This is a genomic window from uncultured Clostridium sp. (assembly GCF_963527835.1).
GTDB lineage: Bacteria > Bacillota > Clostridia > Clostridiales > Clostridiaceae > Clostridium.
In genome coordinates this window covers 1-57,671 of sequence record NZ_CAURTC010000015.1, presented here as the reverse complement: position 1 = coordinate 57,671, position 57,671 = coordinate 1, and the positions used below count along the sequence as shown (strand labels likewise).

47 protein-coding genes, 4 pseudogenes, 1 riboswitch and 1 other annotated feature (1 of these 53 running past the window's edge) are annotated in these 57,671 nt (G+C 27.0%); of the genes and pseudogenes, 44 read left to right on the top strand and 7 right to left on the bottom strand.

The window, feature by feature from the left end; genetic code table 11:
* The 8 genes and pseudogenes from RYM86_RS09220 to RYM86_RS09185 form a co-directional block, all read left to right on the top strand.
* On the top strand, window positions 1-155 hold the 3' portion of the coding sequence (locus RYM86_RS09220; protein WP_315079855.1) for an energy-coupling factor transporter transmembrane component T. It extends 583 nt beyond the left edge of the window; only the last 155 of its 738 coding nucleotides appear in the window; its start codon lies beyond the left edge, outside the window; its stop codon occupies window positions 153-155.
* Window positions 155-1,003, top strand: coding sequence for an ABC transporter ATP-binding protein (locus RYM86_RS09215; protein ID WP_315079852.1), 849 nt, complete (start codon window positions 155-157; stop codon window positions 1,001-1,003). Before RYM86_RS09220 ends, RYM86_RS09215 begins: the two co-directional genes overlap by 1 nt.
* A 1-nt stretch (window position 1,004) precedes the next feature.
* Window positions 1,005-1,799 carry an ABC transporter ATP-binding protein gene (locus tag RYM86_RS09210; RefSeq protein ID WP_315079849.1) on the top strand — a complete coding sequence of 265 codons (795 nt, stop codon included), beginning with the start codon at window positions 1,005-1,007 and terminating at the stop codon, window positions 1,797-1,799.
* Window positions 1,800-1,801: 2 nt separating this feature from the next.
* Window positions 1,802-2,737, top strand: coding sequence for a nucleoside hydrolase (locus RYM86_RS09205; protein WP_315079846.1), 936 nt, complete (start codon window positions 1,802-1,804; stop codon window positions 2,735-2,737).
* Between the two features lie 248 nt (window positions 2,738-2,985).
* Entirely contained in the window at window positions 2,986-3,213 is a 228-nt protein-coding gene (locus tag RYM86_RS09200) for a hypothetical protein (protein WP_315079843.1), read from the top strand.
* A complete protein-coding gene (locus tag RYM86_RS09195) occupies window positions 3,210-3,605 on the top strand; it encodes an MFS transporter (RefSeq protein ID WP_315079842.1) in 396 nt (131 codons plus the stop codon). Before RYM86_RS09200 ends, RYM86_RS09195 begins: the two co-directional genes overlap by 4 nt.
* Before the next feature lie 532 nt (window positions 3,606-4,137).
* Complete coding sequence (locus RYM86_RS09190; RefSeq protein WP_315079839.1) at window positions 4,138-5,325, top strand: VanZ family protein; 1,188 nt, start codon at window positions 4,138-4,140, stop codon at window positions 5,323-5,325.
* A 131-nt stretch (window positions 5,326-5,456) separates the two neighbouring features.
* Window positions 5,457-5,786, top strand: a pseudogene (locus RYM86_RS09185) (class I SAM-dependent methyltransferase); the annotation flags it as partial.
* A 191-nt stretch (window positions 5,787-5,977) separates the two neighbouring features.
* Here the strand turns inward: RYM86_RS09185 and RYM86_RS09180 are convergent.
* Window positions 5,978-6,616: pseudogene (locus RYM86_RS09180) on the bottom strand (glycosyltransferase).
* Window positions 6,617-7,071: 455 nt separating this feature from the next.
* Between RYM86_RS09180 and RYM86_RS09175 the strand changes: the two are divergent.
* Window positions 7,072-8,754, top strand: coding sequence for a methyl-accepting chemotaxis protein (locus RYM86_RS09175; RefSeq protein WP_315079836.1), 1,683 nt, complete (start codon window positions 7,072-7,074; stop codon window positions 8,752-8,754).
* Between the two features lie 103 nt (window positions 8,755-8,857).
* Here the strand turns inward: RYM86_RS09175 and RYM86_RS09170 are convergent, their stop codons facing one another.
* Window positions 8,858-10,759, bottom strand: a complete 1,902-nt coding sequence (locus RYM86_RS09170) for a 5'-nucleotidase C-terminal domain-containing protein (RefSeq protein ID WP_315079834.1) — start codon at window positions 10,757-10,759, stop codon at window positions 8,858-8,860.
* A 924-nt stretch (window positions 10,760-11,683) separates the two neighbouring features.
* Here RYM86_RS09170 and RYM86_RS09165 point away from each other — a divergent pair.
* From RYM86_RS09165 to surE, 3 genes are all read left to right on the top strand, one after another.
* A complete protein-coding gene (locus RYM86_RS09165) occupies window positions 11,684-11,848 on the top strand; it encodes a hypothetical protein (protein WP_315079831.1) in 165 nt (54 codons plus the stop codon).
* On the top strand, window positions 11,845-12,879 hold the full coding sequence (locus RYM86_RS09160) for a reverse transcriptase domain-containing protein (RefSeq protein ID WP_315079829.1): 1,035 nt from the start codon (window positions 11,845-11,847) through the stop codon (window positions 12,877-12,879). Before RYM86_RS09165 ends, RYM86_RS09160 begins: the two co-directional genes overlap by 4 nt.
* Before the next feature lie 242 nt (window positions 12,880-13,121).
* Window positions 13,122-13,877, top strand: a complete 756-nt coding sequence (surE, locus tag RYM86_RS09155) for a 5'/3'-nucleotidase SurE (protein WP_315079826.1) — start codon at window positions 13,122-13,124, stop codon at window positions 13,875-13,877.
* Window positions 13,878-14,057: 180 nt separating this feature from the next.
* Here surE and RYM86_RS09150 read toward each other — a convergent pair whose 3' ends face one another.
* Window positions 14,058-15,104, bottom strand: coding sequence for a YdcF family protein (locus tag RYM86_RS09150; RefSeq protein ID WP_315079823.1), 1,047 nt, complete (start codon window positions 15,102-15,104; stop codon window positions 14,058-14,060).
* A gap of 432 nt (window positions 15,105-15,536) precedes the next feature.
* Between RYM86_RS09150 and RYM86_RS09145 the strand changes: the two genes are divergently transcribed.
* The 12 genes from RYM86_RS09145 to RYM86_RS09090 all read left to right on the top strand — a co-directional run bounded on the left by RYM86_RS09145 (window position 15,537) and on the right by RYM86_RS09090 (window position 33,070).
* Window positions 15,537-16,094, top strand: a complete 558-nt coding sequence (locus tag RYM86_RS09145) for a GNAT family N-acetyltransferase (RefSeq protein WP_315079820.1) — start codon at window positions 15,537-15,539, stop codon at window positions 16,092-16,094.
* Window positions 16,095-16,109: 15 nt separating this feature from the next.
* Entirely contained in the window at window positions 16,110-17,330 is a 1,221-nt protein-coding gene (locus RYM86_RS09140; RefSeq protein WP_315079818.1) for an exonuclease SbcCD subunit D, read from the top strand.
* Entirely contained in the window at window positions 17,317-20,859 is a 3,543-nt protein-coding gene (locus RYM86_RS09135) for an SbcC/MukB-like Walker B domain-containing protein (RefSeq protein ID WP_315079817.1), read from the top strand. Before RYM86_RS09140 ends, RYM86_RS09135 begins: the two co-directional genes overlap by 14 nt.
* Before the next feature lie 66 nt (window positions 20,860-20,925).
* Entirely contained in the window at window positions 20,926-21,486 is a 561-nt protein-coding gene (locus tag RYM86_RS09130) for a sugar O-acetyltransferase (RefSeq protein WP_315079815.1), read from the top strand.
* Window positions 21,487-21,662: 176 nt separating this feature from the next.
* Complete coding sequence (gene htpG, locus RYM86_RS09125) at window positions 21,663-23,591, top strand: molecular chaperone HtpG (RefSeq protein WP_315079813.1); 1,929 nt, start codon at window positions 21,663-21,665, stop codon at window positions 23,589-23,591.
* A gap of 312 nt (window positions 23,592-23,903) precedes the next feature.
* Window positions 23,904-24,041 (top strand): six-cysteine ranthipeptide SCIFF, encoded by a 138-nt coding sequence (gene scfA, locus RYM86_RS09120; RefSeq protein ID WP_003371542.1) that lies wholly within the window; start codon window positions 23,904-23,906, stop codon window positions 24,039-24,041.
* Between the two features lie 261 nt (window positions 24,042-24,302).
* Window positions 24,303-25,658 (top strand): thioether cross-link-forming SCIFF peptide maturase, encoded by a 1,356-nt coding sequence (gene scfB / locus RYM86_RS09115; RefSeq protein ID WP_315079776.1) that lies wholly within the window; start codon window positions 24,303-24,305, stop codon window positions 25,656-25,658.
* A gap of 294 nt (window positions 25,659-25,952) precedes the next feature.
* Window positions 25,953-27,632: a methyl-accepting chemotaxis protein gene (locus tag RYM86_RS09110; protein WP_315079773.1), complete on the top strand. Its 1,680-nt coding sequence runs from the start codon at window positions 25,953-25,955 to the stop codon at window positions 27,630-27,632.
* Window positions 27,633-27,707: 75 nt separating this feature from the next.
* Window positions 27,708-27,854 carry a hypothetical protein gene (locus tag RYM86_RS09105; protein ID WP_315079771.1) on the top strand — a complete coding sequence of 49 codons (147 nt, stop codon included), beginning with the start codon at window positions 27,708-27,710 and terminating at the stop codon, window positions 27,852-27,854.
* 333 nt (window positions 27,855-28,187) lie between these two features.
* Window positions 28,188-30,077, top strand: coding sequence for a ribosomal protection-like ABC-F family protein (abc-f, locus tag RYM86_RS09100; RefSeq protein ID WP_315079768.1), 1,890 nt, complete (start codon window positions 28,188-28,190; stop codon window positions 30,075-30,077).
* A gap of 110 nt (window positions 30,078-30,187) precedes the next feature.
* Window positions 30,188-31,393: a pitrilysin family protein gene (locus tag RYM86_RS09095; RefSeq protein WP_315079766.1), complete on the top strand. Its 1,206-nt coding sequence runs from the start codon at window positions 30,188-30,190 to the stop codon at window positions 31,391-31,393.
* Between the two features lie 255 nt (window positions 31,394-31,648).
* Window positions 31,649-33,070 carry an aminotransferase class I/II-fold pyridoxal phosphate-dependent enzyme gene (locus RYM86_RS09090; RefSeq protein ID WP_315079764.1) on the top strand — a complete coding sequence of 474 codons (1,422 nt, stop codon included), beginning with the start codon at window positions 31,649-31,651 and terminating at the stop codon, window positions 33,068-33,070.
* Window positions 33,071-33,479: 409 nt separating this feature from the next.
* On the opposite strand, the gene RYM86_RS09085 is transcribed toward RYM86_RS09090, so the two are convergent.
* Window positions 33,480-33,767 carry a hypothetical protein gene (locus RYM86_RS09085; protein ID WP_315079761.1) on the bottom strand — a complete coding sequence of 96 codons (288 nt, stop codon included), beginning with the start codon at window positions 33,765-33,767 and terminating at the stop codon, window positions 33,480-33,482.
* Window positions 33,768-33,963: 196 nt separating this feature from the next.
* Here RYM86_RS09085 and RYM86_RS09080 point away from each other — a divergent pair.
* From RYM86_RS09080 to deoD, 11 genes and pseudogenes are all read left to right on the top strand, one after another.
* Window positions 33,964-34,488, top strand: a pseudogene (locus RYM86_RS09080) (sodium-dependent transporter); the annotation flags it as partial.
* 381 nt (window positions 34,489-34,869) lie between these two features.
* The gene (pulA, locus tag RYM86_RS09075) at window positions 34,870-36,828 is read left to right on the top strand and encodes a type I pullulanase (RefSeq protein WP_315079759.1); all 1,959 of its coding nucleotides are present in this window, start codon (window positions 34,870-34,872) and stop codon (window positions 36,826-36,828) included.
* A gap of 221 nt (window positions 36,829-37,049) precedes the next feature.
* Window positions 37,050-37,300 (top strand) — a binding site (T-box leader).
* A gap of 270 nt (window positions 37,301-37,570) precedes the next feature.
* Window positions 37,571-38,050, top strand: coding sequence for an Lrp/AsnC family transcriptional regulator (locus RYM86_RS09070; protein WP_315079758.1), 480 nt, complete (start codon window positions 37,571-37,573; stop codon window positions 38,048-38,050).
* Window positions 38,047-39,216, top strand: coding sequence for an aminotransferase class I/II-fold pyridoxal phosphate-dependent enzyme (locus RYM86_RS09065; protein WP_315079756.1), 1,170 nt, complete (start codon window positions 38,047-38,049; stop codon window positions 39,214-39,216). Before RYM86_RS09070 ends, RYM86_RS09065 begins: the two co-directional genes overlap by 4 nt.
* Window positions 39,217-40,049: 833 nt before the next feature.
* Complete coding sequence (locus RYM86_RS09060; RefSeq protein WP_315079754.1) at window positions 40,050-41,069, top strand: LacI family DNA-binding transcriptional regulator; 1,020 nt, start codon at window positions 40,050-40,052, stop codon at window positions 41,067-41,069.
* Between the two features lie 171 nt (window positions 41,070-41,240).
* On the top strand, window positions 41,241-42,344 hold the full coding sequence (locus RYM86_RS09055) for a BMP family protein (RefSeq protein WP_315079753.1): 1,104 nt from the start codon (window positions 41,241-41,243) through the stop codon (window positions 42,342-42,344).
* 250 nt (window positions 42,345-42,594) lie between these two features.
* Window positions 42,595-44,118, top strand: coding sequence for an ABC transporter ATP-binding protein (locus RYM86_RS09050; RefSeq protein WP_315079752.1), 1,524 nt, complete (start codon window positions 42,595-42,597; stop codon window positions 44,116-44,118).
* Window positions 44,115-45,268 (top strand): annotated as a pseudogene (locus RYM86_RS09045) (ABC transporter permease). Before RYM86_RS09050 ends, RYM86_RS09045 begins: the two are co-directional and overlap by 4 nt.
* A 1-nt stretch (window position 45,269) precedes the next feature.
* A complete protein-coding gene (locus RYM86_RS09040; protein WP_315079750.1) occupies window positions 45,270-46,223 on the top strand; it encodes an ABC transporter permease in 954 nt (317 codons plus the stop codon).
* Between the two features lie 218 nt (window positions 46,224-46,441).
* The gene (locus RYM86_RS09035; protein WP_315079747.1) at window positions 46,442-46,849 is read left to right on the top strand and encodes a cytidine deaminase; all 408 of its coding nucleotides are present in this window, start codon (window positions 46,442-46,444) and stop codon (window positions 46,847-46,849) included.
* Window positions 46,850-46,902: 53 nt separating this feature from the next.
* On the top strand, window positions 46,903-47,613 hold the full coding sequence (gene deoD / locus RYM86_RS09030; RefSeq protein ID WP_315079746.1) for a purine-nucleoside phosphorylase: 711 nt from the start codon (window positions 46,903-46,905) through the stop codon (window positions 47,611-47,613).
* A gap of 162 nt (window positions 47,614-47,775) precedes the next feature.
* Here the strand turns inward: deoD and RYM86_RS09025 are convergent, their stop codons facing one another.
* Window positions 47,776-48,621 (bottom strand): DegV family protein, encoded by an 846-nt coding sequence (locus RYM86_RS09025; RefSeq protein WP_315079744.1) that lies wholly within the window; start codon window positions 48,619-48,621, stop codon window positions 47,776-47,778.
* Between the two features lie 294 nt (window positions 48,622-48,915).
* On the opposite strand from RYM86_RS09025, the gene RYM86_RS09020 reads away from it, so the two are divergent.
* From RYM86_RS09020 to RYM86_RS08985, 8 genes are all read left to right on the top strand, one after another.
* On the top strand, window positions 48,916-49,074 hold the full coding sequence (locus RYM86_RS09020) for a hypothetical protein (RefSeq protein WP_315079742.1): 159 nt from the start codon (window positions 48,916-48,918) through the stop codon (window positions 49,072-49,074).
* 152 nt (window positions 49,075-49,226) lie between these two features.
* Window positions 49,227-50,117: a DUF368 domain-containing protein gene (locus RYM86_RS09015; protein ID WP_315079741.1), complete on the top strand. Its 891-nt coding sequence runs from the start codon at window positions 49,227-49,229 to the stop codon at window positions 50,115-50,117.
* Between the two features lie 173 nt (window positions 50,118-50,290).
* Window positions 50,291-51,364, top strand: a complete 1,074-nt coding sequence (locus tag RYM86_RS09010) for an HD-GYP domain-containing protein (RefSeq protein ID WP_315079740.1) — start codon at window positions 50,291-50,293, stop codon at window positions 51,362-51,364.
* Window positions 51,365-51,425: 61 nt separating this feature from the next.
* Window positions 51,426-51,524: riboswitch (THF riboswitch) on the top strand.
* A 59-nt stretch (window positions 51,525-51,583) separates the two neighbouring features.
* A complete protein-coding gene (locus RYM86_RS09005; protein ID WP_315079739.1) occupies window positions 51,584-52,129 on the top strand; it encodes a folate family ECF transporter S component in 546 nt (181 codons plus the stop codon).
* 224 nt (window positions 52,130-52,353) lie between these two features.
* Window positions 52,354-52,701, top strand: a complete 348-nt coding sequence (locus RYM86_RS09000) for an arsenate reductase family protein (protein WP_315079738.1) — start codon at window positions 52,354-52,356, stop codon at window positions 52,699-52,701.
* Between the two features lie 32 nt (window positions 52,702-52,733).
* Window positions 52,734-53,408, top strand: coding sequence for an NAD(P)/FAD-dependent oxidoreductase (locus tag RYM86_RS08995; protein WP_315079736.1), 675 nt, complete (start codon window positions 52,734-52,736; stop codon window positions 53,406-53,408).
* A gap of 137 nt (window positions 53,409-53,545) precedes the next feature.
* Window positions 53,546-54,088: a chromate transporter gene (locus tag RYM86_RS08990; RefSeq protein ID WP_315079734.1), complete on the top strand. Its 543-nt coding sequence runs from the start codon at window positions 53,546-53,548 to the stop codon at window positions 54,086-54,088.
* Window positions 54,085-54,648, top strand: coding sequence for a chromate transporter (locus RYM86_RS08985; RefSeq protein ID WP_315079732.1), 564 nt, complete (start codon window positions 54,085-54,087; stop codon window positions 54,646-54,648). The genes RYM86_RS08990 and RYM86_RS08985 overlap by 4 nt, the downstream gene beginning before the upstream one ends.
* A gap of 166 nt (window positions 54,649-54,814) precedes the next feature.
* On the opposite strand, the gene RYM86_RS08980 is transcribed toward RYM86_RS08985, so the two are convergent.
* Both RYM86_RS08980 and RYM86_RS08975 read right to left on the bottom strand, forming a co-directional pair.
* The gene (locus RYM86_RS08980) at window positions 54,815-55,288 is read right to left on the bottom strand and encodes a hypothetical protein (protein WP_315079729.1); all 474 of its coding nucleotides are present in this window, start codon (window positions 55,286-55,288) and stop codon (window positions 54,815-54,817) included.
* A 202-nt stretch (window positions 55,289-55,490) separates the two neighbouring features.
* Window positions 55,491-56,495: a DUF1002 domain-containing protein gene (locus tag RYM86_RS08975; protein WP_315079726.1), complete on the bottom strand. Its 1,005-nt coding sequence runs from the start codon at window positions 56,493-56,495 to the stop codon at window positions 55,491-55,493.
* Window positions 56,496-56,810: 315 nt separating this feature from the next.
* Between RYM86_RS08975 and RYM86_RS08970 the strand changes: the two genes are divergently transcribed.
* Window positions 56,811-57,587 (top strand): DUF4931 domain-containing protein, encoded by a 777-nt coding sequence (locus RYM86_RS08970; RefSeq protein ID WP_315079725.1) that lies wholly within the window; start codon window positions 56,811-56,813, stop codon window positions 57,585-57,587.
* The last annotated feature ends 84 nt before the right edge of the window (window positions 57,588-57,671 follow it).

Here is a 57,671-nt window from a genome sequence, read left to right as displayed (position 1 = left end):
CAGAAGAAAGAGTTTTAGCACTTGAGTCGAGAGCATTTTCATCAAATGTAAGAAAAACATCAATTTATACAATTAAAAAAAGTAAATTAGATTATATATTAGATATATTATTATTTGCAGTATTTATCGGATATTTTGTAAGGAGGTTCATATAATGAATATAGTTTCTTTAAAAAATATAAGTTATCAATATCCTTTGGAAGATCGTGAAGTGATAAAAAATGTATCATTAGATATTAAAAAAGGAAAAGTATATGGATTAATTGGAGCTAATGAATCAGGAAAAACAAGTTTATGTAATATTATCCGTGGATTTATACCCGAATTGTATCGTGGAAAATTAAAAGGAGAAGTATTAATTCACGGGAAGAAAATAGAAGAATATTCTATGGGAGATCTTTCAACAATTATTGGATATTCTTTTCAGAATCCATTTACTCAGATTTCAGGAGTTAAAGATACTGTGTATGAAGAAATTGCTTATGGAATGGAGAATATAGGAGTTCCACGAGACAAAATGATAGATAGAGTAAATGAGTTGATTAAATTGTTTAATCTTGAGAAATTAGTAGATAAAAATCCGTATGAATTGTCAGGAGGTCAAAAGCAAAGAGTAGCTCTTGCATCTATGCTTGCATTAGATCCAGAAATTATTATTATGGATGAGCCTACATCACAGCTGGATCCAAAAGGCACAGAGGATATCTTTGAAATTATTCAATTTATGAAAAATAAAGGGAAAACAATTATTTTAGTGGAACATAAAATTGATTTAATAGCTTCATATTGTGATAATATTCTCTTGATGAACAATGGAAAGCTAGTTATGAATGGGACTGTACGAGAAATATTAACCAATACAAAAGTATTAGAATATGGGGGACAGTTGCCACAAGTAGTATTGTATTTTATTGAACGTATAAAAAGAGGAGAGGATTTTGATTTTATTCCATTAACAGTAGAAGAAGCATATGAGTATCTTGAAAAGAGAGGTGTAAAGTAAAATGGCATATCTTGAATTAAAAAATGTAAGTTATGTTTATTCGAATGGACACAAGGCTATCGAAAATGTAAATATGCAGTTTGAATTGGGAGAGTCTGTAGCAATTATAGGACAGAATGGTGCTGGAAAAACTACAACAGTAAAATTAATGAATGGTCTATTAAATCCAACATCAGGAGAAGTAATCGTTGATGGACTTTCTACGAAACAAAACACAACTGCAACCATAGCTCAAAAAGTTGGATATGTTTTTCAAAATCCAGATGATCAAATATTTCAAGACACAATTTATAAGGAAATTGCATACGGACCTTTAAAACAAAAGCTTTCAAAAGAAGAAGTTAAAAAAAGAGTAAGTAATGCAGTAGAATTATGTGGATTATCAAATGAATTGGATGAGCATCCATATAATCTGCCTTATTCAAAAAGAAAGTTTATTACTATTGCTGCAATAATAGCAATGGATCCTCAAGTTATAATTTTGGACGAACCAACAGCTGGTCAGGATAGTGAATCTACAGAATTACTAGGAAAGATTATTGATGAATTAGCTGGAAAAAGCAAAACAGTTATTACAATTACACATGACATGGAGTTTGTAGTGAAACAGTTTAAACGTGTAATAGTAATGGCTGATAAAAGAAAAAGGACAGACGAGCATCCAAAAAATATTTTTTGGAATGAAGAACTTTTACAATTAAGTAATTTAAAACAACCATACATTTGTCAGCTAGCTAAATTGATGGGATATAAAAATGCATTAACAATAGATGAGTTAATTGGGAAAGAGGTATAGGTATGCAAAATATATTAATAGACTGTGATCCAGGACATGATGATGCATTAGCACTTTTAGTAGCTTTAGCAAATGAAGAAAAATTAAATGTGCTTGGAGTTTCAACAATTGGTGGGAATCAGACGTTGGAGAGAGTAACAAAAAATGCAAAGAATGTGTTAGGTTTTATTAAAGCAACTGTGCCGTTAGCGATGGGGCAGAGCTATCCATTAGTAAAAGAACTGAAAACAGCTCCAGAAGCGCATGGAGACAGTGGTATGGATGGTCCATATTTTAGTGATAATGATTATCCTATAAGTTCAGAAAATGCGGTTGTATTTATGTACAATAAGATAATGGAGAGCGAAGATAAAGTTACTATCGTAGCGTTGGGACCATTGACAAACATAGCATTACTAATAAGAACTTTTCCGGAAGTTAAGCAGAAAATTGAATGTATAAGCTTAATGGGAGGAGGCTTAGATCATGGTAATTGTTCTGAGATTGCTGAATTCAATATCTACGTAGATCCAGAGGCTGCTAATATAGTTTTTCATTCAGAGATACCTATTATAATGGCAGGATTAGATGTTACAGAAAAGGCAGAAATTACAGTTGAGGAAATTGAACGATTGAAAGATAAGGGAAAAGTCAGTCATTTAGCTTATGAATTGTTATCTTTCTATAATAAATCCGGTCAGCAGTTTGGGTTTATTAATAGTCCAATACACGATTTATGTGCTGTTGCATATTTACTTGATGCTGGTATATTTGCAGGAAAAAAGTACTATGTTGATATTGTTACGGATTATGGAAAAAGCAGAGGCCTAACTTTTGCAGACAAAAGACGTATTCCAGCAGCAGCTCCTAATGCGCTTGTGTTATTAGAAGTAAATAGAGAAAAATTTGTGAAATTATTATTAGATACCTTAGAAAAATTGGATTCTAAAGTGATATAATTACATATATTTTGTGTATAATTAAGATAGAGGTAGGTGAGATTCATGCTACATGTAAATGGGCTAAATCTGATTATACTTTAGAAAATAAAATAAAATTATGGTATTACATCAATGAAAAAAATTGTGATATACTATGAGAGCAATGCGTTGTACCGACAGTCATACCACTTGTCGTCGATACAACGTATTTTTTGTAGTCAAAATATATAATGGATATTTTAATAATTAGGAGGAAAAGAAATTTAATGGAAGCAAGAAAAACAACAAACTTTATAACAGGAATTAATGTAAAAGCAATAATAGCAGTATTTAATGAAACTATATTGAATGTTGTTTTATCGCCTCTAATGGTGGAAATGAATGTTACAGCGGGAACAATACAATGGATAATTACTGCATATAGGATAGTTATAACAGTTCTAGTACCAATTACAGCTTTTTTAGTTCAAACATTTGAAACAAAGCAGCTATGACAATATTTTTAGTTGGAACAATATGTGCAGCTTGTTCGGAATCATTTGTAATGTTACTTATATCAAGAATTTTACAAGCGGGAGGAACTGGAATGATGATTCCAATTATGATGAATACAGTGTTAGTAGTAACATCATCACAAAATCGTGGTTCAGTAATGGGACTATGTGGTGCTACACTTTGTCTTGGACCAGATCTTGGACCAACAGTTGCAGGAATTGTATTGCAATTTTTTAGTTGGCATGCACTATTTATAATATTAATTCCAATTATAATTTTAGCTATGATTTTAGGTTCAATTTATTTAGTTAATGTATCAACTGTTACAAAACCTAAGATTGATTTCATGAAGGTATTATTTGAAAATGCTGATTTGGAGTTAAGGGATTAAAGTTAGAAAACTAGAATGTGTTAGAGTGAACCGTATCATAAATAAGTGAGGTTTATAGCCTTAGGTATTTATATTACTTACTTAGGGCTATTTTTATAAGTAAAATGCCGTATTGTAAGTTAGAATGATAAATTAATTAATATATTTATAATTGACTTTAACCTAAGGTGAAAGTTTAGTATATTAATAATTATGAGATAGTATGAATAGACCAATTTAGATAAATGCTATCAGTTGTAAAAGAAAAATATCCTAGTTTAAAGATGCGATTAGGAGAACTTTTAAGGATACTACATGATAATAATGGGTTCAATTTTAAGGTGCAAAAAGAGCTAAATAAGGGTGAAACCACATATGAATCACATTAAGATTCTCATGTGGGTTTTCTCGTTATAGTGGCTGTTTTCAATGAGTTTATCACATTTAAATTAGGATAATGTAAGAAAAACTTAAGAATTAAGTTAATATATATTAAATAATTAATGTTAAAATATAAATGAAAAAAATATACTAATACCAAGGAGGAAATTAAGTGATAAGAATACCATATATACTTATTGTATCAATTTTAATAGTAATTTGGACAATATATAGAATATCAGTAATAAAGAAAAGTAAAGAGAAAAATGTAATGAGAGAAATATTTATAAACGTATTTTTTATATATTTTCTGATATTAATTAATTTAACAATATGCAAAGGTTCAGTGTTACAAATAAGTTTTGAAGATAAACGAAGTATTAATTACATACCTTTAGTAGAAACAATAAAGATGTTCCAAAATAATTACATGGGTATAGGAAATACGCTTTATAATGTAGTTGGTAACATAGTATTGTTTTTACCATTAGGATTTTTCATTCCTTTATTATTTAAAAAGAAAAATAGTGTTTTAAATATAGCTCTATATGGATTTATAACATCACTAACCATAGAATTAATTCAGTTACTTACGTCATCTAATATAACTGACGTTGATGACATAATATTTAATACTTTAGGTGCAGCATTAGGATTTTTAATCTTTAATGTATTTTATAGGATTATAAAGAAAACTAAACTGAAATATTTACCAAGAAGTGTAACAAGCACCTTTGACGGAAATTTAGTAACTCTTATTATTAAACCAGTAAGTATTATGTTTGTAATAGTTTCACTTTTTAGCATTATAACTGTATATAATTCAACAATGTCATCAAATACTTCAGATGAGGAGATTGCAAACTCAGTTTTCCAATATAATAGTAATACAGAGTTTCAAGCAGTAAAAGAAATTTTAGGATATAAGATTTTCCTTAAAGAAGAAGGGGATTATGTAGAATTAAAAGCTGTACAAAAAGTTTTGAATAACAGGTGGCTTGATATTAGAAACTGTACGGGTCAATATCTTAAAGTTGATGGTGATTATAGTATTGGAATTATTTATGATGACATTACAGAACAAAATGTTACAATGTCGGTTTTGGCATTTGGTAAGAATAAGGATGCAAGCAAGGTTGAGATAATATTTAATGGTAAGAGTTATAGCGAAGAAATAAAATCAAATGAGTACTTTCTTATAGCATTTCCTAGTTTTGAAACTTTAGAAAATAAAGGTATTCATAATATTTATAATGGTTTGGAAAGTAAGGATTTAAAGATTGAATTCTTTGATAAAAACGGAAATAAGTATAATGATATGAAATTTGCGACTAATACATTTCAAGTTAGATTTAAATAGAGCATCAATGATGCTCTATTTATTTTTCATGTGAATTACGTTGTATTTCAATGTGAAGTTAAGTACGATTTTTAATGTGATTTTACCACTTTGCACCTCAAACAGGAGCCTGTTGATATGATAATAAGTCTTTTGATATTATTATTTCAACATATGCATTTCATCATTTAAATGAAGATGAAAAATGTATAGCAATAGAAGAAATGATAAGAGTATTGAAATATAATGGAGTAATAATTATTGGAGATCTAATGTTTAAAGGTAAAGATTCAGAAGAAAAAATATTGAAAGGTTTATCAAAGGAACAGATAGATGAGATAAAAGATGATTACTACTCATATATTAATTTATTAATTGATGAATTTAAGAAATATAATAAAAGGTTAGAGTATATTAGAATAGATAGGTTTAATCATCATTACTCATTAGTATCACCTCCCTTCTCAAAAGAGGTAAAGTAATACCAGTAGCCCACATTCAACCGTTGAATTGTACTTTATAATTATACCATAATTATGTAGAATGTATGCACAAGAATAAAATGGAAAAATATCACTTACAGTAGTTACAGAGAACCGTATCATAAATAAAGAGATGCGGTTCTATTTTAATTATAAATTTAAAGTAGCAACATTTAGAATCTATATGTTTACTACTTAAATTTTTGTGGAAATTGTTTGATTATACCGTCAGTAAGTATATCTGCAAACATAATCATATGTTTTTCACCTTTATCATATGATTCAATATCGGATTTCCAATCTTTATTTAATCTGGCTACAACTTGATCTGTAATAAATTGTAGATGTTTATATAGCATATCTTTTAAAACTTTCTTTGAATAGTTAGGGTTAGCAGAACTTAAAAAATCAGATATTTTATCAGCATTTTCATACCAAAGTTTATTATATTTTTCTAAATCATCTTTATTTCCACTTTTAGCAGCATCAGTAACTTGCCCTGCAAGTTCTATATGCTCTCTTAGTAGTACAGATAATTTATTTCCAGCAGCTTATCCATAATAAGGTTTAATTGAATTTCCAATATCATCTTGATTTTTAAGAAGTCTTTCTAATACAGGTTTTTTATCTTCAAGTGATGACAAATCACTTGTAATAAAGCTTCTAGTCCATGAAACATAATCTATCCAAAGAATTCTCTCTGCCATTTTTAAATCACATGTAGCCTTATTACAAGGTATACTTTTTTCTAATGCGTTAGATTTAACTGGTACTAAAATCAAAGATAATAGAAATAATGCTAACAATAAATTTTTTGAAAAATTTTTTATAATTATATAGTCCTTTATTCTTAGTTTGTTCAAGATTATGCAAATGTATACTGCTAAATGCGAAGAATGATTTATTAAATTTGGTAAATATAGGTGATAATGAATGTAGATATGATATAGAATAAAAAAGAAAAAGAACGACAAACAAACTAGTTTTTAAATATTTTATTACATAAATTGCTTTATTATTAACTGAAAAATATTGATTTGGTTATATAAGATTAAGAATAGTATTTAATATAAATAATTTAACTATTTAAGGTGATTTATATAATCATTTTAAATAGTTTTTTTATGATTCAAATCTTAAGATTTCATTAAAATATAAATTATTATGTTAAGATTTTGTTAATACTATAAGGATTAAATAGAATTAAGGAACAAATAGTAGTATAATTGCCTTAATTTTTCCTAAATGCATACATTTGGAACAAAAAAATACTAAGGAGGGTTTTATGAAGATTAAAGATATGCCAATATATAAGAAACTAATAGTTTCGTTTATTGTAATAGCAATAATTTCAATTATATCAGGCCTAATTGGATTAGGCTTTTTAATAAAAACTAATAAGGACTATCAATATGCATTAACTAATTATGGATTTTCTCAAGGGGATATTGGAAAATTAGGCATAGAAATTCAGAAGTCAAGAGCAATTGTGCGTGATATTATATTCTTAGAAAATAAGGACGAGCTGATTGAATCTCAAAATTTACTTGATGAATGTGAAAAGAAAATAGATGAATTACTAAAAGGAGTTGAGAATACAAGCACAACAGATACAGAAAAAGAAATATTTAATGATCTTAAAGATTCATCAGAGCAGTATAAGAAAATAAGAAAAAAAGTAGTAAAATTAGGATTAGAGAATAAAAATCAGGAAGCATTAGATTTATTTAGAGACGAAGGCATGCCTATTATGGAAAATATAACTGGTTTAACTAATGATCTTTTAAAAACTAATATTATTGATTGCAATAATGTTTCCAATAAATTAAAAGTATTATCTGGTATTGCAATAGTTGTTATAATATCATGTATAATAATTTCTTTTGTACTTACAATAGTACTGGCAAAATATATTTCTAAAATGATAGGTAATCCAATAAAGGATATGGTAAAAATTGCAGATGAAATATCTCATGGAAATTTAGATGTCTTAGTTGAATCAACATCTAACGATGAAGTAGGAGAATTGGCAGATGCATTTTCTAAAATGATTAAGGCGCTAAAAGCCTACATTAATGACATAGAAAATGTTTTGGGGAATATTTCAAATGGAAATTTAAATGTAGAAACTGAAGTAGATTATAAAGGAAATTTTGTTGAAATAAAAAATTCATTATATAATATTTTACAGTCTTTGAATGAGGTATTTGGTGAAATTAAAGAAGCGTCTAACCAAGTTACTGGAGGCTCAGAACAAGTTTCAACAACTGCACAGGTTTTATCAGAAGGATCTACAAATCAAGCAAGTGCAGTGGAAGAACTTTCAGCATCAATGCAAGAAATAAATGAGAAAGTAAAAAGCAGTGCTAAAAATGCAGATAATACTAATGATATAGTAATCAAACTTCTTGAAGATGTACAAAAAAGTAATAATGAAATGAAAAATATGCTTACAGCAATGGATGAAATTGAGAAGTCATCTAATGACATAAATAATATTATCAAGGCTATTGATGATATAGCAGCACAAACTAATTTACTTGCATTAAATGCTGCAATAGAAGCTGCTAGAGCAGGTGAGGCAGGAAAAGGATTTGCAGTAGTAGCAGAAGAAGTAAGACAGTTAGCTAATCAAAGTGCACAAGCATCAAAACAAACTGCTGAATTAATTCAAGAATCAATAAACAACGTAGTTACTGGAAAGAACTTAGCTGATAATACAGCTGAAAATTTATCGAAAGTAGTTATAAATGTAAATAAAGTTACTGAATTAGTTTGTGATATAGCTTCTTCATCTGAAGAACAAGCAGAAGCAATTGCTCAAGTGAATAGTGGAGTTAATCAAATTTCAGATGTTATTCAATCTAATTCAGCAATTTCAGAAGAAAGTGCTGCTGCCAGTGAAGAATTAACAGCACAAGCAGAAACATTAAATACAATGATAGAACGCTTTAAATTAAGACACTAATATAATTAATAAGTCTGTAAAGTAAATGAGTATAAAAATACTACTGAAAATGTAAATTTCAGTAGTATTTTTTATAATATAATTAAAAGTTAAACAATTATAATTATTTATTTAACGCTTTAATAAATTCGATTTGAGTATTAATAACTTGTCTTTCTTTATCCGTTTCAGCATTCTTTAATCTACTTTCAAGATTAGTTATTCTAGATGATAATTCTTGTTCGCTTAAATTAGTAAGGCTCTTTACATTGATAGAAGAAGCATTAGTATATTTATTATCAGCTGTTGTATGAAGTTTAATTAATCCTTTATTAATAAAATCTTTAACAACATTATAAGATTTAGAAGTTTTATCTATACCAATTATTTCCCAATTCTTATTTAAGTTTGGTTCTAAAACTCCATTTTTAACTTCTTTAATGTATTTTATAGTTAGATTTCTAATTGTTCCTTCATCTTCTCCAAATACTTCTTTAGAATCATAAATTTTATTGAGGTTCTTTCCGTGGAAAATACCACCTTCTTTTTGAAGTCCTTCTAATCTATAAGAATTCATACCTAATGTAAGTTTTGTATCATCCGTAATCGCTTCCCCATTAGGGAAAGTTAAATCAGTTATTCTATTTCCAGATTCTTTAGTTAAGTCAATTTTGTAATTAACCCCACCAAAAATATCATTAGTGCTGTATTTAGAATTTCTTCTATTAGGATTATAACTTATTGTCATATCACCATCTTTAAGAGTGTTGAAGTAGTCTGCACTCCATTCCATATACGTTTTAAGGTCTTTACCTGTTACTTCATAAACAGATACTTCACCACCAGTATAAGTATAATTGGCTGCAATATCTTTTATTTTAATATCCCCAACATTTAATTTAGCTTCTTCATTATCAGTACAGAAAGCTACAACATCAGCTTTACTATAATATTTAGCTACATCATGAAATAAATTCATTATACCAGTAGGCTCTGTAAATACAGTAGAAATTCCTTTAATTTCATCTTCATGAACTAAATTTTCATTAACAAGTTTTCCTATAGGTTGATTAACTATATCTCTAAGTATATTATTAAAAGGTGCTAATTTTTCTTCTAAATCTTTGTTAGATTCAACATTGTTAACACTTAAAGTTTCTGCTTTTTTATCTATAACTTTATAACCAGTACCATCTTTTTGCACTTTAATATCTATTTTAGATAAACTATTTCCATATTTATATGGTTCTGTAACTAGCACACCATTTATAAGTTTAGAACTTACATTAAGGTGCATATGACCTGCTACAATTGCATCTAATTCAGGACAAGCATTAGCTAAATCAGTAACTCCTGTATCAGATATGTTATTTTCATTGGCTTCACCCATATGCATAACACCTATAAGTAAATCTACATTTCCTTTTAATTCCTTAATAGCTTTCTTTGTTTCTTCAACAGCATTGTTTACAACAAGTCCATCTAAGTTTCCATTGTCTTTTTCAAATTGTACTATCATTGGTGTTGTCATACCTATAATACCTATTTTAACACCATCTTTTTCTATGATTTTATAAGCAGGTAAAAATCTTGTACCATCTTCTTTATAAACATTTCCTGAAAGAGCAGTACCACTAAATTTAGAAATAGTTCTGTTTAATACATCTTGAGTAAAGTTAAATTCATGATTACCCATTACCCATGCATCATATTTCATATCATTCATTGCCGTAACCATAGGGTTGTCCGCATAATCTTTAAAAATTTCACAGTAATTATCTTGAATGCTATCTCCTGCATCTACCAATATAGTGTTGGGATTTTCAGTTCTAATTTTATTTACTAAAGTTGATATTTGAGTTAAACTTCCTTTAGTATCAGGCGTGTCGGTAGCATATTCCCAAGGCATAAATCTACCATGAACATCAGATGTACCTAAAATTGTAATATCAATAGAATCTGATGCATAAACAGGGTTTTTTACAAAACCGGTACTAACAAGTAATGCAGTTAAGCATATTGACATTAGTGGTTTAAATAATTTTTTTTCAAGTCTAATTCCTCCTTATAATGTATATGTATTGAATGTTATAAGTTATATATCAGTTAGCCCTTTAAAATTATGAAAATGTTTACTTTTAACAATATATTTAAATATACTTTAGTATTATCAATCTGTCAATATTTCCTTCAAATTAATAATGAAGTAAAATCATATGTTTTCACACTAATTTAGTAATATAAATTTAACTATATCTCTATAATTAACTAAAGTGCGAGCTGTGAAGCAGCACGCAAAATAGCGTGACTCTTCCTCTTGTGGGCAAATGAAATCTGTCTACATTAGTAAGCTAATAATGTATAGTAGGGAAACCCTATCAAGTAATACCTAACCAGTAGCTTGTATCTAGTCCTTGGAGCCGAAGTGGTAACATCAGGTTTAAGCGTAGGGCAGAGAGCAAACGAGCCGAAACGAAAGTGAAGTGATCGAGCCGCGAAATAATTATACAAATGAAGAGGTCGATGTCTTTTTAGTAACAGCAGACAATACTATACAAATCGATATGGTTAGAGTTGTATAGCTCTTCCGAGGTCTTAGAGCTTGGCGAGTTTGATGATAAATATGTTGTTAGAACAGCTGAGGTCCTATAATATCTACAATGTAGTATGCAAAATCAAGTAAGGAAACAAGCAAGATGAGCAAAAGTATTATAGGAAGTCCCACTAACACATAGTACCGTAGAAACCTGCGAAAGCAGGCGGATGGAAGGGGTTAGCACAACATAGCTTCAAGTACACTTGAAAATTTTACAGACAGGAGAGCTGAGATAATATGATTAACGAGTTACTTTGAATACAATTTAATATAGAAAAGGCTAGAACAGATGGTAAAGTACAAAACCTTGCTTCATATATCAACAAAGAAACTCTCATAGCAAGCCATAAACAAATGGATAGAAAGAAAGCTAAGGGAATTGATGGTGTTAGCAAAGAAGACTATACTGAGAAATTAGAAGAAAATATTACAAACTTAGTTAAACGAATGAAGAGTGGTAGTTATAAACCAATGCTACAAGAAGAACTTATATTCCTAAAGATGGAAGCAACAAGATGAGACCACTGGGTATATCTTGTTATGAAGATAAACTAATAGAAAATGTAATATCTCAAATATTAACTATGATTTATGAACGAAAATTTTATGATGATTCATATGGTTTCAGACCGAACAGGAACTGCCATCAAGCAGTTAGACAATTAGTAGAAAATGTGCAGTATCATAAAGTATGTTATATTGTTGAAGCTGATATAAAAGGTTTCTTTGATAATGTAAATCACCAATGGATGATTAAATTTTTAGAACACGATATAGCAGATAAAAGATTTATTGAAATAATTAATAAATTTCTTAAGGCTGGAATTATGGAAAATGGAAAATATATAGATAGTGAAAAAGGTACTCCGCAAGGTAACGGAGCATTGCCAGTGCTTGCTAATATATATTTACATTATGTTCTAGATAATTGGTTTGATGTAATGGTTAAACGTAAATATAAAGGTGAAACATATTTAGTGAGATATTGTGATGACTTTGTTTGTTGCTTTCAATATAAATGGGAAGCAGAAAAGTTCTATAAGGAACTTATTGAAAGGTTCAAGAAATTTGGATTAGAATTAGCATTAGAGAAAACTAAGATTTTGGAATTCGGAAGGTTTGCTAAAGAAAATAGGAAAAGAATGGGGTTAGATAAACCTGAAACCTTCGATTTCCTAGGTTTTACATTTTATTGTAGCGAAAACAGTAGTAAGTCATATTTCAGATGCAAGGTTAAGACTTCTAAGAAGAAGTATCGGAGTAAAGTGAAAACAATGAAACAATGGATTAAATATAATAGAAATATGCCTATAAGTGAATTGATTAAGAAAATAAATCAGAAACTTAGAGGACATTATCAATATTATGGCGTAAACGACAACACACGAAGTGTGAAAAGCTTTCTCAATACAACAAGATATTTACTATTTAAATGGACTAATAGAAGAAGTCAAAAACGTAGTTACAATGCAGAAACATTTTACAACGGATTATTGAAAACTTTTCCGTTGTTAGAGCTGAAAATAAGCGTTAGCTTATTCTATAGATAAATTTAAATATGAGGTGAAGAGCCGTATGCCTTAATAGGGCACGTACGGTTCTGTAGAGGAGTATAGGCGGTAACGCCTATATTTACTCGAGAATTTTTAATATCAACTTAGGTTTAAATTATAATAATACATTTAAGGAGTTATAAATTATAGTGTATAATTAAGAATATAATAAATAACATAATTACCATTTAATAAAAGTATTTGGTGAAATATATATGGTTTAATAATGGAGGGGAAATATGAATATTTTAATTACTAACGATGATGGGATAAGTGCTAGAGGAATAAAAACTTTAGCGGAAAAGATGTCAAAGAAGCATAATGTAATAGTTGTTGCACCAAGAGAACAAAAAAGTGCATCAAGTCATTCTATATCTATTAACATACCAATTAAAATTAGAGAAGAAAAGATTGATGGCCTAGATTGTAAGGCGTATAGCCTTGTTGGAACACCTGCAGATTGTACTCAAGCAGGAATATCATTGTTAGCTAAAGATATTGATCTTGTTATTTCAGGAATAAATAGAGGATTCAATAGTGGAACTGATATCCTATATTCAGGAACTGTTTCAGCTGCTATAGAAGGAGCACTTTATGATGTACCGTCCATTGCAATATCTATGGATGTGAAGTGGGACAGGGATGATGAAGATTACAGTAAAGCTGCTAATTGGGTGAGTAAAGTTGTTGATTTAGCCGGGGAAAAATATTTAAAGAAGAATGTGGTTTTAAATGTCAATGTCCCTAATATTAATGAAGAAGATATTAAAGGATTAAAAGTATGTAAGATTGGAAAATCCACATACAAAACAGAATATGTTCTTTTACATGAAGATGATGATAGAGTTTATGAAACTAGAGGTGTTAGAAATGAAATAGAAAAAGATGAAAGTGATTTATATTTTTTATCTCAAGGATATGTTACATTAACACCATTACATTTCGATTTTACAAATTTTAAGGAACTAAATGAAGTTAAGAAAATTTTTGAATAAATTATGGATTTTTTTAGGCTCTGTTTTATTGAAGTGTTTATATATGCATAAACAAAGTGGACTTAGTAATTGAACTTAAGAATACCACTTTTATTGCATATATAAACACATATTTGAAACAGAGCCTATATTAAAGTGCAATTATTTCTTATGCGATTAAAATAATGTACGAAATAAAATTTATAAGTAAGGTGTCACAAAGAAATATTGCACTAGAGATAAAAGTATACTTACAATTAATATTAACGAAGTAATAATTGCATGTCTTTTTTTATACATAACTACAAAAGCAATATATTCTCTAATCATTGCATTTGGTAAGAAATAAAATGCAGTCTTAGAGCCAATTCCTTGACTTTTTAAACCTGCTTTTCTTGCAAAAATTCCAGCTCTAAATAGATGAAAATTATTTGTTACAAATATGCTAGAATGATTTTCAGGAATTAAATTATCCATTATTTTTTTAGAAAACATCATATTTTGTAAAGTGTTTACTGATTTGTCCTCTAAAATAGTATCTTCAATAGGAATTCCTTTTTGGGTAGCATATTTTTGCATAGCTAATGCTTCAGAAATTTTTTCATCAGATCCTTGACCACCAGAAAAAATAATTTTAGGTGGATTAGTTACAGTGCCTTGTTTGTTATAAAATTCAATAGCTTTATTAATACGACTAGCTAATAGCGGAGGGACTCTCTCTCCAATCAATCCACTACCTAATACAATAATAAAATCTTGACAAAGTTTTGGTTTATTAAATTGATAAAGAAATGATATCATTAAAAAATTGAAAACATCGAATAAATAGTATAGTAAAACAAAATTTATTCCACCTAAAAGAAGTTTTACTTCTTCAGGAAAATTCCAACTACTTATTGTAAAAGACCAAATTAAATATAGTATTAACGCTATTGCAAGAAAAAAAGTTAATAAGTTAGCAGGAGTTCTACTTTCACGTTTTATGACAACTTTAGCATTTATAAATAACCCTACAATTAATGCATAAATACCAAAAGCAAAAACTATAAACATAATTATAAAAAATACAAGAAATAAAAGTATTAGAAATCTATTTTGTGTTTCAAATACAATATCAATAGTTGTTATCATTGCTGAAAATAAGAAAATATTAAATAGAAATCCATTAATTAATTTTCTTGAATCTTTTAGATATGAGGCTAGAAAAATTAAAAATGTAATTGCTGTCAATCCTAATAAAAGAACCATTATGTACCTCCATATAAATTTTTTGGTTATTATATTCTTATATTGATATTATGTAGCCTTAGGTTAAAAGTCAATGTAAAAATATTACTTAAATTATGAAAAAATATTTATTTTTAAATGTGAATAAAAAATTAAAAAGGTGAAATAATAATAATAACTCTTCACAGTAACTAAAAATAATATATATTTAATATTTAAAAAATAGTGTATTGGTTTTTATTAAATCAATACACTATTTTTTATTATGTTTTAAACTGTCTAGTTATATACATTTACATATAAACATTTTATTAGAACAGGGTCTTTTAAATAGTGTAAAATTAAATCTATATAAAATTGTATATAGATAGATTTTATTATAAAATTAATGTAAAGTACGCACAGCATCTTTAGTGCGTTTTTTCTTTATATAAATGAAGTGGAGCGGAAAAAATGAAAAATATAATAGATTTAAAAAGAAAAGATGGTATTAGCTTAAAAGCAGAATTAAAAGTGTTAGATGAAAGTTATATTGAAAAAATAATGGAATTACAAGAATATGTAGATAGATCATTAGAAGATAAAGAATTATATGTTTTATCAACAAAAGATGAATTTATAGAATATATGCAAGGTGAAGGAAAAGTAGTAGGATATTTTACTTTAGATTCAAATGAGTTGATAGCTTTAGGTGTATATAGAAAATTAGGATATGAAAAAGAAAATTATGGGTATGATTTAGATATAGAGGGAGAAAAACTTTTAGAAATTGGTCAAGTTGAAGTTACGATAGTTAGGGAAGACTTTAGAGGGAATAAACTTCAAAAGATTCTTTGTGAGAATTTAGAGGAAATAGCTTTAAATAATAAAATTTCTATTATGACAGCAACTGTATCTCCCTATAATAAATATAGTTTAAATACATTTGAATCAATAGGATATAAAGTTGGAAAAGATAAATTTAAATATGGTGGACTAAGAAGATATGTTTTAATTAAATATTTATATTAATTGGGGGAGGTAAAGATGAGAATATTGCATACTGGTGACTGGCATTTAGGTAAGAACTTAGAAGGAAAAAGTAGAATGGATGAACAGGAACTATTTTTAAATGATTTTGTTAAGTTAGTTAAAGAGAATAATATAGATTTAGTTATTATTGCAGGGGATGTGTACGACTCAAGTAATCCACCAGCAAGGGCAGAAAAAATGTTTTATGATACACTAAAAAAAATATCGTCTAATGGTGAGAGAATTACATTAGTTATATCAGGCAATCATGATAATCCAGAGAGGCTTATATCAGCAGGTCCACTTGCAAGAGATCATGGAATAATTATGGTTGGTACCACTAAAACAATAGTTCAATGTGGTGAATATGGAAATCATAAAGTAATAGAATCTGGAGAAGGTTATATTGAATTAGAAATAAATGATGAAAGAGCTGTTATATTAACAGTACCATATCCTAGTGAAAAGAGATTAAATGAAGTTTTATATGGAGAAATGGACGGTGAAGAAGATAGAGTAAAATCTTATAGTGATAGAATGCATGTATTATTTGATTCTCTAAAAGTACATTATAGAAAAGATACTATTAATTTAGTTGCATCACATTTGTTTGCTATGGGGAGCGAAGAAGGTGGTTCAGAAAGAAGTATTCAATTAGGGGGAAGCTATATAGTAGATGGAGGTTGTTTTCCAAGTAAAGCTCAATATGTAGCTTTAGGGCACGTTCATAAACCACAAATTGTTCCTGGAACTAATAAAAGAGCTAGATATTGTGGATCACCTATTCATTATAATAGAAAAGAAATAAATTTTGATAAAAAGTGTTTTATTGTAGATGTAAAATGCAATGAAGCACCTAATATAAAAGACGTTGATTTAAAGATATATAAGCCTATTGAAATATGGAAATGCTCTAATATTGATGAAGCAATATTAAAATGCAAAGAAAACTCAGAAAGAGAATGCTTTGTTTATCTTGAAATAGAAACTGATAGATATGTAAGAGAAGATGAAATAAAGCAGATGAAAGATTTTAAGAAAGACATATTAGAGATAATTCCTAAGATTAAAATAAATGATGAAGAGGATGATGTTAAGAATATATCAGAAAAGTCTTTTGATGAAATATTTAAGGAATTTTACAAGAAAGAAAGAGGAGTAGAGGCAGATCAAGAAGTAATTGATTTGTTTTTAAATATAATGTCAGAAGTAGGGGAAGATGATGAGACCAATTGAGCTTAAAGTTAAAGGATTAAATAGTTTTATAGAAGAGCAAAAAGTAGATTTTAATAAGCTAACTGAGAGAGGCTTTTTTGGAATTTTTGGCCCAACAGGTAGTGGAAAATCAACTATTTTAGATGGAATAACATTGGCTTTATATGGACAGGTTTCAAGAAAAAGTTCTAATTATATAAACACTAATTGCAACTCATTAAATGTAAGCTTTGAATTTCAAATATCAGGTACAGAAAAGAGAACATACATTGTAAGTAGGGAATTTAAGCGTGATAATAAAACCGGAAATCCAAGAACCTCAAGAGCTAAAATTATTGATAAAACTAATGAGATAGAAGAAGTTTTAGCTGATAAAGCTCAAAGGGTAACTGAAAAATGTGAAGAAATAATAGGACTTGGATTGGAGGACTTTACTAGAACTGTTGTATTACCACAAGGTAAATTTAGTGAATTTTTAAAACTTGAAGGAAAAAGTAGAAGAGAAATGCTTGAAAGATTATTTAATCTTCAAAAGTACGGAAATATTCTTTCAGTAAAATTATCTAAAGAAATAAATAAAGAAAAAACTGAAAGTAATCTTTTAACTGGAGAATTAAAAGGTTATGAGGAAGTGAGTAATGAAAAACTTGATTCAAAGAATAAAGAATTTGAATTTGCAAAAAAACAATTAAATAGTGCAATTACTGAATTAAATAATATAGAAAAAAAATATAAGTTAAGTGAAGAAATTTGGAATTTACAGCTTGAATTAAATTCTTATAAAGAACAAAAAAAGGTTTTAAATTATAAATCTAATGAAATAGAAGAAGATAAAATTAAATTTAAACTTGGAGAAGCTGCATTAAAAGTAAAGCCTTATTTATTAGCGTATGAAAATACTTTAAAAGAAAATGATAAAACAAAAATAGAAAAAGAAAAATTAGAAATAAATTTTAAAGAGCTTAAGATTGAAAAAGAAGATGCTGAAAGAAAGCTATTAGATATTACAGAAAAAAAAGATAAAGAGATACCAGAATTAAAATTAAGAGAACAAAAAATAAATGATGTAATAGAAGAAAAAAGTAAGTTAGATATTTTAGATAAAGAAATAGAAGAAGTTGCTTTAAAAGTTCAAGTATTAAGAGAAAAATATAAAAAGGAAAATAATAAATTTGGAATTATAGATGGTAATATCAAAAATACAGATATTAATATAAAAGAGTTAGAAAAGCAATTTGAAAGTTTAAAAATAGATGATGAATTAAAATCTAAGGTTCAAGAAGGCCTTTTAATTAGTGAAAAATATAATTTATTTGAAAGAAATATCATTAATAATAAAAATAAATGCGCTAATTTAAATAAAGAAATAGAAGGGCTAAAATTAGAATTTAGTGGTTTACAAAAAATATATAAAGTAAAAATTGATTCGTTAAATAAAAATAAAGAAGAGTTAGAAGAATTAATTAAACACTCTCCAGGTAAGCAAGAAGATTTATTAAGTCTTCACAAAATATTAACCACTTGTAATGAAAAGTGGGAGAAATTTAATCGATATTCTGAAGAAATAAAAAAATCTAAGTTATTAATTGAAGAGTTAGAAGAATTATTAAAAAAAGATAAAGACAAAAAGACTAGTCTTGATAATGAATTATTAGAATTAAAAGAAAAATATAAAAAATATGAAATAGAAAATTTGGCTTTTAAAATAAGAATGAATTTAAGGAATGGGGAAGCATGTCCGGTATGTGGATCTTTAGAGCATAGACTAGAAGATAAAGATATTTTAATTGATGATTTAGAAGATGATAAGATAAATGAATTAAATGACAAAATTAGTAGAAATGAAAATAAATTAAAAAAACTAGAACAAGAAATAACTGTATATAATACAAGAATTACTTCAGAAAAAGAAAAAATTAAAGAAAAAAAGATTCAACTAGAAAATTTAGGAGAAGAGTTTAAAAAATTATCACCTAAAGATATTGAACAACAATTTAATAAGTTAAAAAAAGATATAGAAGATTATGAAATAAAAAAAGAAGGTTTAGAAAATACACTAATAAAATTAAATGATGAGAATCATAAATTAGAAAATAATATTAATAAAATATCAACTGTGGTAGTGGAAAAAGAAAATCAATTAGATTTAATAAATGAAGAATTAAATCTTAATATAAATGAATTTAATGATGTAAAAGAAAAATTGCAAGTTATAAAAGAAGAAACTAAAGTTAGTGATTTTAATAAAAAAAGTGAAGAGATAATTAATATAGAAAAAGATAGAGATAATTTATCAAAAAAAATAAAGGAACTTAGAATTAATATTGAGACTTTAATAAAAGAAAAAGACATAGTTCAAGATAACTTAAAATTAATCACTGAAGAAGGGACAGATGCACGTACATCATTAAATGAAAAAAATAAAAATAGAGAAGAAAAAATAAAAATAATAAAAGATAAGTTGGAAAAAGAATTTAATTTGCTTGATGATTCAGATAACATTGATAAAGATAAATTATTTAATTTATTAGATTTCATAAAAAAAGATATTAATTCTATAGAAGTAGAGTTTAAATTAATTCATGAAGAAAAAGATAAGACTTGTGTTAAATATGAAAAATGTAATGAGGAATTTATTTCAATAGTAACTAAGCAAAATGAACTTATAAAGAGATGTGAAATAGAAAAAGAAAAATTAAACAAAAGTTTAAAAGATGAAAATTTTGAATCTATAGAAGATGCAAAGAAAAATATTATTGAGTCTAAAGATATTGAAAGATTAAAAGAAAAGATAGAAAAGTATAAAGAAGATTTATCTAAAATAAACGGGGCAATAGAAAGTTCAGTTAAAAAATTAAATAATAGAGAAATTACAGAAGAACAATGGATAAATATTCAAAATGGTGCAAAAGAAAAGAAAACTGAAGTTGAAACATTGAATGAAACAAAAATTAAATTAGAAGAAGAACATAAATTTATAGATAATAAGCTTAAAGAACTTAAAGATTTAATGGTTAAAAGAGAAAAAATTGATCATAAATTAGCATTGTTAGATGATTTAGATAAATTGTTTAAGGGTAAGAAATTTGTGGAGTTTGTTGCAATTACTCAGTTAAAATATATCTCAATGGAAGCATCTAAAAAGTTAAAGGAAATAACAAATGGTAACTATGGTTTAGAAGTAGATGAAAATGGTAAATTCATAATAAGAGATTATAAAAATGGAGGTGCTGAAAGAGATGCTTCTACTTTATCAGGAGGAGAAACATTTTTGACATCACTAGCTTTAGCTTTAGCATTATCATCACAAATACAGCTAAAGGGAACAGCACCATTAGAACTGTTTTTCTTGGATGAGGGATTCGGAACATTAGATGATAATCTATTAGAAGTAGTTATGAGTTCATTAGAAAGATTGCATAATGATAAATTAAAAATAGGCATAATTAGTCATGTTGAATCGATTAAAAATAGAGTGCCTGTAAAACTAATACTTACCCCAGCAGAATCAGGTAAAGGGGGGAGCAAGGTAAGACTTGAACGAAGTTAAATATATTGATGGTTAAAAGGGACAATATTTATGTACTAGAATTAATATAAATTTGGAGGGAATAAAATGGGAGAAAAAGAAAAAATGATAAATGGAGAACTTTATCTTACAAATTCAGAAGAATTAACGGGTGAAAGACAATATGCTAAGGAAGTTATATTTGAATATAATACATTAAGTCCAAGACAAGTTAATGAAAAAAATAATTTATTAAAAGAATTATTAGGAAAAGTAGGGGATAAGTTTTGTATTGAATCTCCATTTAGGTGTGCTTATGGGTATAATATCTTTTTAGATGAGGGTGTTTATATAAACTATAACTGTACAATATTAGATTGTGCAAAAGTTAAAATTGGTAAAAATGTAATGATTGGACCTTCAGTAAATATTTTTACAGCATGCCATCCTATAGAAGTGGAGCTAAGGCTTAAAGAATTAGAGTATGCATCTCCAGTTGAAATTGAAGATAATGTGTGGATTGGTGGAGGGGTAACTATTACTCCAGGTGTTAAGATAGGAAATAATTCAGTTATTGGAGCTGGTAGTGTTGTTACTAAGGATATACCAGAAAATGTTGTAGCAGTAGGAAATCCATGTAGGGTTATAAAAAATATTAATAATAAATAAAATTTATGTTTATATAGTGAATAAAAGTCAAAGAAAGTCAAAATTAAAGAAAAACTTAGATTTATACTGAATGGTTTAAGATAATTAAGATTTTTAGAAAAAACATTCACTTTTTAGGTATTGACAATATTTAGTTGTGTTAATAAAATATTCACTATAAAAAGGAGTGATAGTTTATGATAAAAGAAAATGGTAATATTTCAATTCATACAGAAAATATTTTCCCTATTATAAAAAAATGGTTATATTCTGATAAGGATATTTTCATAAGAGAACTTATAAGTAATGCTTGTGATGCTATAAGCAAGTTAAAAAGATTATCAGCTTTAGGTGAAGCAAATATAAATGAAAATGAAGCATTTAAGGTTAAAGTAATATTAAACAAAGATAAAAAAACTCTTAAGTTTATTGATAATGGAATTGGAATGACTGAAGAAGAAGTTAAGAAATATATAAATCAAGTAGCTTTTTCAGGAGCAGAAGATTTTGTAGAAAAGTATAAAGACAAAATGGATGAAGGTAATGACATTATAGGTCACTTTGGATTAGGATTTTATTCTGCATTTATGGTTTCAGATAAAGTTCAAATTGACACATTATCATACAAAGATGGTTCAGAGCCTACAAAATGGATATGTGAAGGCGGTACTGAATTTGAGATTTCTAACTCGGATTCTAAAAATGAAAGAGGCACAACAATAACTTTATATATTAATGAAGATAGTAATGAATTTTTAGATGAATTTAAGCTTAGAACTATTATAACTAAATATTGTTCATTTTTACCTATAGAAATATATTTAGAAGATGAAAATAAGCCAAAAGAAGAACCTAAATATGAAACAAAGAAAAATGATGATGGAACTGAATATCAAGAACTTATAACACCAGAAGAAGCAAAACCTCTAAATGATGTACATCCTCTTTGGATGAAAAAGCCAAATGAATGTACTGATGAAGAATATAAAGCTTTTTATAGACATGTATTTACTGATTTTAATGAACCACTATTTTGGATTCATTTAAATGTGGATTATCCATTTAATTTAAAAGGAATACTATACTTCCCTAAATTAAAACATGAATTAGAAGCTACAGAAGGTCAAGTTAAGCTTTATAATAATCAAGTTTTTGTTGCTGATAACATAAAAGAAGTAATTCCAGAATTTTTATTGTTATTAAAGGGTGCAATAGATTGTCCAGATTTACCTCTTAATGTTTCAAGAAGCTTTTTACAAAATGATAAAGATGTAGCTAAAATATCTAATCATATAATTAAAAAGGTTGCTGATAAATTAACATCATTATTTAAAAATAGCAGAGAAGAATATAATAAATTCTGGAATGATATACAAATATTCATTAAGTATGGATGTTTAAGAGATGAAAAATTCTATGAAAAAATTAAAGATATAATTATATTTAAAACTATCAACGATGAATATGTTACATTAAAAGATTATTTAGAAAAAGCTAAGGAAAAGCATGAAAACAAAGTATTCTACGTAAATGATGTAAGACAACAATCCCAATATATAAAATTATTTAAAGAATATGGATTAGATGCAATCATATTAGATGCAAGTTTAGATAATCATTTAATATCTTTCTTAGAAATGAAAGAAAGTGGAGTACAATTTACTAGAATTGATTCAGATATATCAGATGTTTTAAAATCTGATGATGATTCTAACACTGAAGAAGTAAAAGAATTAAATAAAAAAATAGAAGAAATGTTTAAAGTTACTCTTGGTGAAAAGATAAAAAATATATCAGTAGAAGGATTAAAAGATGCAGGAACTCCAGCCATGATATTAATATCTGAACAGTCAAGAAGAATGGCTGAAATGAGCAAAATGTATGCATCCATGAATATGCCAGCAGGAATGTTTGATGAAGAAAAAACTTTAGTATTAAATAACAATAATCTTATTGTTAAAAAACTTATAAATTTAAGTGAAGATGAATCTAAAAAAGAAGATGTTAAATTTATTTGTGAACACATATTTGATTTAGCTAAAATAGCTAATAAGGAATTAAGTCCAGAAGATATGGATGAGTTTATAAAGAGAAATAACGAACTTTTAAGTAGAATTTTATTATAAGATAATAGCATTATTAAAAAAAGGTACCTGATGAATTTCTCAGGTACCTTTGTGTTATTATATATTATTTTTATTAAACGATTTAAATTAGTATTTTAAGTAATTTATATATCTATATAAGTTAAGTGTTAGGTGATAATAATATAAATTTTATGCTAAATAATTTATAAATTTATTATTAACCTATCTCTAAGGAGAATAATATTACTATAATTTGAGTATATATTAAAAAGGTGGTAAGCTTGTCCTTTAATACCTTAGCGTATTATGGTATAATAACACCGTATATTTTTAAATGGAGGTGTTTTTATAATGAAACACATAAAAACAATTAATAAAACAAACATAAAAAATAGTTTATGTAAGCCAGGATGCAAAGAATGTGCTAACTCATGTCAATCAGCATGTAAGACATCTTGCACAGTTGCAAACTTAGAATGTGAAAACTAATATGCATTAATAGCAGTAACTATTTAGTTACTGCTAACTTTTTTATTCTTTAGGAAATTATATTATTAAAGAATTTATGGATAACTCAAGTTATAATTTTGTTTTAAGGCTAAGAATTAAAAGCTAAAGAATAAAAAATAATCATATGCCGCACCATTATTCCTGCACTGCGTTTGGAAGGGGTGCATGGCTAAAAAAAATCGACGGCTCCACAGTCGCTTTGGCGATTTTTTTATTTTATATATTTAGGAGGAAAAGATAGTGTCTTTAATACACAAATTTAAACAAGGTGAAAACTTTTTTGTTTTAGACGTAAACACAGGTGCAGTACATGTAGTTGATGAATTAGTATATGACTTAGTTGATGATAATAAATTAAAATCTAAAGAAGAGCTTGTTAAAGCTTTAAGCAATAAATATGAAGAAAATGTTATTTCAGAAGCATATGATGAAATACTTGAACTTATAGATAATGAAATACTTTATTCTAAGGATCAATATGAAGAGATAGCTCATAGCTCTATGGATGATAGAGACTATATAAAGGCTGTATGTCTAAATATTATTCACGGATGTAACTTAAGATGTAAATATTGCTTTGCTGATGAAGGCGAATATCATGGACATAAAGGTGTAATGAGTCTTGAAGTTGCTAAAAAAGCAATTGATTATGTTGTTAAAAGAAGTGGTCCAAGAAAAAATATAGAAATAGATTTATTTGGTGGCGAACCAACAATGATAATGGACACTATAAAAGATATAATCAAATATGCAAGAGACAATGAAAAGAAGTGGAATAAGAACATAAGATTTACAATGACAACTAATGCTACTCTTTTAAATCCAGAAATGATGGATTTCATGGATAAAGAAATGGGTAATATAATATTATCATTAGACGGAAGAAAATGTGTTAATGATAATGTTAGAATTAAGGCTGATGGAAGTGGGTCATATGATGATATAATTCCGAACATAAAAGAAATGATAAAAAGAAGAACTAAGGGTAAGACTTTCTACGTTAGAGGAACATTTACTAGAAATAACACAGATTTTTATGAAGATGTTATGGCTATGATAAATGAAGGGTTTGATGAAATATCAATTGAGCCAGTAGTTTTACCAGATGAACATACTCTTTCATTAAGAGAAGAAGATTTGGAAACTATTTTTGAAAATTATGACAAGTTATATGAAGAAATGGCTAAGAGAAAGAGAGAAGGAAAAGATGAATTTAACTTCTATCATTTCAATATAGATCTTCAAGGCGGACCTTGTGTTTATAAGAGAATTTCAGGTTGCGGTGCAGGATTTGAGTATGTAGCTATAACTCCTCAAGGAGATGTATATCCATGCCATCAATTTGTTGGAAATGAAGATTTCAAATTAGGAACTATATATGATGATACTTATGATACAGAATTAGGAAAAAAATTCAAAGAAGCACATATATATAATAAACCTAAATGTAGAGATTGTTGGGCTAAATTCTATTGTAGTGGTGGTTGCCAAGCCAATAACTTTAATTTTAATGGTGATATGAAGATACCATATGAAATAGGATGTAAAATGCAAAAGAAGAGAATTGAATGTGCTATAGCACTTAAAGCAGAGTAACAAAATTAAGGGACTGCTATATAATAATTTTTTTATTATATAGCAGTCCTATTTTTATTATTTAGAAAAGTATATTGTTAAAGAACTTGTGTATAACTAAAATTATAAATTAGGTAAAATTTAAGAATTGTTCAATTTAATATGATTTTCATAAAAAATAATATGATATTTATAAAATTTAATGCGACATCTTTGCTAAATTGTAACTTTAATAGATAAAAAATATATAATGTATAAATATATGTTAAAATATGTTCGATAATTAAAAAATAAAAGTATATAGGGGGAGAAGATATGGAGAATAACAAAGTTATCAAAAAATCAATAAAAAGATTACTTACAGGAGTTATATTAGTATCCTTATTAGTTATTTTTTCTTTAACAACGATAATAAGTATATTTAATATAAAGAATAGTATGACTAATGTTTTGCTGAATAAATCAGTTGAAGTAGTTAACCAAGTTAAATCTTTAGTTGAATATATAATTGAAAATCAAGATAATGATATTGATCAATTACAAGAGCTGGTTGAAAAAAAGGCTAAATTAGATAATATTACATATGTAGTTATCGTAGATAAAAATAGTAAAGCAATAGCACATAGCGATAAACAAAAACTTGGCAAGGTATATGATGATGATTACATTAAAAATGCTGTTAAAGAAGGAGAAACAAAATCTCGTAAATTTTATGCCGATGTTCAAAAGATTTGGGCATATGATATAATTGTTCCTATTGAAGTAAATGGAGAACTATATGGTTCACTAAGGATAGGGATACCTATTAGTGGAATTGATGCAGTTATAAATGATTTCGCTAAGGTACAAATATTAGTTACTATTATATCATTAGCTTTACTTACAGTAGTATTAGTTATTCTTTTAAATAAAAGTTTAAAACCATTAAAGGATCTTATGGGAATTATTGATGATATAAGTAATTTAAATTTAAAAGAAAATGATCTTTTAGAAAAGTATTCATTAAAACAAGATGAAATAGGTAATATATCTAAGTCTGTTTTAAATATGATGGCAGTTCTTGGGAAAATGGTTGCATCAATAAAAAATACATCTAATGAAATAAATGAATTTTCAAATAAATTAGTGGATACTACAGAAATGTCTATTAGTTCATTAGATGGAATTTCAAGTGCAATATCAGAAATTGCTAGTAGTTCACAAAAACAATCAGAAGATATTCAAGAAGAAGTTTCACAAATAAATGATTTAAGTAATGAAATAGATAATATATCTGATGAAACAATAATAACTTTTGACAAAATAAAGTATACTAGAACTTTAAGTGAACATGGTATTGGTGTTATGAATAATTTATCAAATTGCTCTGAAAAGAATAGAGAAATTTCAAATAATATAAAATCGATTGTTATGGATGTTGATAGTAATTCAAAGGAAATAAGTAGCATAGTTGATACGATTAATGAAATTGCTAATCAAACTAATCTTTTAGCTTTAAATGCATCTATTGAGGCTGCAAGAGCCGGAGAAAGCGGAAAAGGATTTACAGTAGTTGCAGAAGAAGTAAAAAAATTAGCAGAACAAACATCGAAGTTTACTAATGAAATAAGAAGTAAAATTGATGCAATACAAGAAAAATCTAATAATGCAGTTATTTCTGTTGAAGAAAATATTGCAGTTGTTAATGAAAATAATGAAGCTGTAGTAGAAACAGAAGATATATTTAATAAACTTTCAGGTGAACTATTTAACTTATCAGAAATAATAAATAAAATTGTAGAATACAATAAAACTATGATAGGAAATAAAGATGCAATTTTAGATATAATTCAAAATACTTCAGCAGCATCGGAACAAACAACAGCATCTACTCAAGAAATTAGTAGTATATCTAAAGAACAATTGTTAAGTATGAAAAACTTAAGTGAGGAAGTTGATAGATTACAAGAATATTCAAATATTCTTACAGAAGAGGTTAATAAATTTAAACTTTAATATTGGAAAAAATGTATATATATGATAAAATGAAGTATATATTTTATATTAATTAAAAAGCAGAAGGTGAAGAACATGACAAATTTCTTTTTAGTAAATACAATTTTAAATAGATTACCTATGTCAATATTTGGAGTTTCATATATTGTTTTTAATTTTACAGGCGTAGTCTATCTAAAATTAAATAGTGTACTAAAAAGAAGTGAGTTATCTTTGCCTTAAATTATTGATTTGTAAAAATTAAACCTAGGTAAGGACGATCTTACCTAGGTTTAATTTTTGTTTAAGTATTATTTAAATAATACCTATATTTGTGATGTATCATTTATTTCATTCAAAATATAATGTTTTACATTGCTTATATATTTTAATAGCTTAATTTAATGATTTTAACTCGGGTAAGAACTAATTACCCGAGTTTTATTATTTTAAATCTATGTTAAAGATATGTTGATATATGCAATGAGCAATTAGACATTGCATATATCAATACTTTGTTAAAACATAATCTATTTAAAAAACTAAGATTATTAAAGAATGGAGTAGGTGTTATAAATGATGGAGTTAGCATTAAAAGAAGTAAAAAAATATTTCGGTGGAAATAAAATTTTAAGTAATATTACTTTTGAAATAAAGGAAGGAGAAAGAGTAGGCCTTATTGGAAATAATGGAAGTGGTAAAACCACAATTTTCAAAATTATTGCGGGAATTGAAAATAAAGATGGTGGTTCAGTATTCATTAGAAAAAATTCAAAGATAGGATATCTAAATCAAATACCTGAATATCCTGAAGGATTTAAAGTCATTGATGTATTAAATAGTGCATTTGAAGAATTACATCAAATAAAAAGTGAAATGGAAATTTTAGAATCTCAAATGAAAAAAACAACAGGGAAAGACTTAGAGATAATATTAAATAAATATTCTAATTTGAGTTTAGATTATGAAAATAAAGATGGTTATAATATAGATGAAAAGTTAAGTAAAGTTTGCACTGGATTAAAGTTTGACGAAAGTATTTTAAATAAGGATTTTGTAAATTTAAGTGGTGGAGAAAAAACAGTTGTAATGTTAGGAAAAATTTTAGTGCAATCTCCGAACCTACTTCTTTTAGATGAACCATCAAATCATTTAGATATGGAATGTATTGAATGGTTAGAAAATTATATGAAATCATATAAGGGAACAGTAATAATAATATCTCATGATAGATATTTTTTAGATAATTCTGTCAGTAAAATAATTGAATTAGAAGATGGTGAAATACTACATGAGTATAATGGAAACTATTCTTATTATATTAAAGAAAAAGAAAGAATAGTAAATGAGCAATTTGAAGCCTATAAAGATCAACAGAAAAAAATTAAAGCAATGGAGAAATCTATTAAACAGTTAAGAGAGTGGGCTGTACAAGGAGATAATGAATCATTTTTTAAAAGAGCAGAGAGTATTCAAAAAAGATTGGATAAAATAAAAAGAATAGATAAACCGGTAGATAAAGCCAAAATAAACATTAATTTTGTTAAAAGCGATAGATCAGGAAACAATGTATTAGATATTAAAGATTTAGAAAAGAGTTTTTATAATAAATTGATATTAGAAAATTTAAATTTATCAATAAAATATGGTGATAAAATTGCTATAATAGGCAATAATGGCACTGGTAAATCAACAATATTAAAATTAATATTAAATGAGGCTAATCTAGATAAAGGAAAAATAACGTTAGGTCATAATGTTAAAATTGGATATCTTCCACAAAGTGTAAGTTTTGAAAATGAAGAATTAACGGTTTTAGAAGTATTTAGAGAAGATATTAATATTTTAGAGGGAGAAGCAAGAAAGATATTAGCTAAATTTCTATTTTATGGTGAAAGTGTTTTTAAGAAGGTAAAAGGTCTTTCGGGTGGAGAAAAAAGTAGACTTAAGCTGTGTAAATTAATTCAAGATGATATAAATTTACTTATTCTTGACGAACCTACTAATCATTTAGATATAGATTCAAGAGAGATGCTTGAAGATTCATTAATGAATTTTGAAGGAACCATATTATTTGTATCACATGATAGATTCTTTATAAATAAAATTGGTAAGAGAATATGTGAATTAGAAAACAGAAAAGTTACTAATTATTATGGTAATTATGAATATTATAAAGAAAAGAAAAGTGAAAATAAGATAGAAAATATTAATAACAATAGAGACAAAAAATCTAAAACCAATAAAGTCAAAGATAATAAAAGCAATATAAAGAATATGGAAAAAGAAATAAAAAATACAGAAAGAATAATTGAAGATTATGAAAAAATAATTAATGAAATTGATAATAAAATAAATACTTATACAAGTAATTATGAAAAATTGACAAACTTATATAATGAAAGAACAAGGATACAAAATGAATTAGATAATACATTAGAAAAATGGATGGATATGAATAGTTAATTTAAAGTTTATAATGATATAATAAATCATTATATCATTATAAACTTTATTAATTTAGTATTATTAAAATATATACTGAATTTAAAAGAGTATTTTAAGGGGGAAGATTTTTGCAAGAGTATATTTTTGAAAACAATTTAAAGTTAATATATAAAGAAAATGAATCAGAATTATCTTCTATATGTATATCTTTAGAAGCAGGAGCAGGAGTAGAAAAAGATATTTTAGGAATAGCGCATGTTACAGAACATATGGTATTTAAAAATACTAAAAATAGAAATGAATCTGAAATAAATAAAGAATTAAGCTCTATATTTGGTTTTCATAATGCTATGACGAACTATCCGTATGTAATATATTATGGAACTCTACTTAGTGATGAACTTAAAAAAGGTTTAGAAATTTTTTCAGATATAATTATAAATCCAGAGTTTATTGAAAATGGATTTAAAGAAGAAATAAATGTAGTAATAGAGGAACTTAAAGAATGGGATGAAGAAGTCGAACAATATTGTGAAGATAAACTATTTTTAAATTCCTTTGAAAATAGGAGAATAAAATATCCTATAATAGGTATTGAAGATCAACTTAGATCTCTAAAATTAGAAGATGTTAAGAACTTTTATCAAGAATATTATTTTCCGGGAAATACGTCTATTGCTGTAATATCTTCACTAGAATTTGAAGAAGTAAAGAACTTAGTAGAAAAATATTTCGGATTATGGAAAAAGAAACTTAAAATAATAGAACAAGTTTATTATGAAAATAATGTTTCAGGTATATTTGTAGACAAAAGAGATGGAATAAAAACATGTAAAGTTCAAATGATTTTTTCTATACATGAATTAAACAATGACGAAATTAATTATTTAAGAATATTTGATGAGTATTTTGGACAAGGAGTAAATTCATTACTTTTTGATACATTAAGAACTAAAAATGGACTTGTTTATGATGTTATTACTAATATTACTCATGAGAAATACATAAAACTTTACAAAATTACATTTAGTACATCAAAAGAAAATGTAGATAGATCTATAGAATTAATAAAACAATGTATTAATAAACTCATTGAAATAAAAAACAATATTGATTCAGAAGATATTAAACAATTAGTGAAGTCTTATAAATTAAAAAAACTATTTAAAGAAGAAAAAAGCATTGTGTTAGCAAAAGAAATTTCAACTTACGATACTATGTTTGGAGATTACACAGTATACACAAATGAAAATTTAAATAATTTAACTAAAGAAGATATATTTGATGTAGGAATAAAAACATTAAAAAATCCTTCAATAGAAATTATATCTTAAAGATAATATTTACTAACATTATTATATTTTAAGAAAAGTTAAGAGTGTAATATAAGGGCGTAGTGGCATTGAAATTTGCTTTTTAGAACTCTTAATGAAATTGTCACATTTACTGCTTGTACCAACTTCATATTGGGAGCAAGCTAAAATTGGACTATATTCATTATTAGTGTTCTTAAAGTAAATTTCACAGTCCACGAGCTTTATATTACACTATTAACTACTAGCTAAAATATATAAAGGAAAGGGAACAATATGAAAGAACGTATTCCATTGTTAAATGAATTGATAAAATATCATAAAGAAAAGAATTTATTACTTTCTATGCCTGGTAATAAAGCAGGTTTAGGTTTTTTAAGAGATGATATTGGAAAGGAATTTGCGGAAAAATTAGGATTTCTTGATATTACAGAAGTAGACCCTTTGGATAATCTTCATTGTCCTGAAGGGGTCATAAAAGAAGCTCAAGAGTTACTTAGTAAAACTTATAATTCAAAAAAAGCTTATTTTTTAGTTAATGGAAGCTCATGTGGAAATTTAGCTTCAATATTTGATGCATTTGATGAAGGTGATGAGGTTATAGTAGAAAGAAATTGTCATAAATCTATATATAATGCATTAATTTTAAGAAAATTAAAAGTAGAATATATTGAACCAATAGTAGATATTGAAAAAGATATATTTTTACCTCCAAATAAAGAAAACATATATAAGGCACTAGATAAATGCAATAATCCAAAAGGAATAATTTTAACTTATCCAAATTATTTTGGAATAACTTATGATATTGAAGAGATTATAAAAGACTTAAAGAAAAGAAATTTAAATATTATTATAGATGCAGCTCATGGAGCACATTTTGGACAAAGTGATAAGTTGCCTAAAGACATATATTATTTAGCAGACTATGTTGTGTTAAGTGCACATAAAACTTTACCTGCATTAACTCAAGGCGCTTACCTTTTGGTTAACAATGATAGTGAAAGCATAGAGTTTTATTTAAAAACTTTTATGAGTACTTCACCTTCGTATTTAATTATGGCTTCTCTAGACTATTCAAGACATTATTTAGATGAATATGGAGTAGATGATTATAAAGAATTAATATGTAATTGTGAAATATGGAAAGATAAAATTAATTCTTTAAATAAAATTAATATATTTTCTAAAGAAGATTTAAAATTTGGATATGATATAGATATAACAAGATATGTAATGTTATTACCAAGTGGGTATAGTGGACATAAATTTCTGGGTTATTTAAGAGAAAATAAAATACAAGCTGAAATGAGTTTTTCAAGAGGGGTAGTTTTAATATTATCTCCGTTTAATACTGAAGGTGATTTTGAAGATATTTTTAAGGTCATAGAAAATTTAGATATAGAAGTATTAAAAAATAATAGTGATGTTAATGCTAAATATTATAATCTTGTTCCAGATAAAAAATTAGAACCTCATGAGGTATTTAAATTAAAGGGAACTTATTGTAAGGTAGGAGAGAGCGAAGGAAAAATATCTAAAAATATGATTATACCTTATCCACCAGGAATACCTTTAGTTTGTCCAGGAGAAGTAATAAGCAGGGATGCAATTAATATAATAGAAGATTATATTTTAAATAAAAAAAGTATCATAGGAGTAGAAAACAGCACAATAGAAGTTGTTGATTTATTATAGGATATGTTTTAGTAGAGTGATGATATATGTATAAGCAAAGTGAACTGAGTAATTGAATTTAGGAATGCTAAAATCAGTATAGTCCCATTTTAGCTTGCTCTCAATATAAAATTGAGACAAGCAGTGAATGTGAATATAAAAAGGAAACTCGACTTCGCTGAGTAAGTTCGAAAAGCTAAATATAAAATTTAGATTCTCACTTAAGGATTCTCAAAGTCCAATTACAATGTCACTTCACCTATTGCATATATCAACACATATTTAAAACAGAGCTTAATAAAAAATAAAAATAACCCTACATTAGTAGAAAATAACTAAAAGTTATTATAATGACTACTTAATAGGATTATTTTTTATAAAGAAATTTAAGTGGCTTTAAGTATTATTTTTAGGTGTATCATTTTAGTTATTAATCACATTCATGACAATTAAAATTTAAATGAAAGATACTCTTGGAATCTTCACTACAGGTTTCTCCACATATTGTACATTCTTTATTGTAACTTGAGTTATAAGTTACAATCTCACAATTATCTTTTGCATCATTAAATTCATGATATGAAACTTTACCACTATCTACATTTGCTTTTGTAATTTTCCATGAGTGAGTAGGTTCATTTGTATTTGCAAAAGCGTTAAGTGAAGTAGAAGCTAAACAAACAAATGCTACTACTCCGCATAATAAAAATTTTTTCATAAATCTCAACCCCTTCAATAAATGTTAACATAATATGTAAATTATAAAAAGTTAATTTTAACATAGCAAATTGACGAAAGTTTAAAAAAATACTCAAAAATAAAATAAATCTTTAATAAAATCAACAAAAATATAAAATATTTTCAAAGAAATATTGAAAATATTATTTATCTTATCTACAAAGGGGGAAGCGGACATGAATGAAAAACGGGATCAATGGGGTAATAAATTGGGATTTATTCTTTCAGCTGTTGGATCAGCCGTAGGACTAGGGAATATATGGAGATTTCCATATGTGGCATATTCTAATGGTGGAGGAGCATTTTTAATTCCTTATTTCTTTGCTATTTTTACAGCTGGGATACCTTTATTAATATTAGAATATGGAATGGGGCATAAATATAAGGGATCAACACCACTTGCGATGACAAGAGCAAAGAAAAAATGGGAGTGGCTTGGTTGGTGGCCTACAATCAGTGCATTTATTATACTATGCTATTATTCAATGATTTTAAGTTGGGCTATTAATTATTTGAAATTTAGTTTTACTAGGAGTTGGGGAAATAATTCAAATTTATTTTTTCATAATGATTTTTTACATTTAACTTCATCACCATTCGATTTTGGTGGAATGGTTTGGCCTATATTCATAGGAATCGCTATTATTTGGTTAATTAATTGGACTATTTGTTATGAAGGAATAAAAGGTGGAATAGAAAAAATTAAAAATACAATAAATACTTATGTTTTAAATAGTGTTAATATTGTAGTAAAAATTTTGTTGATAGCGAATTTTAATTTAATAACACTAAAATAGATATTTATAGCTCAACTAAAATAGAGCTAATATTTAAAATGATCAAGGACATATATATATAAATATACCTTGGTCATTTTTAATATACTAAAATTTATTATATATTAGCTTTAAAGTTTTTGTTTTTATAAATGTTTTATTATAATATAAGTATATAATTTCTATTATTATCCATATATTAAAAGATAAACATTTAAACTCTAATAAAGAAAAGAGTTTAAATTAAATGTGCATTAATAAATAGAAATAATTAATATATAAAAAGTATTAGAGGTGCTAAGAATTATGATGCAATCTATATTATATGAACAGGAAAACTATTGTGGAAAATTAGGAGCAATTTATTCTGAAGAAAAAACAAAGTTTATATTATGGGCTCCAATTTCAAAAAGTGTAAGAGTAATATTATATTACAAAGAAAAAAATGAAGTTTTTGATATGAAAAAAAGAGAAGAAGGGATATGGAGTTTAGAACTTTTGGGAGATTTTAATGGAGTTTATTATAATTATTTGGTTAATAATGATCAAAATGAAATAGAAGTTGTAGATCCATATGCTAAAGCAGTAAATGTAAATGGAAATAGGGGAATGGTAATTGATTTAGAATCTACTAATCCTAAAGATTGGGATAAAGATATGAAACCTAAATTTACAAATGTGACAGATGCTATTATATATGAAATGCATGTAAGAGATTTTTCAATAAGTGAAACATCAGGTGTTAATGATAAATTTAGAGGAAAGTATAATGGGGTTTATGAGAAGGAAACTAAGATTCCAGGAACTAATTACCCTACATGTTTAGAGTATATAAAAGAGTTAGGAATAACACATGTTCATTTAATGCCAGTGTTTGATTATGCAACAGTAGATGAATCGAATGTTAGTTCTGAAAATTATAATTGGGGATATGATCCTAAAAATTTTAATGTACCGGAAGGATCATATTCTTTAGACCCGTTTAATGGGGAAAAACGAATAATAGAATTTAAAAGTATGGTTAAAACTTTACATGAACATGGTATAAGAGTGATTATGGATGTTGTATATAACCACACACATTCAACATATAGTTCTAATTTAAATTGCATAGTTCCTAGTTATTACTATAGACAAAATAATGATGGCTGGTTTTCTAATGGATCTGGATGTGGAAATGAATTAGCAACAGAAAAAAGGATGGTTAGAAAATTTATAATTGATTCATTATTATATTGGGCAACTGAGTATCATATAGATGGTTTTAGATTTGATTTAATGGGATTATATGATATAGAAATTATAAAAGATATAAGAAGAAGTTTAGATAAAATAGATAAGACTATACTTATGTATGGTGAAGGATGGACAGGTGGCGCATCTCCTTTACCAGAATGGGATAAATGTATTAAGTTCAATATTAGTAAATTTGGAGACATGAATATAGCAGCATTTAGTGACGATATTAGAGATGGCATAAAAGGAAATGTTTTTGATTCTAATTCAAGAGGTTTTATAAGTGGTGCGGCAAATCTAGAAGAGACTATTAAATTTGGTGTAGTAGCATCTACAAAGCATGATCAGATAAATTATGAAAGTTTAAAATACAGTAAATTTCCATGGGCAAATGAACCTTATCAGACAGTAACATATACTTCTGCACATGATAATTATACATTGTGGGATAAGATATGTATATCTAACAATAATTTTTCAAAAGAAGATTTAAAGGCTATGAATAAACTATCTGCAGCTATAATTCTGACTTCTCAAGGTATTCCGTTTTTTCAAGCAGGAGAAGAATTTTTAAGAACTAAGAAAAATAAAGATGGAAGTTTAAATGGCAATAGTTATAATTCACCTGACAGTGTAAATGAATTACAATGGAATAGGACAGAAGAATATAAAGATGTTGTAGATTATTACAAGGGATTAATTAAGCTCAGAAAGTTTTGCAAAGGCTTTAGAATGGAAAGTAGCAATGAGATAAGAGCAAATTTAAGATTTTTAGAAAAAGAAAGAAATTTTTATAATGATAAAGTTGTTGGATTTAATATAGATTTAAATTATTTACAGATTAATTGGAAGCAAATTTGTGTAATATATAATGCAAATTTAAACCCTGTTGAAATTAAATTAGATAAAAATAAATGGTATGTTATTGTTAATGAAAATAAAGCAGGAATAGATGAATTATCATATATAGATAATAATATAGTGAAAGTTCCTAAATTAAGTTGTTATGTATTAGTAAAAAAAGATTAGGTACGTTTTAACAGAATGTTGATATATGCATAAGTAAAGCAGAACAAAATTCTAGAAGTTAAATTACAAAAACGCTTCGCATATATAAACACATATTAAAAATAGATCCTAAGATTAAAATGTAACGCCATTATTAAAAAGTATTAACAAATTAATAAAAAGAACACTATATACTATTGAATTTAAATCAATATATGTTTATAATATATTAAAATGATATGTTAAAAGTTGTGATAAGGAAGAGTATATTTAGTAAGCTTTTCAGAGAACTAGAGATTTGGTGGAAATCTAGTAAGTGAACTTTATAGAAGCAGCCTTTGAATTTCACATTGAAAAATAAGAATTGATATTCTTAATTAGATGATGACGTGTTCCTTACGTTATAGAGGTTGAAGTGTTTATTAATACTTCTATAGAGTGAGCATTTTTGCTTATTAGGGTGGTACCGCGTAGTTAGTCCTTCGTCCCTTGTTGGGGATGAAGGACTTTTTTTATTCTTTAGGAATTTATATTACTAAAGAATCTGTGGATAATTTCTAGAATACTGTATTTTAAAGGTATGATGAGGGCCACCTAAAGAATAAAAAATAATCATATGCCGCACCATTATTCCTGCACTACGTTTGGAAAGGGTGCATGGCTAAAAAAATCGACGCTCCACAGTCGCCTTAGCGATTTTGTTCCGTTTATAAATATTTAATATATTATCGAATAGTCATTAATTTTAAGGAGGCATTTTATTATGGAAGAAGTATTAGAAATATTAGAAAAAAATAGTCGTTATACTGATGAACAAATAGCAACTATGGCTGGAAAAAGTGTTGATGAGGTTAAAGCTGCGATTAAAGATTATGAAGATAAAAGTATTATAGCGGGATATACTACTTTAATTAATTGGGAAAATACAGGGAAAGAAACTGTGACAGCATTAATTGAAGTTAAGATAACTCCTCAAAGAGGAGAAGGTTTTGATAATGTTGCAGAAAGAATATATAAATTTTCAGAAGTTACAGCTTGTTATTTAATGTCTGGTGGATTTGATTTAACAGTTATAGTAGAAGGAAAGAGTATGAAAGAAGTAGCTCTTTTTGTATCTGAAAAACTTGCTGTACAACAATATGTATTAAGTACTAGTACACATTTTGTTTTAAGAAAATATAAGGATCATGGAACAATATTTAAGGAAAAGAAAATTGATGATAGGGAGGCAATATTTATATGATGCTAGAGAATATGATTAAGAAGAACGTAAGAGAAATGCCACCATCAGGAATAAGAAAATATTTTGATATGATTAATGAAATGGAAGGTGTTATATCTTTAGGAGTTGGTGAACCAGATTTTGTTACTCCTTGGAATGTTAGAGAAGCAGGAATTTATTCATTAGAAAAAGGGCATACTCATTATTCATCAAATGCAGGATTTATAGAACTTAGACATGAAATATCTAAGTATTTATATAGAAGATTTAATCTTAGCTATAATCCAACTGATGAGATAATAGTAACAGTAGGTGGAAGTGAAGGAATAGATATAGCACTTAGAGCATTAGTTGGACCTGGAGATGAAGTTATAATACCAGAACCAAGTTTTGTTGCATACAAGGGGTGTACAACTTTTACAGGAGCAACACCTAAAGTCATAAATCTTAGAGCTGAGGATGAATTTAAGCTTACTCCAGAACTGTTGGAAGAAGCAATAACTCCAAGAACTAAAGTTGTAATAATACCATTTCCTAATAATCCAACTGGTGCAATTATGACCAGGGAAGAATTGGCTAAAATAGTAGAAATTTTAAAAGATAAAGATATAATTGTTATATCTGATGAGATATATGCAGAACTTTGCTATGATGAGAAACATGTTTCTATAGCATCTTTCCCGGAAATGAGAGATAAAACATTAGTTATAAATGGTTTTTCAAAAGCCTATGCTATGACAGGATGGAGATTAGGATATTTGTGTGGTCATCCAACTTTAATAGATGCTATGAAAAAAATACATCAGTATGCTATAATGTGTTCTCCAACAACAGCTCAATATGCAGCAATAGAAGCAATGAAAAAAGGAGATCAAAGTGTACAAACGATGGTAAGAGAGTACAATAGAAGAAGACGAGTATTAGTTGATGGATTTAGAAGAATGGGATTAGAATGTTTTGAACCATTAGGCGCATTTTATGTATTTCCATCTATAAAATCAACAGGTATGACATCTGATGAATTTTGTGAACAACTTCTTATAAATGAAAAAGTACTTACTGTTCCTGGTAATGCATTTGGTGATTGTGGAGAAGGTTTTATTAGAGCTTGTTATGCATCTTCTATGGACAATATAATGGAAGCACTTAAAAGAATAGAAAGATTTCTCAACAAAATAAACAAGTAAATAACAAGCATTGTTAAAGACTGAAGCTATTTTAATTATTTAAGTAGCTTCAGTTTTTTGTGAAATTATAAATAAACGAATGTTAAATAAAATTATTGACTTAATATTTGTTAGCTGGTATTATATTCTTGAATTAAATCTTATAGAAAAAAGGGAAAAATTTTAATGATTTTGAATTAATTTTTATAAAAAATTAAAAATAATTTAAATTCAAACTTAAATATAAAGTGGCAGAAAACAGCATGTCTATTTTATTTACTGGACATCACGCAGAATTTTAAAGAATAAAATATAGACTCACATAAGTGTATCAACAATAAATGAAAATTCAACTTAATGCACTTTATTTTAAAAAAGTTATAATAATAGTATTAACTTAATAATAGTATTAAACAAAGAGAAGATATAACTGTGATAAATTTTGAGATGACATTTGAAAAAATATTGAAATTTAATTATTTTTTATTAAAATTTAAAATAATTTAAATCTTAAATGAATATTTTAAAAGGATTTCATATGAATAATTGTTTCGAAAAAATTCAATATTATAAAATTTTATGGAAATTATATGAAAAATTATAAAATTGATATAATTAATGGCATGTAATGCGAATCAATTAAAAAAATATCAAATTTTATAGTGCTTTAACAATGAAAAGGTTATCCTAATATTGACATTGTTAATAGAATATAATATGATAATTATGTAACCGGTAACATATTAAGAAAATTAAAAAAATTCTGTTAATTTTATAATATTCAAGGTTAATCGTTTACAAATGTGTTAAAATAAGTTTAGGTAGTTATATGAGAACATTAAGGGAGGATTCATATGGGGGCCACGATAAATGATATTGCTAAAATAGCAGATGTATCATCTACAACAGTTTCGAGAGTATTAAATAATTCTGGTTATGTAAAAGAAGAGACTAGACAAAAAGTTTTAAATGTTATAAAAGAAATGAATTATACTCCAAGTGCTATTGCTAGAAGCCTTTCTAAAAGTGAAACCAATACAATTGGAATTATTGTTCCGGACATAACTAACAATTATTTTGGAGAAATAATAAAAGGAATAAGTGAAGTTGCAGAAGAAAAAAATTTAAATATAGTGTTATTTAATACAGATAATTATTTGGAAAAAGAATTGAAGGCATTAAAATCTGCAAAGGCGCAAAGAATAAAAGGAATAATAATGACACCAGCTTTTGGAGATGGTAATTTTAAAAATAAGTATACTACATTAATAGAACAGTTAAATATACCAGTTGTTTTGGTATCAGCGGATATAAAATACAGTAATTTAAGTGGAGTTTTTGTGGATAACGTAAAATGTGGATTGGATGCCACTAAATTATTAATAAAAGAAGGTCATGAAAAAATAGCAATAATAACAGGGAATATAGACTCTGATGCAACTATGGACATGCTTTCTGGATATAAAAAAGCGCTTATTGAAAATAATATTGATATTATAGATGAATATATTTTTAATGCAGATTTCAAAGCAGAAATAGCTTATAAATTAACTAATAATATATTAAAAATGGAAAACAAACCAACAGCATTGGTTATTTGTAGTAATATGATGACTATGGGAGCAATAAGAGCACTTATAGATTCAAAAAAGAAAACGCCAGAGGATATATCTATTGTAGGAATTAATAGAGTTGATTTTTTAGATATAGTAGGATTACAAGTTACATATGTAGAGGATTCACCAATAAAACTTGGAAAAAGTTCTATGAATATGCTTTGGGAAATAATAAATGATAAAAATGATAGATCCGTAAGGAGAACAATAATGGCTCCAAGAATAATATGTAATGGTTCAGAGAAAAAGATGTATTGAAATGAATAGTATATATGTTAATTGCTAAAATTATTATAGTGGATAAATTAGAATTAATATTATATAAAATTAAATTTGCATAATATACTAAATTAATTTGAATTTAAGTTATAAATTTTATTATAGTTTGTAACTTGAAATATATTATTAAAAATAGTAGGAGGAAAAGCAATGAAAAAGAAATTATTATCATTATTAGCTATTTCTGCAATAACAGTATCAATGTTTGCTGGTTGTGGAGCATCTAGCACAGGAACTAGTGATTCAAAGGGTGAAGAGAAAATTAAAGTAGGTATGGTTACAGACTCAGGAACAATAGACGATAAGTCATTTAACCAAGGTACTTGGGAAGGAATACTAAAGGCTGAAAAAGATCTTGGAATTGCACAACCTAAATACTTAAAGCCTAATGGAGAAACTGAAGCAGATTATATGAAAGAAATTGGAAATCTTTATGATGCTGGATTCAGATTAATAGCTACTCCAGGATTTAAATTTGAAACTGCAATATTTAAATCACAAGAAAAATATAAAGATGCAAAATTTGTTTTAATTGATGGTACTCCAAATAGTGGTGGAAAAGATCCAGAATATAAAGTAGATGAAAACAGTGTTTCTATTTTATTTGCTGAACATCAAGCAGGATTCTTAGCAGGTGTCGCTACATCTGTTGAATTAAAAGAAGGAGATCTAGGATTTATAGGTGGTATGGAAATACCAGCAGTACAAAAATTCAATTGGGGATTCCAACAAGGTGTTGCTTATGCTAATGAAAATTTAGGAACTAAAATGTCATTAAAGGCAGATAATATATTATATCAAGGTACATTCAATGATACAGCAGCAGGACAACAATTAGCAGCTCAAATGTATGACAGAGGAGTTAAAGCTATATTCTGTGCAGCTGGCGGAGTTGGTAACGGAGTTATAACAGAAGCTAAGACTAGAGTAGGATCAGGAAGTCAAGTATGGGTAGTTGGTGTTGACAGAGACCAATTCGATGATGGTGTATATGCAGATGGTAAATCAGTAATCCTTACTTCAGCAGTTAAAAAAGTAGAAGCTGCAAGTTTTGATATGGTAAAAGCAGTTAAAGAAGGCACTTTCCCAGGTGGTCAAACTTTAACATTTGATGTTACAAAAGATGCTGTAGGTATTCCAACAAAGAATCCTAATTTATCAGAAGCAACAATGAAAACAGTTGCTGAAGTAAATGAAAAAGTTAAAGATGGAGCAATAACAGTTTCAGGTGAACAAGGAAGCTTAGTAAAATAATTTCTATTTTATTAAATAAATATTATTTAAAGTAATAACAATTGAAGAAGACTTTTATTACGTAATATAATAATAAGTTTTCTTCATTGTTAAATACTATATAAGAATCAATAATGTTAATTTTCTAAAACAATAATAATTTTAATTTCTACATATTGATGATTGACAATGTACAATAGATAGACCTTGAGTATTGTATATTATCAATTGGCAATTAGAAATTGCTAATCTAAAAAAGGAGGACTCTACTATGGAATATGTAGTTGAAATGCTAAATATCCGTAAGGAATTCCCAGGTATAGTTGCAAATGATAATATTACCGTAAGATTAAAAAAAGGTGAAATTCATGCATTACTTGGTGAAAACGGTGCGGGTAAATCTACATTAATGTCAGTTCTTTTTGGTATGTATCAACCAGAAAGAGGAGTTATAAAGGTAAGAGGAAAAGAAGTTAAAATTTCTAATCCAAATGTTGCAAATGATTTAGGAATAGGAATGGTGCATCAACATTTTAAATTAGTACACAATTTTACAGTAACTGAAAACATAATTTTAGGATGTGAACCTAAAAAGGGTTTAACAGTTGATATTAAAAGTGCTGCTAAAAAGATTAAAGAATTATCTGAAAAGTACTCATTAAATGTTGATCCGTATGCCAAAATAGAGGATATAACAGTAGGTATGCAACAAAGAGTTGAAATCTTAAAAATGCTTTATAGAGATGCTGAAGTATTAATTTTAGATGAACCAACAGCTGTACTTACACCACAAGAAATAGATGAACTTATGAAAATTATGAAAAACCTTATAAAAGAAGGCAAATCTATAATTATCATAACTCATAAGCTTAAAGAAATTAAAGCTGTTGCAGATAATTGTACTGTTATTAGACGTGGAAAATATATAGGAACAGTTAATGTACAAGAAACATCTCAAGCAAAGATGGCAGAGATGATGGTTGGAAGACCAGTAAGCTTTAAGGTTGAGAAAGAAGATAAAGAACCAGGAGAGGTAATTTTAAAAGTTGATAACCTTTCTGTAATGAATAACAAAAAGGTGCTTGGTCTTAAGAACTTTTCAATTGAAGTTAAAGCAGGAGAAATTCTTGGAGTTGCTGGAGTAGAGGGTAATGGACAATCTGAATTAATTGAAGCTATTACTGGAATGAGACATGTACAATCTGGAAAAGTATATTTTGAAGGCAAAGATATTACTGATATGTCAATACGTAAGCGTATTGATAGCGGAATAGCACATATTCCAGAAGATAGACAAAAAAGAGGACTAGTTTTAGATTATACTATTGAAGATAACATTGTACTTGAAATATATGGTAGAAAACCATTCTCTAAACATGGATTATTAAATAGAGAAGCTATACACAATTATGCTGAAAAAATTATTGAAGAATTTGATGTTAGATCAGGAGAAGGTGGAGCATCTTTTGCTAGAACAATGTCAGGTGGTAATCAACAAAAAGCTATAATTGGTCGTGAAATTGAATTGGATCCAGATTTACTAATAGCAGTTCAACCTACTAGAGGTCTAGATGTAGGTTCTATAGAATATATTCACAAAAGACTTGTAGAACAAAGAGATGCAGGAAAAGCTGTTTTACTTATATCTTTAGAATTAAGTGAAGTTTTAAATTTATCAGACAGAATTGCAATCATTAATAGCGGTGAACTAATCGGTACTGTTAATGCTTCAGAAACAAATGAAAATGAAGTCGGCTTAATGATGGCTGGCATTCAAAGGGGGAACGAAGCGTGAGTAAAAAAGAAAGTTTAAATTCCATACTTGCAGTTGTTTTAGGATTGCTTGCAGGTGCAATATTAATGACTCTTATTGGAGATAATCCTGTAGATGGATATTCATATCTATTTAGAGGCGGATTAATGAACATAGAAAGAATTGGTAATACTTTAGCCACAGCTACACCGTTAGTACTTACAGGGCTTTCTGTTGCATTTGCATTTAAAACAGGTCTTTTTAATATCGGAACTCCTGGACAAATGTTATTTGGTGGATTCGCTGCTACAGCAGTAGGATTAACATGCTATAATAGTATGCCAAGACCAATATTACTATTAGTAATGATAATTGTGGGAGCGGTTGCAGGTGCACTTTGGGCATTTATACCAGGATTATTAAAAGCTAAATTTAATGTAAATGAAGTTGTATCTACTATTATGATGAACTGGGCTTGTTATTGGATAGTTTATTATACAATTCCAGCTTACTTTAAAGGTGAAACTTTAGAAACTGAATCAAGACTACTTCCAGAAGTATCATCTTTAAAAACACCGATACTTACTAAATTATTTGATGGGTCTTATATTAACTTAGGTATACTTATTGCAATTTTAGCAGTTATCATAGTTGGATTTATACTAAACAAAACAGTGTTAGGTTATGAACTGAAGGCTGTAGGATTTAATAGAGATGCTGCCGAATATGCAGGTATGTCTGTAAACAAAAATGTAATTTACGCTATGATGATTGCAGGTGCACTTTCAGGTCTTGCAGGTGTAGCTCAATATGTGGGAAATGCATCTAATATCCAAATTGGTGTAATGCCGACTCAAGGTTTTGATGGTATCGCAGTATCATTACTAGGTGCTACAATCCTATAGGTGTATTTATATCAGCAATATTCTTTGGACTATTATATTCAGGAAAAGGATTTATGAATGCTAATACAAGTATTCCACCTGAAATTGCAGATACTATAATAGCAACTATTATATACTTTGCAGCTACAAGTGCAGTTGTACCTATGGTATACAATAAATTTAAACGCAAAAAAGAATTAAAAAATGAACAAAAAGCAGGTAATACGGGAACAGGCATATTGCCTAATGATGGAAACAATAAATCTTCAGATGATACTGACGAAATAAAGAACAAGGAGGAGAAGTAATATGTGGGGAATAATACAACAAGTTTTTCCTTATGCTATTGCGTACACAATTCCTCTATTAATCACTTCACTAGGTGCATTATATTGTGAAAGAAGTGGAGTTGTAAATATTGGACTTGATGGATTTATGATTATAGGTTCATTTTCAGGAGCTTTAACGATATTTAAATTACAAGAATCAATGCCAAATAGTACTCTTCCTCTTTGGATAGGTTTGCTTGTAGCAATGGTAGTTGGAATGTTATTTTCACTATTACATGCATTTGCTAGTATAAACTTAAATGCAGACCAAGTAATTAGTGGTACTGCAATTAACATGATAGCAGGAGCATTAACTGTATTTCTAGCAAGAACTATTGCAGGTAGTGGACGTATAAGAATTCAAACTGGATTTTATCCAATGGATGTTCCAGTTCTTTCATCAATACCAATAATCGGAGATCTATTTTTTAAGAAAACATATATTACTACATGGTTAGTTTTATTAATACTTGTAGTAAGCATATTCTTAATATACAAAACTAACTTTGGTTTAAGATTAAGAGCATGTGGAGAACATCCTCAAGCAGCAGATGCAGCAGGAATTAATGTTTATCGTATGCGTTACATTGGAGTATTAGTTTCAGGAGCATTATCTTCTCTTGGAGGAGCAATAATACTTGTAACATACTCAGGTGAGTTTAATGGAAGTGTTGCAGGTCTTGGATTCTTAGCATTGGCAGCATTGATATTTGGTCAATGGAAGCCGTTAGGTATCCTTGGAGCTACATTATTCTTTGGATTTGCAACTACAGTTGCTAATGTATCACAAGTAATTCCAGCATTAGCATCTATACCATCAGTAATACTAAAAGTATTCCCATATGTGGTTACTTTAATTGCATTGGTATTATTCTCAAAATCTTCACAAGCTCCAAGAGCCTCTGGAGAACCATTTGATTCTGGTAAGAGATAATAAAATGATATAATAAAAAATTAATTTTTAAATGATAAGCTAATATATTATTTTAAATAATAATACTATTAGCTTATCTAATCAAAAAATATATTATTAAATAATAGGAAAACGGTAACATATTTATTTTAATATATGTTATTATAAAAAAACATAATAAAGTTAAATTTTTGGAATCCTATAGTTATATAAATTTAGAATAAAAGGGGACATGAAAAATGGAAAATAAAGAACTTATTAAAATAGCACTAAAATATAGAGAAAAGGCATATTCACCATATTCTAATTTTAAAGTTGGTGCAGCTGTATTATTCGACAGTGGAAAAGTATACGGTGGATGTAATATTGAAAATGCTTCTTTTGGTGCAACTAACTGTGCAGAAAGAACAGCAATTTTCACTGGTGTAGCAGAAGGCGAAACTAAGATTAATGCAATTGCAATAGTAGGAAGTTTAGAAGAAAATACTTATCCTTGTGGAATTTGTCGTCAAGTTATAAGTGAATTTGGTGGTCCAGAAGTAAAAGTAATACTTGCTAAAAATGAAGAAGATTACATTGTAACAGATATGGCAGAAATTTTACCAGGCACATTTACAAAAGCAGATTTAGATAAAAATAATAAATAATAATTAAAAATGTATTTTAGTATATAAAAATTAGATTGTATGGAGGTAGCAAAATGAGTATTCATATTAATGCACCAGAAGGTGCAATAGCAGAACGCATATTATTACCAGGAGATCCTTTAAGAGCTAAGTTTATAGCTGAAAATTTTTTAGAAGATGTAGTTTGCTATAATGAAGTTAGGGGAATGTACGGGTTTACAGGAACTTATAAAGGAAAAAGAGTTTCAGTTCAAGGAACAGGTATGGGAATACCATCAATATCAATCTATGTTAATGAATTAATTCAAAGTTATGGAGTTAAAAATCTTATAAGAGTTGGAACATGTGGTGGATATCATGAAAAGGTTAAGGTTAGAGATCTTGTAATTGCAATGTCAGCATGTACTGATTCAAATCTTAACTTAGTAAGATTCCAAGGAAGAACATATGCACCAACTGCAAGTTTTGATTTATTAAAACCAGCTTATGATTTGGCAGTGCAAAAAGGATTTGAACCTAAGGTTGGGCCTATATACAGCTCTGATATATTCTATGGTGATGATAATGAAGATTGGAAAAAATGGGCTGACTTTGGTTGTCTAGGCGTTGAAATGGAAGCAGCAGCATTATACACTATTGCAGCTAAATATAATGTTAATGCATTAGCATTACTTACAGTAAGTGATCACTTTATAACAGGTGAAGTAACTACTGCAGAAGAGAGACAAACAACATTTACAAATATGATTGAAGTTGCATTAGATACTATAGTTGGATTGAAATAATAATTTAATTACAAACAAAATGCGTTTGAAATAAATTTTTATCTGATAAAAGTAAAAATAGTTAAATAAATGAATTTATAAAAAGAAGCTTTGGAAATTCCATCAAAGCTTCTTTTTAATTTATAGATAAATATAGTATTTTATAAACCTCAAAAGTTTATGTTAATATTCGTCATAAATACAAACACCTATAGAACCAGGTCCAGTATGTACACCTGTACAAGCACCAATAGTCTCTAAAGATATCTCTGTTATGTTTTCATGGGTTTGTACACTATTTAAAAATTCATCAGCTTCTTCATCAGCATCTCCATTTAAAATCCAAACTCTACATTTGCCCTTGTCAAGATATGACATAAGTATTTGTTTTAGTTTAGCTAAAGATTGATTTCTACCTCTAGCTTTGGCAAATGGGTATAAAAAGCCATCTTCATCAGAAGAAATTATTGGTTTCAAATTTAAGGTTTCAGCAATAGCACCAGATACTCGTCCTATTCTTCCGCCTGCTCTTAAATATTTTAAAGAAGGAAATGTTACAAAGGCATGAGTTTTATTTCTAATATCTTCAAGTTTAGAAATAATATCTTCAAAGGTATTATTATCATTAATTAACTTTCCAACTTGTGTTGTAATAGCTCCAACAGGATATCCTATTGTTTTTGAATCAAATATGTAAGATTTAATTTCAGGATAATGCTCACTCAATAATCTTATACTATTAAAGCATCCTGAAGTATTAGCTGAAACTGTAATAATAATTACATGAGTGTAATTTTCAGCTATTAAGTTTTCAAATATTTTACTACTATACTCTATATCTGGTAGAGAAGTAGTAGGAATTTCTGTTTTTAGTAAATTAAATAATTCTTTTGAGGATATTGTTATTCTATCTAAGTATTCGTTATCATTGAAAATTATTCTAAATGGAAGTAACTTAATATTAAACTTGTCTAAAGTACTTTCACTTAAGTCACAACTACTATCTGTTATTAAGGCAATTTTTTGCAAAAATTTTTCCTCCTTAGTATATAAATATACAAAATTTATCCTTAATTTATATGAAGTGAAGTTTTTATGTAATTAAACTATATCATAGCTTTTAACGCACTACAATGATTTTTAATGTTAATATGTTGTTAAATATATTCCAATGAAAAGTATTACTTTTATTAATTTTATTTACATTTTAAATCGTAGATGAATTTTATATATTAAAGCTTAATTTAATATTAAATGTATAGTCTATATTTTTTTTACAATACTAAAATAGAGGAACATTATATATTTAGGAGGGTTAAAATTATGGCAAAAGCAGGAATGAGAAGACCTGATCCAAATGATGCTCATGGAACAGAGAGTAATCATAAAGCACATTATAAGAAAAATGATGTTAAGCCAGTACCAGAAATACAAGGGAAAGCAAAAACAGGTAACAAAAAAGCAAATCCTATACAGTATTAAATCTTTAACTGTCTAAAATAGAATAACTCTGTTTTAGACAGTTATTTTTATTTTAAGATATAATTATTAAAAATAAGTTAAAAACATTAAAACTAGGATGGAATTATAGTATAATTGTAAAACAAGAGAATAAAAAGCAAGGAGATTTAGTAATGTATATAATAAACTTTATAAGAGGATTTTGCATGGCACTTGCAGATAGTGTCCCAGGAGTATCAGGCGGAACTATAGCATTTATTTTAGGATTTTATGATAAATTTATTAATTCACTAAGTAATGTTATTTCAGGAAGAAAAGAAGAGAAAATAGAAGCATTTAAATTTTTATTCAAATTAGGAATAGGATGGATTGTTGGATTTGTATCATCTGTATTATTTTTAACATCAATTTTTGATAAAGAAATTTATAAAATAAGTTCATTATTTATTGGTTTTATAATATTTGCGATACCTATAATTATAAAGGAAGAAAAAAGTTCTATTATAAATAGATATAAAAATATTTTCTTTTCTATAATAGGTATATGTATAGTTGTATTAATAACTTATTTTAATCCTGTTGCAGGTCCAAATAGTGCAGCAGGTATGTCATTAGATAGATTAACGCTAGGACTTGGAATATACATTTTTGTAGTAGCTATGATAGCTATTTCAGCGATGGTCCTTCCAGGAATATCTGGTTCAACTTTGCTTTTAATTTTTGGATTATATGCACCTATAATGAATGCTGTAAAAGAAGTGTTAAAATTAAATTTTGATTACTTACTTGTATGTTTTGTATTCGGTTTTGGAGTGCTTTTTGGAATACTTATAACTATAAATGGTGTAAAATACTTATTAAGTAATTATAGATCACAAACAATATATTTAATTTTAGGTCTTATGCTTGGATCAATATACGCAGTGTTTATGGGACCTACATCATTAGAAGTGCCTAAACCACCTATGAATTTACATACGTTTAATATAATATTCTTTATAATTGGTGGAGGTATAATATTATTACTTCAAAAATTAAAATACTATCTTGAAAATAAAAATTAATATTTAGATAAAAAAATCATTTTGAGTTTTCAAAATGATTTTTTATCTTTGAAGCATTAAAAGGAGAATTATTAATAATTGTAGAATATTAGTAATTGGATTATATTACATATAATATAAATTTTATAATAAATTGTTAATATATACAAATAATTTAAGTATAGGTGATTAGAGTGGAAAAAAAATTAATGCTTTTAAAAACAAGTGACTTAAAAACTGGAATGGTAATAGGGGAAGACGTACAAGATAATAATAATATATTATTATCAAAAAACGTTGTTATAAGTGATAAAATACTTAATAAATTACAAACTTCATATAATATAGAAGAAATTTGGGTTTATGGAGAAGATTCTTTAGAAAAAGCAGAAAATAGTAAAAAAAGTTCAGAACGAGAATTTAAAAGGGTAGAAAATAAATTAAATGAAATATGTGGAGATTTACATGATGTTTTAGATAATACTGTTGATTTACAAAAAGATTCTCTTAAAGAAATTAGAAAGTTAATATCTGAGTTACAAAATATAATTAAAAATCCAAATGCATTGATAGATAATTTACTTTTTTATGGTAGTGATAAAGATTCTATATATAGACACAGTTTAAATGTAGCATCTATAAGCAGTTTGTTGGGCAAATGGATTGGCTTTGACGATAATAAAATAAAATTATTAATATATTCAGCGCTTTTGCATGATATTGGGAAATGTAAAATTGATGATAAAATAATTAATAAAAATGGTAGATTAAATTCAAAGGATTTTAAAAAAATTAAAGAGCATCCTGTTTTAGGTTATAATGTAATTAAAAAAATCAACTTTTTAGATAAATCAGTTTCTCAATCTGTATTATTACATCATGAAAGAGAAGATGGAAGTGGTTACCCATTAGGAATTAAAGGTGATAAAATACCTAATTTTGCAAAAATTATTGCAATAGCAGATGTTTTTGAGGCGGTAAACTCTAATAGATGTTATAGAGATAAGAAATCTCCGTTTGAATCAATACAAATAATTAAAAATGAAAGCTTTGGCAAGCTGGATTATAATTATTGTAATATATTTTTAGAACATATAGTAAACTATTACATTGGCAGGGAAGTTAAATTAAACAATAATAAAGTAGGAAAAATAGTACAAATGGATATTAATGAATTAGAAAGACCGTTTATATTTATAGAGAATGACTTTTTAGATTTAAAAGAAAATAAAGATTTGGTCATAGATGAATTCATATCAATACTTTAGTACACTAAAGTATTGACAAAATTTATTAGGTTTGATAAACTTAGCACATAATTTCTTAATTGACAGAGTAGATATTTGCGCGTTAAGTGTTGAGAGGACGGGAAGTTGCCTCTTAAACGAAAAACTTTTGTTTGCGGTGTAAATATTGCATTCCGCTGTTAATATTAAAGAGGAGCCCTCTTTTTTATTCAGCAAATATAATTAAAGGGGGGATTCTGTATGAGAAATTTTTATACTTTAATTTTAAATTCATCAAAAGAACTAAAAAATGTAAGAAATCTAGTTACAGCTTCGTTATTAATAACAATAAAGCTTATTTTAGATTTGTTTACAATCCAAATCACACCATTTCTACATCTGAGTTTTGAATTTTTAGCATCTGTAACTATAAGTATGCTATTTGGTCCGGTGGCTGGTGCAATGTGTGGAGGTTTGTCTGATGTTATTAATTATGTAATAAATCCTAAAGGAGCTTTTTTTGTAGGATTTACTTTATCAGCAATGATGTCTGGATTAATATATGGAAGTATTTTGTACAAGAAAAAAATTACTTTAACAAGATGTGCATTTGCTAATATTATTTCAGTGATTTTGGTAGATATAGTTATGAATACTTTTTGGTTATCTATATTGGGAGGTAAGGCATTTTACGTAATTCTACCAATAAGAGCCTTTAAGAATTTAATAATGATTCCTATAAATGTAATGATGATATATTTTGTATTGAATTTAGTAAATAAAATTAAAAAAGAAAATTTTAGTTAAAATAAATATTTTTATAAAAAATGTGCTCTGAAATATACAGAGTACATTTTTTATTACGAAAAATTAAAGAGAATATAAAATCTTTTAAATGCAAAAATATAAATAAAGAAATTGTAAAATGAAAAAAGTAATTATTAATAAACAAATTCTAGTAAAAAATAATAGTTTACCAGAAAAAATTAGTATGATAAAATACTATTGTAATTGTTAAAGGAGGAATTCCAATGCTATTAGTACAATATCCTAAATGTTCAACATGTAAAAAAGCATTAAAATTTTTAAAAGAAAATGATTTTGAAATAGAAGTTAGAGATATAGTTAATGAAACACCAACAAGAGAAGAATTATTAGAATGGATAGACAAGAGTAATTTGGAATTTAAAAAATTCTTTAATACATCAGGTAAAGTTTATAAAGAATTAAATTTAAAAGATAAGATTAATTCTATGACAAAAGAAGAAGCTATAGAATTATTATCTGGTAATGGAATGCTGATAAAAAGACCAATTTTAATAAATGAAGATTTAGTAATAATTGGATTTAAAGAATATAATTATAGTAAATTAAAATGATTATTTGTAGTATTATTAGGGAGGCATTAAACATGAAAAAAGATTTATTAGACAAGGGAGCAGTTTTACAAAGAGATAAGGAAACATATGCTATAGCACCTCATTTAACAGCAGGGCTTATAACACCAGAACAATTAAGAACATTAGCTGATGTTGCAGAAAAATATGAGGTTAAAGCTGTAAAAGTAACAGGAGCTCAACGTATTGCACTTGTTGGAATAAAAGAAGAAGAAATAGATAATGCATGGAAAGACTTGGGCATGAAACCAGGAGCAGCTGTTGGATTATGTGTAAGAAGCGTTAAAGTATGTCCAGGAACAACTTTTTGTAAAAAAGGACTACAAGATTCAGTAGCAATTGGAAGTAAGCTTGATGGATTATACCATGGTAAGGATTTACCTAATAAGCTTAAAATAGGAGTTAGTGGATGTCCACAAAGTTGTTCAGATAACCACATAAAAGATATTGGTATATATGGAATGCCTAAGGGATGGGTAGTTCAAATTGGTGGAAAAGGTGGACTAAAACCAAGACTTGCAGATAAAATTGCAATGAATGTGTCAGAAGAAAAATTATTTCCATTAGTTGAAAAAATAATTCAAATTTATTCGGAAAATGCTACTGCAAGAGAAAGACTAGGCGATTATATAGATAGAGTTGGATTAGAAGAAGTCAAAAAACAAATAGATGTTGAAAGTTATTTATAATTTAAAATAATATTAAACAAAATTAATAGCAATCTGGATTTATCCATGATTGCTATTAATTTTTGTTATATAATAAAACGTGGTAATTTTATCATAATCGATAAATATTTATTTAATTACATATGGAGGAACATATAGTGAAAGAATTGTTAGATTTATTTTGGACTTTTTGTAGGATTGGAGGCTTAACATTTGGTGGGGGATATGCAATGCTTCCAATGATTCAAGAAGAAGTGGTAGAAAGAAGAAAATGGGCAACTGAAGAAGAGATAATGAATTATTATGCAGTTGGTCAATGCACACCAGGAATAATCGCTGTTAATACAGCGACGTTTATTGGATATAAAACTAAAGGAATTCTTGGTGGTATATTTGCAACTTTAGGGGTTGTATTTCCATCTCTAATTATAATAATGATAATTGCAGGGCTATTAAATAACTTCAATGACATTGAAATTATAAAAAATGTATTTGGAGGTATTAGAGTTGCAGCATTAGTTTTAGTTATTAATGCAATAGTTAAATTATGGAAAAGTTCTATTAAAGATTCATTAGGAGTTATAGTAGTTATTTTTGCATTTTTTATGACTGCAATATTAAAAATATCACCAATATATATTGTTATTGCATCAGCAATCACTGGAATAGTATCAAAATTAATAAGAGGTGAATTAAAATGATTTATTTAACCTTATTTTACGAATTTTTTAAGATTGGATTATTTGCAGTGGGAGGTGGACTAGCCACATTACCTTTTTTAACTGCATTAACATTTAAATATGATTGGTTTAGCCAATCAAATCTAGCAGATATGATAGCTGTATCTGAATCAACACCAGGACCAATGGGAGTAAATATGGCAACATATGCTGGTTTTCACTCAAGTGGTATTTTGGGTAGTATTGTTGCTACATTAGGACTTATAATTCCATCAATTATTATTATAATTATAGTTGCGAATTTTTTAGAGAGATTCAAAGAAAGCAGATATGTTAAAGCTGTATTTTATGGATTAAGAGCTGCTGTTGTAGGATTAATTGCAGCTGCTGGTTTTGAAGTTTTAAAAATATCATTGTTTAATTTTAATCAATATAATTTAAGTAATAAAGTAATACAGTTAATTAATATAAAGGCAGTTGTATTATGTACAATATTATTGTATCTTAGCAATAAATGTAAAAGACATCCTGTATTTTATATTGGCATAGGAGCAATTTTTGGAATAATATTTAAGCTTTAGAAATGAGTTCAGTAAATTTAAAAAGTAGTATGAGATTTAAGTTTAAATGTAATGTTACTTTAACATGCTTGAAAAATTTAAATTATTTAAATATCTTATACATATGCTAAAATAAAAAAATTAAGCAGAGAATTAGCTAAAAGTAACTATTTCTCTGCTTTAATGACTATCTTAAAAAGTCTTTAAATGTTGCACGATCATTAGAGTCATTTTTTGATGATCTTATAATATTTTTGTATTCTTTTAATTTAGCTTTCTCTTCCTCTGTAAGTTCTTTTTTACAGTGTTTCTTTTCTATTAGTGCCTTAAAATCTTTATATTTCTCGTTACCTAATTTTTTCTTTAAAACAGTTTCTTTTATATCAGCTAATTGCTTTTTTTGTTCCTCTGAAAGTTCTTCACCTTTATCTTTAAGTTTTTTAATTTCTTCTAATTGCTTCTTTTCCTTCTTTGAAAGATAGTTAAGATTATCTTTATCAAAGATCCAACTACCATTGTGTTTGCCATTTGAAGAATCATCCTTATTAAAATAGCTTATGCTTGAAGTTAAAGTCGTAGCACTAACTTTTTGAGGAATAACTGTTGTCATACTAATGATAGAAAGAGAACAAGCTATAGATTTTATTAATGCTTTTTTCATATAATAAATCTCCTTTTTAATGTAATTTTTAATATTTCATTAAATGTCATATCTAGTATGTGAAATATTTAAGAAATTTATTATATTTTTTTAAAAGTAAAGTTTTTTACTAGTGATGTTATTTATTTAAAGCATTTTGTGAATTGCTATTTTCAGTAGGTAGATTTTCTGATTGATTTAAATCAGCTTTTTCATTTTCATCTTAAGTGTTAATTTTATCACTATTTTCATTTGAATTATTATTTTGAATAGAACTTTCAGTATTTACTGATTCAGTGTTGTTTTTTGTAGCTCTAGTATCAGCATCTGAATCTGAATCATTTGAAAACCAATCTGATATTGCTCCAAAGAAATTAGCAAAGAATTCTTTAACCTTAGCAAAAAATCCTTGAGCTTCTTCACTATTTAATTTTTCTTTTAGTTTACTTGCAGCATCATTTAATTGATCTTTAATTTTATTATAATTAAGATCTAATCCATTTATTTTAGTCATTAAAGAATTAATAGTTTCTTTATCTTCATTACTAAGTTCAACTTTGTATTCTTTAATGGCTTTTTCAACTATTTTCTCAATCTCTTTGTCAGTTTTAGGTTTTTCTTTAACCACATCTTTTTTCACATCATTTATTAATTTAGCCGCTTCATCTTGTCCAATTTTATCTCCAAGGTCACCTGTAACTACAATTTCTTCGTTAGCAACTTCTTTTTTTTCTTCATCTATTTTAGATCCACCAGAACTATTTTCAAATCCTTTTAGAATACCAGTAAGTGCAGCAGTACCAGAAACTTTAAATGGTGCAGCAGCTATTACATTAGCATTTTCTACTCCCGCTGTAATTAAAGCATTTCTTATCATTCCTTCTGTAACCCATGTAAGGTTATATGTAGAAATAGTTAGTCCACCTTTACTTGTTGGTTCAACATAAGAACAAGAAATGGATTTATTACCTAATTGAGCTGGAGATGCAACATTTCCAAGATATTTTTGTTCTTCAGCTGTTGTTATATCTAAAATATTTGCGTCATTTTTAGTAACCTTAAAGTAATCAAGCATTTGATTCTTTTGATCCTGTGTTAAATTTCCACCTAATGTAACAACTTTAAATGAATCTGCAAAAGCTGTTATATTTGGAGAAAAAGAAATAAATAAACATAATGTAATAAACATAATTACTAATTTACTTGAAATTTTTTTAATAATTTTCATAATTTTAAGCTCCTTTTATTAATACATATTAAATACAATTAAACTAAAAAGAATAATTACAGTTATATTATAACATACAATATAATAGGGTTAATTTCAATTATATTAATTTAATATTAAGATTTAAATTTAATATTTTTAAGAATTTTGGACAGAATATTTTAAATAAGTCTAGGATATTAAAAATTATGACGTAAAAAATAAAATTTTATAAAATTGTAACTTCTAAAGAAATATAATATAATTAACATTAATATTTAAAATATTTTAGTATAGATTAATAAGTATAATTTTTATTGAATTGTAGGTGAACTTGTGATTAATCATAATGATGAATATATAGTATTCATAAATAATATTGGAAAAAATAAGCCTAATAGTTTTAATAATAAGAATACAGAATGTCCATTTTGCAATAGAAATAAACTTACTGATATTATTCAAGAAAATGGACCATTTGTATTATTAAAAAATAAATTTCCGACATTAAGAGATACTCTTCAACTGGTTGTTATAGAAACATATGATTGTGAATTGAATATGGGGAATTATGACTCTGAATATATGGAAGAATTAATTAGTTTTGGATTAAAACATTGGCTTGCTATAGAAAAAAGTAATGAATATAAATCAGTAATATTTTATAAGAATCATGGGCCAAGTTCAGGGGGAAGCATAAAGCATGCTCATATGCAAATTGTAGGATTAAACAATATAGATTATAGAGAAAACATAAATGAAAAGTATTTTGAAGGTATAGAGATTTTTAAAAGTGAATGTTGTGAAGTAAACTTATCTACTAAACCTATAAATGGATTTAGTGAATTTAACGTTATTATAAATGATGATTTGAAAAATACATTTAGTTTATCTGAAGGCATACGAAAAACAGTTTGTTATATATTAGATGATTATTTTGCTAAATGTGATAGTTTTAATTTGTTTTTTTATCATTGGAACAACAAAATTATATGTAAAATTACACCACGTTTTGTTACATCACCGCTATTACTTGGATATTCATTAAAACAGGTTTCTAATAGTCTAGAAGAGATAGCAGGAAAATTAAAAGAACTATATTTTAGAGAATAGTATTACAGTGAGAAAAGAGTTACTTTAGGTTTAAAATGGACCCTATGTCAAGGACATTTAAAAAGAGGATTAAGCAGCTAAAAG

Coding starts and splice junctions, on each gene's coding strand:
- RYM86_RS09215 (WP_315079852.1), top strand. CDS start 155: ATGAATATAGTTTCTTTAAAAAATATAAGTTATCAATATCCTTTGGAA.
- RYM86_RS09210 (WP_315079849.1), top strand. CDS start 1,005: ATGGCATATCTTGAATTAAAAAATGTAAGTTATGTTTATTCGAATGGA.
- RYM86_RS09205 (WP_315079846.1), top strand. CDS start 1,802: ATGCAAAATATATTAATAGACTGTGATCCAGGACATGATGATGCATTA.
- RYM86_RS09200 (WP_315079843.1), top strand. CDS start 2,986: ATGGAAGCAAGAAAAACAACAAACTTTATAACAGGAATTAATGTAAAA.
- RYM86_RS09195 (WP_315079842.1), top strand. CDS start 3,210: ATGACAATATTTTTAGTTGGAACAATATGTGCAGCTTGTTCGGAATCA.
- RYM86_RS09175 (WP_315079836.1), top strand. CDS start 7,072: ATGAAGATTAAAGATATGCCAATATATAAGAAACTAATAGTTTCGTTT.
- RYM86_RS09170 (WP_315079834.1), bottom strand. CDS start 10,759: ATGTCAATATGCTTAACTGCATTACTTGTTAGTACCGGTTTTGTAAAA.
- RYM86_RS09165 (WP_315079831.1), top strand. CDS start 11,684: ATGGATAGAAAGAAAGCTAAGGGAATTGATGGTGTTAGCAAAGAAGAC.
- RYM86_RS09160 (WP_315079829.1), top strand. CDS start 11,845: ATGAGACCACTGGGTATATCTTGTTATGAAGATAAACTAATAGAAAAT.
- surE (WP_315079826.1), top strand. CDS start 13,122: ATGAATATTTTAATTACTAACGATGATGGGATAAGTGCTAGAGGAATA.
- RYM86_RS09150 (WP_315079823.1), bottom strand. CDS start 15,104: ATGGTTCTTTTATTAGGATTGACAGCAATTACATTTTTAATTTTTCTA.
- RYM86_RS09145 (WP_315079820.1), top strand. CDS start 15,537: ATGAAAAATATAATAGATTTAAAAAGAAAAGATGGTATTAGCTTAAAA.
- RYM86_RS09140 (WP_315079818.1), top strand. CDS start 16,110: ATGAGAATATTGCATACTGGTGACTGGCATTTAGGTAAGAACTTAGAA.
- RYM86_RS09135 (WP_315079817.1), top strand. CDS start 17,317: ATGAGACCAATTGAGCTTAAAGTTAAAGGATTAAATAGTTTTATAGAA.
- RYM86_RS09130 (WP_315079815.1), top strand. CDS start 20,926: ATGGGAGAAAAAGAAAAAATGATAAATGGAGAACTTTATCTTACAAAT.
- htpG (WP_315079813.1), top strand. CDS start 21,663: ATGATAAAAGAAAATGGTAATATTTCAATTCATACAGAAAATATTTTC.
- scfA (WP_003371542.1), top strand. CDS start 23,904: ATGAAACACATAAAAACAATTAATAAAACAAACATAAAAAATAGTTTA.
- RYM86_RS09110 (WP_315079773.1), top strand. CDS start 25,953: ATGGAGAATAACAAAGTTATCAAAAAATCAATAAAAAGATTACTTACA.
- RYM86_RS09105 (WP_315079771.1), top strand. CDS start 27,708: ATGACAAATTTCTTTTTAGTAAATACAATTTTAAATAGATTACCTATG.
- abc-f (WP_315079768.1), top strand. CDS start 28,188: ATGATGGAGTTAGCATTAAAAGAAGTAAAAAAATATTTCGGTGGAAAT.
- RYM86_RS09090 (WP_315079764.1), top strand. CDS start 31,649: ATGAAAGAACGTATTCCATTGTTAAATGAATTGATAAAATATCATAAA.
- RYM86_RS09085 (WP_315079761.1), bottom strand. CDS start 33,767: ATGAAAAAATTTTTATTATGCGGAGTAGTAGCATTTGTTTGTTTAGCT.
- pulA (WP_315079759.1), top strand. CDS start 34,870: ATGATGCAATCTATATTATATGAACAGGAAAACTATTGTGGAAAATTA.
- RYM86_RS09070 (WP_315079758.1), top strand. CDS start 37,571: ATGGAAGAAGTATTAGAAATATTAGAAAAAAATAGTCGTTATACTGAT.
- RYM86_RS09065 (WP_315079756.1), top strand. CDS start 38,047: ATGATGCTAGAGAATATGATTAAGAAGAACGTAAGAGAAATGCCACCA.
- RYM86_RS09060 (WP_315079754.1), top strand. CDS start 40,050: ATGGGGGCCACGATAAATGATATTGCTAAAATAGCAGATGTATCATCT.
- RYM86_RS09055 (WP_315079753.1), top strand. CDS start 41,241: ATGAAAAAGAAATTATTATCATTATTAGCTATTTCTGCAATAACAGTA.
- RYM86_RS09050 (WP_315079752.1), top strand. CDS start 42,595: ATGGAATATGTAGTTGAAATGCTAAATATCCGTAAGGAATTCCCAGGT.
- RYM86_RS09040 (WP_315079750.1), top strand. CDS start 45,270: ATGTGGGGAATAATACAACAAGTTTTTCCTTATGCTATTGCGTACACA.
- RYM86_RS09035 (WP_315079747.1), top strand. CDS start 46,442: ATGGAAAATAAAGAACTTATTAAAATAGCACTAAAATATAGAGAAAAG.
- deoD (WP_315079746.1), top strand. CDS start 46,903: ATGAGTATTCATATTAATGCACCAGAAGGTGCAATAGCAGAACGCATA.
- RYM86_RS09020 (WP_315079742.1), top strand. CDS start 48,916: ATGGCAAAAGCAGGAATGAGAAGACCTGATCCAAATGATGCTCATGGA.
- RYM86_RS09015 (WP_315079741.1), top strand. CDS start 49,227: ATGTATATAATAAACTTTATAAGAGGATTTTGCATGGCACTTGCAGAT.
- RYM86_RS09005 (WP_315079739.1), top strand. CDS start 51,584: ATGAGAAATTTTTATACTTTAATTTTAAATTCATCAAAAGAACTAAAA.
- RYM86_RS09000 (WP_315079738.1), top strand. CDS start 52,354: ATGCTATTAGTACAATATCCTAAATGTTCAACATGTAAAAAAGCATTA.
- RYM86_RS08995 (WP_315079736.1), top strand. CDS start 52,734: ATGAAAAAAGATTTATTAGACAAGGGAGCAGTTTTACAAAGAGATAAG.
- RYM86_RS08985 (WP_315079732.1), top strand. CDS start 54,085: ATGATTTATTTAACCTTATTTTACGAATTTTTTAAGATTGGATTATTT.
- RYM86_RS08980 (WP_315079729.1), bottom strand. CDS start 55,288: ATGAAAAAAGCATTAATAAAATCTATAGCTTGTTCTCTTTCTATCATT.
- RYM86_RS08975 (WP_315079726.1), bottom strand. CDS start 56,495: ATGAAAATTATTAAAAAAATTTCAAGTAAATTAGTAATTATGTTTATT.